This window comes from Acinetobacter sp. KAM396 (assembly GCF_021602765.1).
Taxonomy (GTDB): domain Bacteria; phylum Pseudomonadota; class Gammaproteobacteria; order Pseudomonadales; family Moraxellaceae; genus Acinetobacter; species Acinetobacter towneri_A.
Window position 1 is genome coordinate 230,687 of the sequence record NZ_BPPH01000001.1, and the last position, 45,909, is coordinate 276,595.

General features: G+C 40.7%; 39 protein-coding genes and 1 pseudogene (1 of these 40 running past the window's edge). 19 read left to right on the forward strand and 21 right to left on the reverse strand.

What is annotated here, in order from left to right; genetic code table 11:
• The 4 genes from L6C30_RS01225 to hemE form a co-directional block, all read right to left on the reverse strand.
• Positions 1–1,712, reverse strand: partial view of a DUF4105 domain-containing protein gene (locus L6C30_RS01225; RefSeq protein ID WP_019837433.1) — the 5' portion only. The gene continues 238 nt to the left of window position 1, outside the view; the window shows 1,712 of its 1,950 coding nt (coding positions 1–1,712); the start codon lies at positions 1,710–1,712; the stop codon falls past the left edge of the window.
• Positions 1,713–1,806: 94 nt separating this feature from the next.
• Positions 1,807–2,277, reverse strand: a complete 471-nt coding sequence (locus tag L6C30_RS01230) for a DUF3015 family protein (RefSeq protein WP_096900956.1) — start codon at positions 2,275–2,277, stop codon at positions 1,807–1,809.
• A 233-nt stretch (positions 2,278–2,510) separates the two neighbouring features.
• Positions 2,511–3,329: a DUF817 family protein gene (locus tag L6C30_RS01235; protein ID WP_236162173.1), complete on the reverse strand. Its 819-nt coding sequence runs from the start codon at positions 3,327–3,329 to the stop codon at positions 2,511–2,513.
• Between the two features lie 72 nt (positions 3,330–3,401).
• Positions 3,402–4,472 (reverse strand): uroporphyrinogen decarboxylase, encoded by a 1,071-nt coding sequence (hemE, locus tag L6C30_RS01240; protein WP_070154059.1) that lies wholly within the window; start codon positions 4,470–4,472, stop codon positions 3,402–3,404.
• A 246-nt stretch (positions 4,473–4,718) separates the two neighbouring features.
• Here hemE and L6C30_RS01245 point away from each other — a divergent pair, with 246 nt between their 5' ends.
• Positions 4,719–5,963 carry a L,D-transpeptidase family protein gene (locus tag L6C30_RS01245; protein WP_070154057.1) on the forward strand — a complete coding sequence of 415 codons (1,245 nt, stop codon included), beginning with the start codon at positions 4,719–4,721 and terminating at the stop codon, positions 5,961–5,963.
• Positions 5,964–6,156: 193 nt separating this feature from the next.
• On the forward strand, positions 6,157–6,849 hold the full coding sequence (locus L6C30_RS01250; protein ID WP_070154056.1) for a pirin family protein: 693 nt from the start codon (positions 6,157–6,159) through the stop codon (positions 6,847–6,849).
• A 138-nt stretch (positions 6,850–6,987) separates the two neighbouring features.
• Here L6C30_RS01250 and L6C30_RS01255 read toward each other — a convergent pair whose 3' ends face one another.
• A complete protein-coding gene (locus L6C30_RS01255; protein WP_374706582.1) occupies positions 6,988–8,043 on the reverse strand; it encodes an ArsO family NAD(P)H-dependent flavin-containing monooxygenase in 1,056 nt (351 codons plus the stop codon).
• Between the two features lie 327 nt (positions 8,044–8,370).
• Here L6C30_RS01255 and L6C30_RS14950 point away from each other — a divergent pair.
• Positions 8,371–9,455: pseudogene (locus tag L6C30_RS14950) on the forward strand (sigma-54 interaction domain-containing protein); the annotation flags it as partial.
• A 46-nt stretch (positions 9,456–9,501) separates the two neighbouring features.
• Here L6C30_RS14950 and L6C30_RS01270 read toward each other — a convergent pair.
• The 5 genes from L6C30_RS01270 to L6C30_RS01290 form a co-directional block, all read right to left on the reverse strand.
• Positions 9,502–9,921 (reverse strand): DsrE family protein, encoded by a 420-nt coding sequence (locus tag L6C30_RS01270; protein WP_236162170.1) that lies wholly within the window; start codon positions 9,919–9,921, stop codon positions 9,502–9,504.
• A gap of 262 nt (positions 9,922–10,183) precedes the next feature.
• Positions 10,184–10,681 (reverse strand): DUF2505 family protein, encoded by a 498-nt coding sequence (locus tag L6C30_RS01275; protein WP_236162169.1) that lies wholly within the window; start codon positions 10,679–10,681, stop codon positions 10,184–10,186.
• Positions 10,682–10,845: 164 nt separating this feature from the next.
• The gene (locus L6C30_RS01280; RefSeq protein ID WP_236162168.1) at positions 10,846–11,130 is read right to left on the reverse strand and encodes a hypothetical protein; all 285 of its coding nucleotides are present in this window, start codon (positions 11,128–11,130) and stop codon (positions 10,846–10,848) included.
• 12 nt (positions 11,131–11,142) lie between these two features.
• Positions 11,143–11,721: a nicotinamide riboside transporter PnuC gene (pnuC, locus tag L6C30_RS01285; RefSeq protein ID WP_236162167.1), complete on the reverse strand. Its 579-nt coding sequence runs from the start codon at positions 11,719–11,721 to the stop codon at positions 11,143–11,145.
• Between the two features lie 156 nt (positions 11,722–11,877).
• The gene (locus tag L6C30_RS01290; RefSeq protein ID WP_236162166.1) at positions 11,878–12,354 is read right to left on the reverse strand and encodes a hypothetical protein; all 477 of its coding nucleotides are present in this window, start codon (positions 12,352–12,354) and stop codon (positions 11,878–11,880) included.
• 278 nt (positions 12,355–12,632) lie between these two features.
• Here L6C30_RS01290 and L6C30_RS01295 point away from each other — a divergent pair, with 278 nt between their 5' ends.
• Positions 12,633–13,019 carry a GNAT family N-acetyltransferase gene (locus L6C30_RS01295; protein WP_236162165.1) on the forward strand — a complete coding sequence of 129 codons (387 nt, stop codon included), beginning with the start codon at positions 12,633–12,635 and terminating at the stop codon, positions 13,017–13,019.
• A gap of 182 nt (positions 13,020–13,201) precedes the next feature.
• Here L6C30_RS01295 and cysN read toward each other — a convergent pair whose 3' ends face one another.
• Together cysN and cysD are read right to left on the reverse strand one after the other, a co-directional pair.
• Complete coding sequence (gene cysN / locus L6C30_RS01300; RefSeq protein ID WP_236162164.1) at positions 13,202–14,818, reverse strand: sulfate adenylyltransferase subunit CysN; 1,617 nt, start codon at positions 14,816–14,818, stop codon at positions 13,202–13,204.
• Positions 14,819–14,960: 142 nt separating this feature from the next.
• Positions 14,961–15,869 carry a sulfate adenylyltransferase subunit CysD gene (gene cysD / locus L6C30_RS01305; protein WP_171257443.1) on the reverse strand — a complete coding sequence of 303 codons (909 nt, stop codon included), beginning with the start codon at positions 15,867–15,869 and terminating at the stop codon, positions 14,961–14,963.
• Between the two features lie 351 nt (positions 15,870–16,220).
• Between cysD and L6C30_RS01310 the strand changes: the two genes are divergently transcribed.
• A complete protein-coding gene (locus L6C30_RS01310) occupies positions 16,221–16,469 on the forward strand; it encodes a hypothetical protein (protein ID WP_236162163.1) in 249 nt (82 codons plus the stop codon).
• 367 nt (positions 16,470–16,836) lie between these two features.
• Here the strand turns inward: L6C30_RS01310 and lysS are convergent, their stop codons facing one another.
• Entirely contained in the window at positions 16,837–18,363 is a 1,527-nt protein-coding gene (gene lysS / locus L6C30_RS01315; protein WP_236162162.1) for a lysine--tRNA ligase, read from the reverse strand.
• A gap of 316 nt (positions 18,364–18,679) precedes the next feature.
• On the opposite strand from lysS, the gene L6C30_RS01320 reads away from it, so the two are divergent.
• Positions 18,680–19,186: a YqiA/YcfP family alpha/beta fold hydrolase gene (locus L6C30_RS01320; RefSeq protein WP_236162161.1), complete on the forward strand. Its 507-nt coding sequence runs from the start codon at positions 18,680–18,682 to the stop codon at positions 19,184–19,186.
• 125 nt (positions 19,187–19,311) lie between these two features.
• Here L6C30_RS01320 and L6C30_RS01325 read toward each other — a convergent pair whose 3' ends face one another.
• Positions 19,312–19,854 (reverse strand): adenine phosphoribosyltransferase, encoded by a 543-nt coding sequence (locus L6C30_RS01325; protein ID WP_236162160.1) that lies wholly within the window; start codon positions 19,852–19,854, stop codon positions 19,312–19,314.
• A 485-nt stretch (positions 19,855–20,339) separates the two neighbouring features.
• Here L6C30_RS01325 and rubA point away from each other — a divergent pair, with 485 nt between their 5' ends.
• From rubA to L6C30_RS01350, 5 genes are all read left to right on the forward strand, one after another.
• Positions 20,340–20,504, forward strand: coding sequence for a rubredoxin RubA (gene rubA, locus L6C30_RS01330; RefSeq protein ID WP_070155307.1), 165 nt, complete (start codon positions 20,340–20,342; stop codon positions 20,502–20,504).
• 74 nt (positions 20,505–20,578) lie between these two features.
• The gene (locus L6C30_RS01335; RefSeq protein ID WP_236162159.1) at positions 20,579–21,757 is read left to right on the forward strand and encodes an FAD-dependent oxidoreductase; all 1,179 of its coding nucleotides are present in this window, start codon (positions 20,579–20,581) and stop codon (positions 21,755–21,757) included.
• A gap of 56 nt (positions 21,758–21,813) precedes the next feature.
• Positions 21,814–22,752, forward strand: a complete 939-nt coding sequence (locus L6C30_RS01340; protein WP_236162158.1) for an alpha/beta fold hydrolase — start codon at positions 21,814–21,816, stop codon at positions 22,750–22,752.
• Between the two features lie 13 nt (positions 22,753–22,765).
• Positions 22,766–23,677, forward strand: a complete 912-nt coding sequence (gene oxyR, locus L6C30_RS01345; protein ID WP_019837456.1) for a LysR family transcriptional regulator OxyR — start codon at positions 22,766–22,768, stop codon at positions 23,675–23,677.
• A 354-nt stretch (positions 23,678–24,031) separates the two neighbouring features.
• Positions 24,032–24,667 (forward strand): LuxR C-terminal-related transcriptional regulator, encoded by a 636-nt coding sequence (locus L6C30_RS01350; RefSeq protein WP_019837457.1) that lies wholly within the window; start codon positions 24,032–24,034, stop codon positions 24,665–24,667.
• A gap of 112 nt (positions 24,668–24,779) precedes the next feature.
• Here L6C30_RS01350 and ppk1 read toward each other — a convergent pair whose 3' ends face one another.
• Together ppk1 and mtgA are read right to left on the reverse strand one after the other, a co-directional pair.
• Positions 24,780–26,861 (reverse strand): polyphosphate kinase 1, encoded by a 2,082-nt coding sequence (gene ppk1 / locus L6C30_RS01355; protein WP_236162157.1) that lies wholly within the window; start codon positions 26,859–26,861, stop codon positions 24,780–24,782.
• 131 nt (positions 26,862–26,992) lie between these two features.
• Positions 26,993–27,667, reverse strand: a complete 675-nt coding sequence (mtgA, locus tag L6C30_RS01360; RefSeq protein WP_236162156.1) for a monofunctional biosynthetic peptidoglycan transglycosylase — start codon at positions 27,665–27,667, stop codon at positions 26,993–26,995.
• A gap of 76 nt (positions 27,668–27,743) precedes the next feature.
• On the opposite strand from mtgA, the gene L6C30_RS01365 reads away from it, so the two are divergent.
• Positions 27,744–28,559, forward strand: coding sequence for a rhomboid family intramembrane serine protease (locus tag L6C30_RS01365; RefSeq protein WP_236162155.1), 816 nt, complete (start codon positions 27,744–27,746; stop codon positions 28,557–28,559).
• A 46-nt stretch (positions 28,560–28,605) separates the two neighbouring features.
• On the opposite strand, the gene L6C30_RS01370 is transcribed toward L6C30_RS01365, so the two are convergent.
• A complete protein-coding gene (locus tag L6C30_RS01370) occupies positions 28,606–31,095 on the reverse strand; it encodes an ABC transporter permease (RefSeq protein ID WP_236162154.1) in 2,490 nt (829 codons plus the stop codon).
• 1 nt (position 31,096) lies between these two features.
• On the reverse strand, positions 31,097–31,846 hold the full coding sequence (locus L6C30_RS01375; RefSeq protein ID WP_019837462.1) for an ABC transporter ATP-binding protein: 750 nt from the start codon (positions 31,844–31,846) through the stop codon (positions 31,097–31,099).
• A 12-nt stretch (positions 31,847–31,858) separates the two neighbouring features.
• Here L6C30_RS01375 and L6C30_RS01380 point away from each other — a divergent pair, with 12 nt between their 5' ends.
• Positions 31,859–32,488 carry an arylesterase gene (locus L6C30_RS01380; protein ID WP_070155326.1) on the forward strand — a complete coding sequence of 210 codons (630 nt, stop codon included), beginning with the start codon at positions 31,859–31,861 and terminating at the stop codon, positions 32,486–32,488.
• Between the two features lie 39 nt (positions 32,489–32,527).
• Here L6C30_RS01380 and L6C30_RS01385 read toward each other — a convergent pair whose 3' ends face one another.
• Positions 32,528–33,142: a carbonic anhydrase gene (locus L6C30_RS01385; protein WP_019837464.1), complete on the reverse strand. Its 615-nt coding sequence runs from the start codon at positions 33,140–33,142 to the stop codon at positions 32,528–32,530.
• A 298-nt stretch (positions 33,143–33,440) separates the two neighbouring features.
• On the opposite strand from L6C30_RS01385, the gene L6C30_RS01390 reads away from it, so the two are divergent.
• Entirely contained in the window at positions 33,441–34,499 is a 1,059-nt protein-coding gene (locus L6C30_RS01390) for an alpha/beta fold hydrolase (protein ID WP_236162153.1), read from the forward strand.
• A gap of 18 nt (positions 34,500–34,517) precedes the next feature.
• Positions 34,518–35,531, forward strand: a complete 1,014-nt coding sequence (locus L6C30_RS01395; protein ID WP_236162152.1) for a hypothetical protein — start codon at positions 34,518–34,520, stop codon at positions 35,529–35,531.
• A gap of 72 nt (positions 35,532–35,603) precedes the next feature.
• Here L6C30_RS01395 and nfuA read toward each other — a convergent pair whose 3' ends face one another.
• On the reverse strand, positions 35,604–36,242 hold the full coding sequence (nfuA, locus tag L6C30_RS01400; protein WP_019837467.1) for a Fe-S biogenesis protein NfuA: 639 nt from the start codon (positions 36,240–36,242) through the stop codon (positions 35,604–35,606).
• Positions 36,243–36,399: 157 nt separating this feature from the next.
• On the opposite strand from nfuA, the gene L6C30_RS01405 reads away from it, so the two are divergent.
• From L6C30_RS01405 to L6C30_RS01415, 3 genes are all read left to right on the forward strand, one after another.
• Positions 36,400–37,017: a rhomboid family intramembrane serine protease gene (locus L6C30_RS01405; RefSeq protein ID WP_070155291.1), complete on the forward strand. Its 618-nt coding sequence runs from the start codon at positions 36,400–36,402 to the stop codon at positions 37,015–37,017.
• 317 nt (positions 37,018–37,334) lie between these two features.
• A complete protein-coding gene (locus L6C30_RS01410) occupies positions 37,335–37,529 on the forward strand; it encodes a hypothetical protein (RefSeq protein WP_004972042.1) in 195 nt (64 codons plus the stop codon).
• Between the two features lie 252 nt (positions 37,530–37,781).
• Complete coding sequence (locus L6C30_RS01415; protein WP_236162151.1) at positions 37,782–39,329, forward strand: hypothetical protein; 1,548 nt, start codon at positions 37,782–37,784, stop codon at positions 39,327–39,329.
• 128 nt (positions 39,330–39,457) lie between these two features.
• On the opposite strand, the gene L6C30_RS01420 is transcribed toward L6C30_RS01415, so the two are convergent.
• The gene (locus tag L6C30_RS01420; protein WP_236162150.1) at positions 39,458–41,074 is read right to left on the reverse strand and encodes an inorganic phosphate transporter; all 1,617 of its coding nucleotides are present in this window, start codon (positions 41,072–41,074) and stop codon (positions 39,458–39,460) included.
• 509 nt (positions 41,075–41,583) lie between these two features.
• Here L6C30_RS01420 and metH point away from each other — a divergent pair.
• Positions 41,584–45,273, forward strand: coding sequence for a methionine synthase (gene metH, locus L6C30_RS01425; RefSeq protein WP_236162149.1), 3,690 nt, complete (start codon positions 41,584–41,586; stop codon positions 45,271–45,273).
• Positions 45,274–45,909: the final 636 nt, after the last annotated feature.

A 45,909-nucleotide genomic window follows, 5' to 3' on the forward strand; every position in this document is an offset into this window, starting at 1 on the left:
CAACCTTTGTCTAAAGCCTTACCCGCTTGCACATGATTTTGAATTTGCGCATAACACAACTGCTCACGCGCTTGATTAGCCACGCTATAACCAAACTGTGTTTTTAAACTCAAAACACCATGTTGTTCCGTTTCACTAAAAGCCCCATGCGAATTTAAGGCTTCTTGCTGCCAACCCAAATTAAAGCCCCAACTTAGTGTTGTTTTAAATGCGGTCACCGGGTTATAAGAATTCACTGAAAGTAAATCTAACTGATTCAGTTTTAAGCGATCTTCACGATATTGCACCGAAGCTTCTAAAAAGTTGAGCTGTGTGCCTGTACGAAAACCACCTTGTGGATCAAGTAAATCATGGTAAGCCTGTCGATGACTCAACTCAAAAAATGGCTTGCCTTGAACTTCTCCAGTACGTACAGCAAAGTTACGTGAATGATGCCCCTGCACAGGATCAACCTGAGGGCGTGCGACATCCTGACGTTGTTTTTCTAAATTGATCTGACTTCTTGAACTTAAAATTTGTCTAAGTCGCGGTTGTGCAGCTTTGGCTTCAATTTTGCGTCCAATCAGCTTCAGATACAAATCGTCATAGGCCATTTCCAGAATTTTAGCTTGATCGCTTTGGCTGTGATTTTGCAAAATTGCCGCCACATTTTCAGGTTCTGCTTCGGCCACTTGATGGGCAGTTTTTGCCAACGCTGTACCATGTTGTCTGGCTTGCGCCAATAACTGAGTTTCCAAAGCAGGACGATACACTACATCGGCCACTAAATTTTCCTGCTCTACGACTTTTAGTGTTTCAATTGGAATAGATGCGACTTTAAACTGCTGCTGTAAATTGAGTTCAGGGCGCACCAAATCCATTAAACCCAATAAGCGATAGGCACAGTTGTCACTAATAAAATAATACGGAAATTGCACATGCTTCATTTCCCAAATGTGCTGCACTAAAAATGTGGTTTCTTGTTCATTCAGTGCCAGTTCATATTCCCATAAATCACGGCTTTCTAAATCGCCATATTCTTTTACTTTGCGGTAATACGGCATCAGTGAGTATTCACCTGGGTACTGCCCTGTAAGCCCTTTCCACGCATAAGACCAACCTTCACTCCCAGTTACGGTGGCCGCATAATTGACCGCATAGGAAATTAAGTCCAATTGTTTTTGGTCTTTCGGGTCTAAGCGCAATAAAGTATGCCCAAACATAGAACTTGGATTGCCCATAAAGTCTGTGGCGTAAATTAGCACCGCTTTATAAGGTTTAATTTGTCCAATCCATTCATCCAGTTCAGGACATTTCACCTGTGCCAAATCTTGTTGAGGAATTTGTAATTGTTCAACCAACCAGCGACTACGTGCAGGAAATTTGCAATGCACCGATTGATTGGCAGGTGCTTTTTCAAATAATGCCTGAACATTGCGAAGTAACTCTTGGTCTAAATTGCTTCCACCTTGTTCCGACACAAAATAGCCTGCATATTGCACTTCACTTTTGCCTTGCTGTGCATACATTAAACGCTGCCAAGTCACCTGTTCTGCCAAGTGTAAGTCTTTGGCTTTTTGCACATAATGTGCTGCAGATATTGCAAATTTATTTGTATTTTGTGGTGCAGAAGTCACTGAAAGTGGCTGAATCTGTGTTGGAGATGTTTCGGGAGATAACGCAAAAATCGTAGGAGATAAAAAAACTAAACTACTTAAAATAATGGATTTCATGGACATTTTATAAATTTTATATACATATTCAGGCTTAAATGTATTCTTGTGCTATAAAAAAGCCCTGCGAATAATGCAGGGCTTTTATTCAAACTTAAACGTATGCTTTTAATACATCATCATTTGCCATCACGTTCTGTAAAGATGCCAATACTTCTAAAGAAGTCTGGTTTTCTGCAGAATAAATAGATGCAAAGTTTTGCTTAGAAACCGCAAAGAAATGTGCTTTATCTTCCGCTTTAATGCTTAACAATTCAGCCAATACATTTAAGCTTTCGCCTTCACCAACTGCCATGTCGCGTGCCAATGTTTCAGCATTTTCATTGGTAAATGTCACAACTTGTGCAGTTACTGTACCTGTACCGCTACAACCTAAAGTACCAAATGTGATACCAAACAATTGGTTCGCAAAAATACCATTGGTGGTGGCTGCTAAAATTTTTGCAACTTTGCCAGACTGACCTGCCCAAACTTGAGAACCGATACCACAACCTGCATCACGGTCTGCAAATGCTGCTGTAGAACCCACTGCCAAGACAGCAGCCAATGCTAATTTTTTAATCATCGCCTTACTCCAGAGATTTATTATTCGAAAAATTATGCTTCGAATCATTATTATTGCTTTGTGTAACATTTATTACACCGCTTTAAGATAGCGAGATGTAGCTGAGAACGCAAAACATTTAAACCAAAGTCATGCATTATTTTTGTGCATTTTTGTAGCGATCATTGATTTTATCTTCAAATTTGGATTTAAGTTTAAAGATAGATTCTCTATGTTCGAGGTCGTATTTAGATTTAGTACTGCTGATTTTCAGTTTTCAGTTTCCACTGACCTTGGGAATCGCGATAACCCAAAATTTTCATGACCAAAACCAGACTCAGTAACAGCAATAAATACCAAGAACCGAGTTTGCCCCAGCCGACCATGTGCCATGCATCGACCTGACTTGGATACAACCATATTTGATAAAAGGTGCTAATATTTTCTGCCACCCAAATAATAAAAGCCAAAAGCAGCAATACAGGCAACATCGGCAGTTGTAATTGAAACCGTTGTAATTGAAAACGAATTTTGGTTTTCCAGAAAATCACAACGCTCCACGCAAACAAGCCATAACGAATATCGGGGATAAAAAACTTGCTCATGAAGTTGATGTACGACAACACTGCCAAGGTCATCATATTGCCAAAAGTCGGCAAATTCCGTAAAGATACCTGATACAAACGCAAAGAACGTGCAAAGAAACTGCCAACTGCAGAATACATAAAGCCTGCAAATAGCGGTACAGTCATAATTTTAAAGACAGCAGGTTGAGGATATTGCCACGATGCAATTTGTGGATGGGTTAAAAAAATTTCCATAATCATCGCCAAAATGTGAAACAAGGCAATGACTTTTGCTTCTGCCCAAGATTCTAGTTTTAAATATAAAAGACAAACTTGAATGATTAAGGCATAGAATAATAAATAGTCGTAACGGAAAAATCCGAAATATTCCTGGCTACCCATTGATGCAGTGAGTGCAAATGCAATCAGCAATAAAATTCCAAATAAGGCAGCCGAAGCTGCCTTAGTCGAAAACTCAAGTCCTGACTTTAACCATGTTATCCACATGATCTGACAACCTGACCGAAGCTGAAATTACTCTGATACATCTAAAAATGATCCATCTATATCATTACGTGATTATAGATATTTGGCACTGTATTCATGAACCGTGTCGATAAATACTTTAGGACGTTCAGGATCTACCCATTGGGTAATGCCGTGACCTAAGTTGGCCACATAACCTGTTTTTTCACCATTGGCATAGGCATCATCTAGCATCGCACGTGTCGCTTTGGCAATTGCTTCAGGTGAACCATATAAAGTCGCTGGATCTAAATTACCTTGCAATGCGGCACGACCATTCACCGTTTGACGTGCGACATTTAACGGTGTGGTCCAGTCTAGACCAAAAGCATCTGCACCTGTTGCAATCATTGGCTCAAGCCATTGACCGCCACCTTTGGTAAATAAAATAACAGGGATTTTACGTCCATCTTTTTCACGTTGCAGACCCGAGACAATTTTCTGCATATAGTTTAGTGAAAATTCATGATATTCACGATGGGCCAGTGCACCGCCCCAACTGTCAAAAATTTGCACTGCCTGTGCACCTGCATCAATTTGTGCATTTAAGTATACGGTCACTGCATCGGCCAAACAGTCTAATAGTGCATGTAAAACTTCAGGCTGTGCGTACATCATGTTTTTGGTGAAACGGAAATCTTTGCTTGAACCACCTTCGACCATATACGTTGCCAAAGTCCACGGACTGCCTGAAAAACCAATCAAAGGCACTTGTCCACCCAAAGCAGAACGAATGGTCGACACCGCATTCATGACGTAGTCTAGGTCTGACTTGGCGTTAAATTTTGGTAAATTGGCAACGTCTTGCTCAGTACGCACCGTTTTATGAAACTTTGGCCCTTCGCCTGCTTCAAAATACAGACCTAAGCCTAGTGCATCGGGCACAGTTAAAATATCTGAAAATAAAATAGCGGCATCTAATTCGTAACGACGCAAAGGCTGTAAAGTCACTTCACAGGCAAATTCGGTATTTTTGCATAGAGAAAGAAAATCCCCTGCCTGCGCACGTGTTGCACGATATTCTGGTAAATAACGTCCTGCTTGACGCATCATCCATACGGGCGTGCAATCTACTGGTTCACGTAATAAGGCACGAAGAAAACGATCATTTTTTAAGGTCGTCATTTACTTTCCCAACTCATTTTCAATCTTGCAGCCATCATATCAAAAAGGTTGAGGTTTTAATAACTTCATTTCTGGCTTGCCTTTTCTGCTTATATTTATGTGAACACATCACAGAAACAAAAGTCGCGGTAAAAAAGGAATTATCTTGCATATTTACACAAAACAACTACTGCATCTCCTTAGTTTTTCTGTAATACTGCACTAGTTTTTATCTATGTAAATAAACAATTCTCAAGGTTGAATTACATGTTGGTTCGCACAATACTCGCAATGAGTTTAAGTTGCATTTTTGCAGGAACTACTTTTGCTGCATCTACTGCTGAACAACCGTTAAATCCACAAGTGATTAACAATAACGCTATTGAAGATCCGATTGATCCTTTAGCGACTGAAGCATCAGCTGCACAAAATAATCTAAACGCAACAAACACTGCCATTACGCAACAAGAACAAAATGATTTAAATAAGGCTTCAAAAACCTTAGATGATCTGCACAAAACTGAAGATACCACTGCCGATGTAGGCACTGCACCAACAACAAGTTCAGCAAGCCAGGCTGCTACATCCAACACAGCAGCACCAAAAGCTTCATGGACTTTGGATGGCTTAAATAATGCCACTTGGTATGAAAATATTGGTAAAGGTCAGTTCCCAGTGTATGCACGTGCACACGTGATGCTGAACAATTCACACGCTTCTCCAGGTGCAATTGATGGTACCAGTGGCAAAAACACCCTAAAAGCGATTGCATCTTTCCAGCAAATGAATGGCATTAGTCCAACGGGTATTTTAACTAAAGAAACTTGGGATGCGCTGGTTGCACGTCAAGGTTCCCGCCCTGCATTTATAGAATACACGGTTACTGAAGCGGACTTAAAAGGTCCTTATGCGAAATCTATTCCGCATGACTACGCAGAACAAGCCAAAATGAAAGGCTTGTACTATACCCGTGTGAGTGAAATGTTGGGTGAAAAATTTCACATGGATGAAAATTTCTTAAAGAAATTAAATCCGAATGCGACATTTAACAAAGTGGGTGAAAAGTTATTGGTGACCAATGTTCGCAATGACTTGCCTGAAGACATTCACCTGATTGTGGCGCACAAAGGTGCAAAACAACTGTATTTGTTCAACAAACAAAACCAAATGGTCGGCTCATTCCCAGCAACCATTGGCAGTGCAGATACTCCATCGCCAACAGGTACTTATAAAGTGACAGGTGTTGCACCAAACCCATGGTACAGCTATTCACCAAGTAACTTTATTCAGGGCAAAAACTTAAAACCGCTGTCTTTACCACCAGGCCCTAACGGCCCTGTGGGGAATATCTGGATTGGTTTAAGTAAAAAATCATTCGGTATTCACGGCACACCAAACCCATCGACCATTTCAAAAACGGCGTCGCATGGTTGTATCCGTTTAACCAACTGGGATGCAAACGATTTAGGTCGTAAAGTACGTTCTGGCGTGACTGTAAAATTCCTTGAATAATCAGTGATCGCTTTAAACCGCAAAAGACCCACGTTTTTTTATGTGGGTTTTTTTATGCCTCGATAAAACCCAAGGATGTCTAGGGTCTGCAAATGTTGCAATTTTAGAATGGCACGTTGCAGTTCGCCTCTAGGTCGACTGCGGTGAAAAGATTAAGATGAGTTCAAGTTAAAAAAATGATAGGAGCATGATCATGAATGCTTATTTACACCGTAGTGAAGATCGTGGTCATGTAAAAATGGGTTGGTTAGACACCAAACACAGTTTCTCTTTTGGTAGTTGGTACAACCCGAAATACATGGGTGTTAGTGTCTTACGTGTCATTAACGATGACAGTATTGCTGCACATAATGGTTTTGGCACACACCCACACGACAACATGGAAATTTTGACCTGTGTTTTAAATGGTACGATTTCCCACCGTGACAGCATGGGCAATGAGCGTCATATCAGTGCAGGTGAATGGCAATTGATGAGCGCAGGTACAGGCGTTCAGCATAGCGAAATTAACAATGGTGATGAAGAAGTGCACATGTTGCAAATTTGGATTCAACCTAATGTACGCAATGCAGAACCGACTTACCAACAAATTCAGCGTGACCCAAATGCCGAACCGAACCAATGGCACCTGATTGTAGGCCCGAATGACAATGCACCAATGCATATACGCCAACAAGCAGAAGTGAAAACTGCAGTATTGCAAGCAGGAAAACAGCTAGATGTTGCAGCAACACAAGCTGTTAACTATGTGCATGTGATTCGTGGTGAAATCAGCATTGGTGAGCATACCGTAAAAGCAGGCGATGCCTTGTTATTTGCTGAAGATGCTGTGATTGAAGCCAAAGAAGACAGCCAGTTCATTTGGTTTGATTTACCAAAACAGTAAGTCCTGACTGTCACATCCTCATAATTAAGGTGTGTAAATTTTTTGAGCTACCCTCTTGCCCTCTTTTACAGAGGGCTTTTTTATGGCTGAAATTGCATGATTCATTTTTTAAACACAGTTTTTGTCACGATGATGACTTTACGCTGTTGTCTGTAAATACACAGCAATTTGCTCCGCCACATTCCGTGCGGTTCGGGAAACACCAATTAAAGTTGCCGAAGCTGCGCCTGTCCAATCGCCATAACCGACCAACCATAAATTTTGCTGATGCAGCGCTCGATTCTCCGATACATCGACTGTGCCGTGTGCATTGACCACATTCAAACTTTGTAAATGCGACACTGCTGCCTTAAAACCTGTACACCAAATAATGGCATCAATGTCCTGTTCACTTCCATCTGCCCAAACTGCAGTATGTTCAGTTAAATAGTCAAATGGCGGCAGGCCATGCAATACATTGCGTTGCCGTGCATCTTTGACACTTGGAATCATCACAATATCACCCAAACTGCCAATCGGTTGTTCAATGCTGCGACCTTCTTGCTGGGCTTTTAAGCGTTCCGTGGCACGTAAAAATAAAACCCGTCCATCTACATCATCGGCTAAAAAACTTGGGGGTTGCTGTGTAACCCAAAAGGTTTCAGCCACTTTAGACACTTCTGCCAAAATTTGTGCGCCAGAGTTACCACCACCGACAATCATCACTTTTTTTCCCTGAAAAGCTTCAGCATTGCGGTAATGGGCCGAATGAATTTGTGTACCTAAAAATCGTTCACGCCCTGCATAGGCTGGAATAAAAGGCTGACTCCATGTGCCTGTTGCACTCACGACCGCTTTGGCGCGCCAGCTTCGCTGTGCCGAACAAACGATTAAATCATTGCCTTCAGCTATGATGTTTTCGACCTGCACAGGACGCAACACAGAAAATTGATAGCGTTTTTCGTACGCTGTTAAATAGTCAATCACTTCTAATCGTTTCGGATATTCCTGTTCAGTTTTTGGCATTAACCAACCTGACAAAGAACTCCATGTATTGGGAGAGAATAGCTGCAAAGAATCCCACGCATGTTGCCACGCACCGCCCGACTGCTCTTGATTATCCAAGATCAGAAAATTAATTTTTTGCCGTTTTAAAAAGTAAGCCGTGGCTAATCCTGCTTGTCCGCAACCAATAATAATTACATCGGCATCCATGGTTTGATTCAAAATGGCTCTCCTGCTCGCAATACGCACCCTGTTGCTATGTTTGATTCTAACCTTGTATGAATAAAGTCTGTGGACAATTCATCTATGAACTTTAATCGAATGGTTTAATCTATTTTTGATCTTAGCGCACAAATACAGCGCATGAGGAATTAAAAATTTAATCCATCGAACTCAACTTATGCAAGCACGTAATTAGAAGCAAGCAATCTTGGAAAATGATGCTGCAAAAAAGCCAAGTCCTTCAACTTGGCTTTGTTTTGTAAGATAGATTGATGTGCAAAACTGCAGAATCAGGTTCAGGTGTTAAAACGCCCTGCCGATGAGCTAATTCAGTTCATGTCGCTCGAACCGATGGAACAGGAAATCATTTCACTGCAAGCCGAATTGTATGAACTAAAAAAGTCGATTTATACCATCAGTAAAATGACTACAGTATGTTCAGCTCAGTCGGACAATCAGCAGCTTATCAACGGGTTTGTAACTTACTCAAAAAAACGGCAGGTGCCAAAGTTTCCATTTTGCTGCAAGGTGAAACACGTGTCGGGTAAGAAGCCTTTGCTCGTGGTGTGCATGAACTCAGTCAACGTAAAGAACATACTTTTGTCGCGGTCAACTGTGCAGCTATTTCACCTGAACTGATTGAATCTGAGCTATTTGGTGTCGATAAAGGAGCGTTTACAGGTGCACATCAATCACGCTTAGGTAAATTTGAACGCACCCATGGCGGTACTATTTTTAGATGAAGTGATTAAACTTTCACCACGCGCCCAAGCGGCTTTGCTGCGTGTGCTATAAGAAGGTGAAGTGGAACGTGTCGGAAATTCACAAACCCGTCATATTGATGTTCGCGTGATTGCTGCAACCAATGAAGATTTAGAACAAGCGGTTAAAGCTGGGCGTTTCCGTGCCGATTTATATTACCGTTTAAATATTTTTCCTGTGCAAATTCCACCACTGCATGAACGCCGTGAAGATTTACCGTTTTGGTTGCACATTTCTTAATACGCTTTGAAAAAATGTATGACAAACAGATTCATGGCATCAGTGAAAAAGCCACTGATTTTATGCAAAGCTATGCTTGGCCTGGCAATATTCGTGAACTGGAAAACCTGCTCGAACGTGCAGTACTGCCGACGGAAGATCAACAACTGATTAAACTGAATGCCCTGTTTCCACAAATGCACAGCTACGATGCCGTAGATGAGCCAGACAGCGTAGATTTAGATACGCTTTTAACCGAAGGTTTTGATTTAGAACAGCATGAACAACTGTTAATTGTGACCGCCATGCATAAAGCCAAACAGAATGTGTCTGAAGCGGTACGCTTATTGGGAATTTCCCGCGCAGCATTGGATTATCGTTTAAAAAAAATATGCCATGCGCTAGAAATTCCACAATAAAAAAGCCCTGTTTTTTAACAAGGCTTTCGTATTTCAAGCAACTGAATTACCAACTCAATGTTTGTGTACCTAGACGGAAAATTGCGTCACCCATGGCATCTAGATTGGCAAATTTGAGACCTTTCATTAAGTCACCTTCAACAACACCGTACTGATCCATACACATTTTGCAGATATAGACATCACCACCTTTGGCGATAATACTTTTCAGCATGTTTTGATGCTCTGCATATTTATGTTCAAAACGGTTAGATGCCAACATTACGCCTTGATCGACCAAATAAATCGTCAATGGATGACCTTTGCCAAATTGGTTATTGCTCATGCCAATAGCCATTTTGGTGCGGTGTGCATCACTGCTAGTAAGCAAGACAAAAAGTGGATCTTTTTTGCTCTCTGCCATTGCTGGAGATAGACAGGCAAAGGTCAGCAAGACCGATAAACATAACAACTGAATCAATTTCATGGCAGAACTCATACTCAATTTAAATTTGGTCAAAATATTAGAATAATAAATATACTGTATTTGAATAATTAATTAAGATAATAGTCTGTATGCAATAAAGCCAAGCAACAAAACTTTTGCAAAAATCAAAAATTGATCACTGTAAAATGACTTCAGCCCTAACAATCACAATTCTATACGTCCCAAAAAACAAAGCACCACCGGAAACGGCAGCACCAAGCATGTATATTTAAGAGCAATCTTTTCTATTAGAAATGCAGGATTAAGCCACTAAATTTTTCTTAAGCTCATCTTCCACAATACCAATTTCCAACTCGCTGAAACGACGGATTTCCCCTTCTGCATGTTTTTCCAACATACTGCCAATCAATGGCACTTTAACCTTAATTGTCCAGTTTAATTGAATATCAATTTTTTCATGATTGCCCGTCACGCTACGCTCACCTTTGGCTTCTAAAGGCAAGTTTGCACCAAGTTCCACAGTTGAAGTTAGGTCAGTTAAATGGGTCACATCATTTCGTTTTAAACGAAATGCATCTTTTAATAATTTTTTAGCCAAATCTGGAATATTCACATCCAAATTATAGGCACGGCGTAAAGTGTAAATATCACCGTTTTTTTTAGATTCTAAAATTTCCAAATTTTCACCAGGAATGCGTTTGCAAACTGCTTCATGCAAAGCAACATCTGCCACTAAACGCTTAAATTCGTCAATTGAAACGCCATGAATCGTCGCGTTCACAGTAAATTGATGTGCCATTTGAGTTCCTTTTATGTTGTTTTTGATGGAGTAGGTCTAGCATCATCGTGCACTATAATTTAGCTGATGCCCAACAGGTATAAGTTGTCTTATATCCTACATACAACTTTATTTTCAGGTTATTAAAGCGTTTGTTCCTTCTACTGTCATTGACTCTATTTTGTCTATTCTGTGTGAATGATGCCAAATTCAGCAGCATAGGTTTCATGACTATAAATAATTAAATAATGCCCACAAAATTCAATTTTGGCATAAAAATGTTCTGCGCCATCATCTAGTCCTGTGGCACACCATGTCGTCCCTTTGGGAAAATCATCTAACCATTGGGCTTGGTAAAAATCTGCAATCGAATCAAATTGTAAATAACGCTCATGATACGCCAAAATATCCATTGCCAATACATCAAATTTTTTAAGCTGCGCCTGTTTAAAATCAATCAGATTGCTCATCGCTACACACCATCACAGCGCAGAATGTACTGTATGTTGTTGGCGGATTTTATACCATTCGCGCCAGCCCAAATAAGCCAGCACCACAAAGCCTGCATATAAAACAGCCGTTAGCAGCAACTCTTTGTAAATAAACATGCCGATATACACCAGATCGACCACAATCCATAACACCCATGTTGCCAAGTATTTACGACTGGTCCAATAGGTTGCCAATAGACTCATGGCGGCCAGTTGTGCATCCAATAAAGGCAGTGAAGCTTGTGTCCACCACTTTAAACTCAGCCCAAACAATAAACCAAGTAAGCTACACAGTGCAATTTGCAGCCACATTTTAGAGAGTGGCAAGCTCTGAATGACGATATGTTGTTTTTGCTGCTGTGCAGTTTTCCACTGGAAAAAACCATAAACAGCCATGCCCATAAATAGGGTTTGTAATACCGTTTCACCATACAATTGATATTCAAAGAACAAATAGGCATACAGCAAACAGGCAATAAAATTCACCGCCCAGCAAGCAATATGTCGCTTAATCGTTAATGTCACGCCTAAAACACTAATCAACACAGCAATGATTTCTAAAACCGACATTGATGCTGCCTATGTAAAAGAAAAAGGCATGATACCTCTTTTCGGGAAAATAGCGCAAAACTCAACATTTAACCAAAGGCTTAACTGATTAGAAGATACTGCAATTCATTTAAAAAAACTTCTCTAAAACCATAAATAGAAAATCAGGTATGAAAATTAATCCGCTTTAAATTGCTCTGAATTATTGTATTTATGCTCTCGTCCAAAACGGTCTACATGGGTAATAAAAACTCCGTATTTGCCGACATAATATTCAAGGGATTGCTCGCAAAAGCTCCAGTAAATCGACCATTCACCCAAGTCTAATTGACGAATTTGCGTATGCGCTTTGGCAGGCATTTTATTCAGCACTTCTTGTTGAATGGTTTCGGCATCTTCAGGGTCATGACTAGATACTTTTAAGCTTAAAAATATTTCTGCGATATCATCAAATAATTGCTGTTCGTATTCGGCAACTTCTTCCACCACCTCTTCTACAGGGCGCGGTGCTTTGTGGGTAGTTGGGTCTTGGACAATATTGGCAATATCTTGACAGCTTTTCTGAAAAGTACGATTTATTTTTATTTTGAACCAGACTTTCCAGACTGCATAAACAGCAATCAACAACAAAATGCATAACAATAGTTTTGCCATCTTGGTCTTCGCTCTTATTTCAGGCGTTTCAATAAAGTATAACCATCTCAGAACTTAGCGTCTATTCACTGCTACACAATTCAACGCTTAAGCTTTAACAGATCAATCATCCTGCATCGCCAAAAAGCGCAGTATTTAATTACATAATGATACTGAATGCCTCAAAATTAGCACTTGTGCTGTTATATAACGCAGCAAAACACAACAATTTTCTGCTATTTCTTTAAACGCTTTTCACTTCCAATAGAGCCTTGTTTTATCTATCACACTAAGCCTAGATGATTAGAGCTGCACAAATTCAAGATGTCACCAATTTGGTTGCGGTATTACATGCCAGTATTCGCTCTTGTATTCAAGATCATCAACGTAATGAAGCCAAAATTCAGGCATGGCTAGAAAATAAAAGCTACGAAAATATTTTAATGCTGCTGCATTACAACAATTGTTGGGTCTATGTCTTACAGCATGTGGTAGTCGGCTTTATTATGATGAGTGATCACGGGCAAATTTTACAACATGCCATTGCACCCGAAATGCAACAACGCGGTATTGGTCAAGCCTTATTATTTGAAGCAATAAGCGATTTACAGCGCAAAAATGTATCGCACATGAGTGTATTTAGCACGCAGACCGCTTTAAGTTTTTATAAAAAAAAATGGTTTTGAAGTACAACCACAAAAAATTAGTTATGGGCATTTCACACCCATGCTCAAACATCTCAATAGCGAACCCGTAGAGTACACTTAAAAACCAACTTTCCAATATAATAAGCGCGCATAAAAAACCGCTTTTAGATGAAAGCGGTTTTTTATTGTATGCGGATTCGATTTTATAAACGTATCTAATTTTACAAACGAACTAGGGCAATTATTTTTTCTGCAAGTTCTTCAGCACTGATCGCAGTCAACTCTGCATCTGCGCCACTGTTTACATCACTAATCACCACAATGCCTGTTTCGCGTAGTAGTGCAACCTGCGCAGCATCTAAACCTGCTTTGGCAATGGCAACAATACCCTGCTGAATCAGCAAACTTTCAAGCGCTTGCGCCTGTTCAAGTGCTTGGCTTGGTACACATACCGCTGCAGGTTTTTGACCTAAACGTGCAGCACGGTCTTCTGCTGTGACTGCTGCATTGTGCGCAGACCATTCTACACAAGCTTCAACCATACCTGCGCCAATGGTCACGTTATTTAAACGGTCAATGAAAATAAACGAACCTGTATAACGACTATCTTGATAACGGTCAAATACTACAGGCGCATCAAATTCGATGGTGACATTGGCAATTGCATTCAGTTCAAGCTGTTCAACTTGTACCTGTTCCAAAGTATTTACGTTGGTGCGGTAATGAATGGCAGTGACTTTCGCAGGAACGGTTTGTGTACCCATTTTTAAGTTATATAACTTGCCAATAGATAGTGGCTGATCAGCCATCCACACCACAGTGGCATTTACAGCTCGTGAAATTTCAGGGCGTGCCTGATCTTCACGCACCAACACATTACCACGTGAAATATCAATTTCATCGTTCAGTGTTAGGGTAACGGCTTGACCTGCAATTGCATGTTCAAGATTGCCATCAAAAGTCACAATCTCTTTAACTGTCGAGCTTTTTCCTGAGGGCAATGCCACAATGCGGTCACCCACATGAATATCACCCAAAGCAATCGTACCGCAGAAACCACGGAAGTCGAGGTTTGGACGGTTGACATACTGCACTGGGAAACGGAAATCATTTTGAGCCGATTTACGGTTAATTTCTACCGACTCCAATGTTCCCATTAACGTATCGCCAGTGTACCAAGGCGTATGCTCAGACTTGTTCACTACGTTATCGCCGTTTAAGGCTGAAATTGGTGTGAAAATAATATTCGCTGGTTTACGATCACCCAATTGATTCACAAAGTTCGAATATTCTGCCTGAATTTCGTTGAATCGCGCTTCGGAATAATCCACCAAATCCATTTTATTGATGGCCACCACAATATTGTTTATGCCCAATAAACTAGAAATATAGGTATGACGACGGGTTTGCGTTTGTACACCATAACGCGCATCAATCAAAATAATCGCCAGGTCACAGGTCGATGCGCCTGTGGCCATGTTACGTGTATATTGCTCATGCCCTGGCGTATCGGCAATGATGAACTTACGCTTTTCGGTAGAGAAATAACGATAAGCCACATCAATGGTAATGCCCTGCTCACGCTCGGCTTGCAAACCATCGACCAATAAAGCCAAGTCAGGTGCATCGCCCGTAGTGCCGACTTTTTTCGAGTCACGGGTCACGGCTTGTAATTGATCTTCATATATCAATTTTGAATCATACAATAAACGACCAATTAATGTCGATTTACCATCATCTACGTTTCCGCAAGTTAAAAAGCGCAGTAGATCTTTGTTTTCGTGCTGTTTTAAATACGCCAAAATATCTTGGCTAATTAAATTCGATTGATGAGACATTGCTCAAAGCTCCGCATATTCTTTAGAAATCGGTTTTTAATCTTTAATCTCTCTAAATCTCCCTAGATAAAAGGGAGGCTTGGCTCCGCTTTTTATAAAACCCTCTTTATAAAAAGGGTTTTCGGAAATTCTTGAGGAGAGATTAGAAGTAACCTTCTTGCTTTTTCTTTTCCATTGAGCCAGCTTCATCGTGGTCAATCATACGACCCTGACGTTCTGAACTGGTTGCCAATAGCATTTCCTGAATAATTTCAGGCAAGGTATTCGCTTCTGACTCGACTGCACCCGTAAGCGGATAACAACCTAAAGTACGGAAACGTACAGATTTCATTTGAGGAACTTCACCTTCTAGCAGTGGCATACGTTCGTCATCGACCATAATTAAAGTGCCGCTACGTTCAACGACAGGACGTTTTGCAGCCAAATACAACGGTACTAATGGAATACTTTCGAGGTAAATGTATTGCCAAATATCCAATTCAGTCCAGTTAGACAATGGAAACACGCGGATGCTTTCGCCTTTATTGACCTTGCCGTTATACAAATTCCACAATTCAGGACGCTGATTTTTCGGGTCCCAACGGTGTTTTGCATCACGGAAAGAATAAACACGCTCTTTGGCACGTGATTTTTCTTCATCACGACGTGCACCACCAAATGCCGCATCAAAACCGTATTTGTCTAAAGCTTGTTTTAAGGCTTGGGTTTTCATGATGTCGGTATATTTAGAACTACCGTGGTCGAACGGGTTAATACCTGCTTCAACCCCTTCTTTATTCTGATGAACAATCAAGTCAAAACCGTGTTGTTTTGCCATGTTGTCACGGAAAGTGATCATATCTTTGAACTTCCAGCCCGTATCCACATGTAGCAGTGGAAATGGCAGTTTCGCTGGATAGAATGCTTTTAAAGCCAAATGCAACATTACCGCTGAATCTTTACCAATCGAATACAACATGACTGGATTTTCAAATTCGGCTGCAACTTCACGGATAATATGAATACTCTCAGCTTCAAGCTGCTTAAGATGAGTAAGTCTTTCCTGATTTATTGACATTGATCACACCGGATATACTTAAACTTGTGTACGAATAACACAGATAGAATTTGATTTTCATTATAGTGACTTAGTTATGCAAACTATTGCTTGTTTTATTATATTTATATGCAAAAAGCTCATATAAAAGAAAACCAATAAGTAATATAAGCTTTATTTAATCAATAGTTTATTCTGTTACCCATTAAAGTTTAAGGTCATTTTCGCTGCGTTTAATACACATCAATCACGCTTAAAAGTTGCTCTTTTTTGAATAACTTACTAGATTATTCATCTAATTTAACGTGTCAAGCATAAACAAGAAATGCTTAAAGTAAAAACATATTTTTATTTTAAGATGCTCCCATGTCACAGATTGAACAGATCAAATCCAAACTTGATCAGGCGCAACTGGCTGGTTTTTTGTATCAGCACAGTCCTGAACTACTCGTCTTGCAAGCACCTTTAAACGATGATACTTCAATGCTGAATATTTTTGTGCAGCATCAACTCATTACAGATCAAATTCGGCTGCCATTTGGATTAGGTTGTCGTGATCATCAACTCTCGGTTTTTTATTTGCGTAACACATACCAATCAAGACCACAGCTATGAAATTGGCGCGGGTCATCTAAAAGCCGAAGAAAAAACCTTTATTGAATGTATATAAATATCCTAAAGGTTTTTATTTGGTAGATGTCCCCTTTAAATACAATCACGACAGAATTGTATCCGTCGATTGAAACACAATTATTCGCGCAAGAAAAATTATATTTCTTAAACACGACTATTTACACTAACCCAAGAGATGTACAAGTGGCTTGGCTGAATTTACAAATGTAGCATGATTGATGGCTTGTGAGCCAACGCATCGACCTATGATCAAAAAATTGGTGGCAAGTGTTTAATTCTTAAGTTGCAACAAAAAAACAACCTGCATTTCTGCAGGTTATTTTTTATGTAATCAACAATGCGCTAAAACTTAGTTTTTATGACGCATGTGTGGGAATAAAATCACATCGCGAATACTCGCAGCGTTGGCAAACAACATGACCAAACGGTCAATCCCGATGCCTTCACCAGCAGTTGGAGGTAAGCCGTATTCCAAAGCTTCAACGAAGTCTGCATCGTAATGCATCGCTTCATCATCGCCTGCGTCTTTTTCTGCAACCTGTGCTTGGAAACGCTCAGCTTGGTCAATCGGGTCATTTAATTCCGAGAAACCATTCGCCAATTCACGACCACCAATAAAGAACTCAAAACGGTCAGTAATGTGTGGATTATCGTCATTACGACGTGCTAAAGGTGACGTTTCTGCAGGATATTCTGTAATGAAAGTCGGCTGACGCAATTGAGTTTCTACAGTTTCTTCAAACACTATCGTTTGTAGTTTGCCCAAACCAAAACCTGGTTTCACCTGTTCTTTCAATTCTTCCTGCACAAATTTAGCCAAGAAATCACGGTCATTGACATTTTCTGGCGTGAATTGTGGATTATGCTCAAGAATGGCATCAAACATCGAAATTTTCTTGAATGGACCTTTGAAGCTATACACTTCATCGCCATACGGTACATCGGTAGTGCCCAAAATATCCAAAGCCAATTTTTCTAGCATTTGCTCTGTCAATGCCATTAAATCTTTATAGTCGGCATAAGCTTGGTAGAATTCGATCATGGTAAATTCAGGGTTATGACGTGTAGACACCCCTTCATTACGGAAGTTACGGTTAATTTCAAACACACGTTCAAAACCACCCACCACTAAACGCTTTAAATATAATTCAGGTGCAATACGCAAGAATAACGGCATATCTAAAGCATTATGATGCGTTTCAAATGGACGCGCAGATGCACCACCAGGAATCACATGCATCATTGGCGTTTCAACTTCCATAAAACGCTGTTCGGTTAAAAATGCACGAATACCCGATATGACTTTAGCACGAATTTCAAAGGTTTTACGGGTGTCTTCATTTACGATCAAGTCCAAATAACGCTTGCGGTATTTCGCTTCGGTATCGTTTAAACCATGATATTTGTCTGGTAATGGACGTAGAGATTTGGTCAACAATTCAAAATGTTCAATATGAACGTATAAATCGCCTTTGCCTGAACGACCAATATAGCCTTTCACTGCAATAATATCGCCCAAGTCGAGGCTCTTGATCGTCTCTAAAGTTTCAGCACTAAGTTCTTTACGCGCCACATACAACTGAATGCGACCTGTCATGTCTTGAATGACGATGAATGAACCACGATTCAACATCACACGACCGGCCACAGACACATAAACTTTTTCGCCTGATTCAATTTCTTCTTTAGGAACTTCTGCGAATTGTGCATGCAAATCTCCTGCGTAGTTTTCACGCTTGAAAGTATTTGGCCAAGGGCTGCTTCCCTTCGCCTTCGCTTGTTCTTGAATTTGCTTTAACTTGGCATGACGCTGCGCAATTAAATCGTTTTCGGAAATAGTGGGTTCAGAAGTCGATTGAGCGTTATGTTGCGTCATCTCTGCCTCGAATAATTACTAAAAAAAGAAGTTCAATAGAATAGCAGATTTAGATGCGATTTCGTATGCCTTCTCTGACTCGGGCAATTTATTTTTTCAATTCCCCCTTGCTTTTGTGATTTTTTGTAGACTTAGACCAAAAGCTAACTTCTTTCTCAAATCAAGCGCACTACAATATTGTTCAGAAATAGATGAAAAAGACCGTATTTTGCTGTTTTTTTAAACATCCCGATGTATCAGTCTAAATATCTTATTTTCTATCCTCTTTATCTTAGGCTCAGTTTGAATCAAGATGCTTAACTTCGTGAATCTGGCAATGAATACATGTGATTTAAAAGTCTTGTTTTTACATGGATTAGATTCCTCACGTGAGTCGACTAAATTCCATGTCATAGATGCAAAACAAAAATTTTGTATCGATGTCGATTATCGCAACTTAAATTATCAAACCGTTACCGATTTTTATCACAATATCATCCAAAAAATTAAGCCTGAAATTTTGGTGGGACATAGTCTAGGTGGGTATTGGGCGCTCAAAATGTCAATGTCGCACCATATTCCGTGCGTGGTGGCAAATCCAAGTTTAGCTCCCACATTTCGCAATGATTATCCTGCAATTTCAGATGTTGACTTGCAGCACGATATTCCACAATTGGCTTATTTGGAGTTGGGCGATGAAATTTTGGATATGCATGCCGCACAAGCATTTTTAGAAAACTATATGCAGACCTCTACTTTTGAGTCCGGACATCATCGCTTATTACATCCAGAAAATATTAATTCTTGTATTCAACAAATCGAACAAGTTTATCTTGCCAAATAAAGCCAAAGCGATCCATTAAAAATAATCCATTAAAAAATTATCATATAAACATCACCTATTAAAAAAGCCTGATCACAACCATGATGATCAGGCTTTTTTATCACAGTGACAACAACTTAAAAGGATTAAGCCACTGCTTGTTCTGGTTTAGACTTATTGTCCAACACCGACCAAATATCTAAACCTAAGTTTTTGTGTAAATCTGGCAAGTCTAGAAAAATGCTGGCACCCAAAACTTGATGATTACATTTTTCAGCCAATTGTTTGACTGCTTTTAAAGTACCGCCTGTCGCCAATACATCATCAACAATAATGACTTTTTGCGCTTGCACATCGGCAGTCATTTCTAAACGGTCTAAACCGTATTCTAAGCTATACCCCACACCCACAACTGGTGGTGGCAATTTACCTGCTTTACGTACAAGTACCAAACCTTTGCCTGTACGCTGTGCTAAAAGGCTCGCCAATACAAAACCACGCGCTTCTACTGCAATAAAGCTTTCAACTTCAGCTAATTTTTCTGCAGGAATGTTGGCAATTAAAGCATCTGTTAATGAATCCAAATTATTCATAAACAAAGGCGTTAAATCATAAAAATCTACGCCTGGTTTTGGGAAATGAGGAACTGTACGAATATTCGACCACAAAAAAGTAGACAAATTGCTCATGGAAGATCAGAAATGTGACTAAAGAATGGTTGAATTTTACCGTTTATTTTCACACAAGGCTAGTGATCGAATCGGCAAGACAGCCTTCCATCACGCGCCCTAATATTATAAGATTTTGATTTTTATAAATTTAAATACAGTTAAAAAAATTAATACGTATTTATCCGATCTTAAAATAGCAAAAATATAAGATTCTTACTGTACGACCAAGGTCTTAAAGATTGCTTATACGCATAAAAACGTGATTTTTTCCTGCAGTCTTTCTCTCATTACAGCAAGGTATCTCTCTCAAAACAGGTTTTTTTTGTATAGTTTTGTCCCATGCAGCTATTCATTCTATAAAAGCACAGATTAAAATCGCTTATTGACTTTACTTTAGCCTTATAACTGCGTAAAAACTTAGTCAAATAGAGATATCATACAACTAGTTGTAGATAAGTTTTTTGCTGATCTGGAAATTTATAGATCGGTTTATGGAGAATGGAATGAAAAAGTATCAATGCATCGTTTGTGGATGGATTTATGACGAAGCAGAAGGCTGGCCTCAAGATGGTATTGTAGCAGGTACATTATGGGAAGATATTCCTGATGATTGGACTTGCCCAGACTGCGGCGTTTCAAAAGCTGATTTTGAAATGATTGAAATCTAAGACCACGAAAAGACCATGTCCGATGGTCTTTTTTTTAACGCCAATTTCTATGCCCTTATTTGGAGTACACCTTAATGCATCCCATCGTTATTATTGGTTCAGGCATGGCAGGTTATACAGTTGCACGCGAGTTTCGTAAGCTAAATGCAGAACAAGCCTTAGTCATGATTTGTGCAGATGATGCTGCCAATTATGCCAAACCAACTTTGTCTAACGCCTTGGCGGGCAATAAAGCACCTGCTCAAATTGCATTGGGCGATGCCGCAAAAATGGCAAGCCAACTCAATATGCGTATTGAAACCCACACTTGGGTGAAAGCAATTGATGCAGAGGCGCATGTACTTGAATTAGAAAAAGAGGGAGTGAGCAGTCAACAACCTTATTCTAAATTGGTTTTGGCAGTGGGTGCGAGTCCTATGCGTTTAGCCATTGCGGGCGATGGCAGTGATGATATTCATGTGGTAAATAATTTAAGTGATTACACTGCATTTCGCCAACAGCTTGAACAACGTCAAGATAAACGTGTAGTGATTTTAGGTGCGGGTTTGATTGGTTGTGAATTTGCTAATGACTTGCAACAAACAGGACACCAAGTCACGGTGATTGATCTTGCACAACAACCGCTAGCTCGTTTATTGCCAGATTATGTAGCAAATGCTTTTAAGCAAAACCTAGAAGAAACGGGCATCCATTTTGTATTGGGTACAACCGTTGAAAAAGTTTCAAAAATTAAAAATGACATCTATTTAGTGACGATTACCAGTGGCCAGTCGTTAATTGCCGATGTCGTGCTGTCTGCAATTGGTTTACAACCAAATATTGCTTTGGCTAAAACAGCAGGCATTGAAACCAGTCGTGGCGTACTCACCAATGCACAACTTGAAACCAGCCAAGCAGATATTTATGCAGTGGGTGATTGTGCGGAAGTGAATGGTATTTTATTGCCCTATGTCATGCCAATCATGCAGCAAGCACGTGCCTTAGCCAAAACCTTAAATGGCGAAACCACTCAGGTACACTACCCTGCCATGCCTGTTGCAGTGAAAACACCAGCTGCACCACTGACCGTTTTACCTGCGCCACTTGGGGTAGATGTTAATTGGCATACCGAAGAGTTTGACGATGGCATGATTGCAAGAGCCTATGACCAAACCGATACCTTACGTGGCTTTGTCCTATTAGGTGCAACTGCGGCTAAACAACGCTTGAGTTTGACTAAATTAGTGCCAGACTTATTGCCTGTATCGGAATAAAATAAAAACAATAAAGGGCGATTGATTTCGCCCTTGCCTGACATGAGGATCACAACATGAATAGTGCACTTCAGTTCCACACTTCGCCCTATACGGCATTTATGCATGAAACTAAAGTCGATCTAGGCAACGGTATTCAGTTGCATGTCGAAGTGGGTGGAAAAACTGAAGATCCACCTATTTTACTGATTATGGGTTTGGGCGCACAAATGTTGTACTGGCCCGATTTCTTTTGTAAATCACTGATTGATCAAGGTTATCGGGTGATTCGCTATGACAACCGTGATATTGGTTTATCATCCAAAGTTCGGCACAAAGGTCCTCGTCTGAACACCTATAAAATGATGGGGCGTTTCAGCTTAGGTTTGCAAAACCACGGTGCACCTTATAACTTGTTTGATATGGCAGATGATGCTGCATTACTATTAGAGCGCTTAGGCATTGAAAAGACCGAGGTGATTGGTGCATCTATGGGCGGCATGATTGCACAAATTTTGGCAGCCAAATATGCAGATCGCGTGAATAATTTAGGTTTATTATTTACCAGTAATAACCAGCCTTTTTTACCACCACCATTTCCAAAACAACTGTTCAGCTTACTAGAAAGACCAAAATCGCAAGATGAAAATAGCATTGTTGATCATAGTTTAAAACTCTTTAAGGTGATTGGCTCACCAGGTCATGTAAATCAACTCGAAGCGATGCAAACTGCACGCAAATTATATCAGCGAAGTTATTATCCTGCGGGTGTACTTCAACAGTTTTTAGCAATATTATGTACAGGCTCGTTGCTACATCTGGACAAACAAATTCAGCAACCTACCCTAGTGGTACATGGTTCGCAAGATCGTTTGCTCCCACCAGGGCATGGTAAGGCTGTTGCGAAAGCGATTCCGGGCGCTAAGTTTGAATTAATTAAAGGAATGGGGCATGATATCCCTCCACACTTTATTCCTCATCTTAGTGAACTGTTTGCTCACCACTTTAAATCATAATCATTAGGACACTATGGCTGCATTACCATCTTTAAGACAGCTGTCATACCTCGTTACACTGTCTGAAACGTTACATTTTACAGAAGCGGCTCGCCGTTCTTTTGTAACTCAGTCGACTTTGTCTGGCGGGATCATGGAACTAGAGCGCCTGCTTGGCGGTGTACTGGTAGAACGTGATCGACAGAATGTACGTTTAACCCCATTGGGTGAACAAGTCGTAGCACGCGCGCGGGTTCTGTTAGCAGATGCACAGGATTTAATGCGTTTAAGCCGTGAAATGAGTGAGCCTCTCACAGGGGATTTACACCTAGGCGTGATTCCAACCATTGCCCCATTTATTTTGGCGCAACTGTTAGATGAAGTGCATCAGCAGCTACCTAAAATTCACTTGCATTTACACGAAGCTCAAAGTGAAAAAATTGTCGAAAAATTGGAACACGGCAGTTTAGATATGGTTGTGTTAGCACTGCCATTCGATACACGTGGCTTGAAAGTCGCAGAGATTTCTAAAGAAGATTTGTTCCTGGTTTCTCACAAAGGCGATCATCAATCGGTGCAGGCTCACTCTTTAGATGATTTGGATTTATCGCGTTTAATGCTACTTGAAGAAGGTCATTGCTTACGCGACCACACTTTAAGTGCCTGCCCAATTGGTGAACGTAAAAACGATCAACGTTTAAAAGCCAGCTCTTTGCCAACCTTGGTTGAAATGGTCTCTGCAAATTTGGGCTTTACTCTATTGCCTGAAATTGCAATTCATAATGCCATGATCAAATCGAATCCAGATATACAGATCAAAAGTATTGAGGCTGCACCAAGCCGTACTTTGGCTTTGGTGACCCGTAAAAGTACACCGCTACAAAGTGAATTTGACGTTTTGCTACAGATTTTACAAAAAATCACTCAAAACACACACTCAATTTAGACACACCAACCTACTTTTCATTAAGGAGCCAACATGGCTCCTTTTTATTTTCGTTCAAAAAATCCTTATATTTTTGCAGTTCAATATGTTGAAGTGATTTATGAATATAAATAAGTTTCAATATGTGCTCTTAAACACAAATTTAACATTTCATTGTTCATATTAACTAAAATAAAAAGCAGTCTCTAGTAAGCTTACTCACATTTTCAAAACGATAAAAAATACCTAACAACAAATACTTAGATTTACTCTTTTCATATAATAATCACTATATCTAAGGGTATTCAGTTACAGCAATATCACGCAAAATCTATTTATCAAAATTATTTATAGAACAGCACAGGAGTATTTGACATGATTCACAGAGATCTCATTTTACCTGTACCCGTTCTGCTGATTGATGATCAGGTGGAAGCATCAGAAAATTTAAGCCATATTTTACAAAATTTTGGCTACCCAAATGAGGTGTTACTTTGCAGCCCATCGCTCACAAATGCAGTGTTGATGGTGCAGCAACATTTACCTAATTTGGTATTTATCAATTTACAGTCTTGGTCAAAAGCACAAATTGATTTTATTCAAAATCTCAAACATTTCCGTAAAGACACCTTAATTGTGGCGGTGCTGCCTTCAAGTATGCCCAAACAATTGCTACAAGCTATTCATTTAGGCATTTCAGCCTATGTCTTTAGCGACCAATCTGCGACAGGCATGCAAAACCAGATTCGCACCATTTTACGTGGCGGATCACCGCTAGATGGTAACTTAGCCAATGAAATTTTAGCCTGCGAACAATCCATTGTCGCACATGACCATTCTTTGACACTCTCTAAAACTGAACATGAAATATTGGCGCTTTCAGGACAAGGTTTACCCTCACAGCAGGTTGCTGCCAACCTGAATGCTTCCGAACAACTGGTGCATGGTTATGTAAAAAGTATTTATCGGAAAATTATGAATGCGGATGATGCGATGGGCTGTTTTTCTTAAATTATTGATCAATATAAAAGATAAATCAAAGATATAAGTATTTAATAAATATTTGAGACGAAAAAAGAGCGATGTATGGCATCGCTCTTTTTCCTGCTATAAATGTTTTAAACTAAACAATACTATCAGTAAGGATTCGCTGCGCATTGTGTGGTTCTTCACCATCAGCCGCTTTTACACGCACCCAAGTTCCATCACCCTGCAACAGCCATGCCTGTTGATTGTCTTGCATATAGGTCAATAAGCCCTGCTCATAAATACGTTTTTTCAAGGCTGGATCTTCAATTGGGAAACACGCTTCAACGCGGTTAAACAAATTACGATCCATCCAGTCTGCACTTGAACAATAAATACGTGGATTACCATTATTAGAGAAATAATAGACACGGGTATGCTCAAGGAAACGCCCGACTATCGAACGCACACGGATATTTTCCGATAAACCTGGCAAGCCTGGACGCAAACAGCAAATTGAACGAATAATAAGATCAATTTGCACACCTGCCTGAGAAGCCTCATACAATTTATTGATCAATTGCATTTCAGTCAGTGCATTCACTTTCACAATAATTTGCGCTGGCTTGCCTGCTTTGGCATTGGCAATTTCTTCATCAATATAATTCACCAACTGCGCGTGCAGGGTAAATGGCGCATGCAATAACTTTTTCAGTTTTGCCATTTTTCCCATGCCTGTCAGCTCTTGGAAAATACGATGCACATCTTCACACAGCTCTTTATCTGTGGTCAGTAAACCATAATCGGTGTAAATACGCGCATTGCCAGCGTGATAGTTACCTGTGCCTAAATGCACATAACGCACCAATTTATTATTTTCACGGCGCACCACCAAAATCATTTTGGCGTGGGTTTTGTAACCCACAATACCGTACACAACTACAGCGCCCGCTTCTTGCAACACGTTAGCCACTGCAATGTTGGATTCTTCATCAAAACGTGCGCGCAATTCAATCACCGCAGTTACTTCTTTACCGTTTCGTGCAGCTTCTGCAAGCACTTGCACAATTTCAGAATCTGCGCCACTGCGATACAAAGTTTGTTTAATCGCCAAGACTTGTGGATCACGTGCAGCTTCACGCAGCAAATTAATCACAGGTGCAAAAGATTCAAACGGATGATGCAGTAAAATGTCTTGTTTTTGCATTGCTGAAAAAATATTTTCAGACTTTTTTAAAACCTTTGGAATGGCGGGTGTATGTGAATCATAACGTAAATGCGGACGTTTAAAATTAGACAATAAACGTGCCAAATTCACCGGGCCATCTACTTTATAAAGTTGTTCTTCTTCAAGATCAAACTCATCTAACAAATAATGATAAATGGCTTTTGGGCAGTTCTGCGTGACTTCCAAACGAACTGCACGACCAAAACGGCGTGAGTTTAATTCGCCTTTTAGGGCTTTAGCCAAATCTTCTACATCTTCATTTAACGCCAAATCTGCATTACGGGTCACACGGAATTGATAACAACCTGTTGCGGTCATCCCTGGGAACAAGTCTGACACATGCTCGTGAATAATCGCAGAAAGCATGACGTGGTGTTCTTTACCGCCTGTAAGTTCATCGGGTAAACGGACTACTCGTGGTAAAGAACGTGGTGCTGGAACAACCGCCAAATCAATTTGACGACCAAAAGCATCTTTACCTTCCAAAGTCACAATAAAGTTCAGACTTTTATTGACCAAGCGTGGGAATGGATGTGCAGGGTCTAGGCTAATTGGGGTTAATACAGGGGCAACTTGCTCTTGGAAATATTTTTTCACCCATGCCGATTGTGCAGGAGTTAATTCACCGCGACGTAAGAAACAAATGTCTTCTTCACGTAATTTTGGCAAAATTTCCTGATTCAAAATACGGTACTGGCGTTCAATGGCAGCATGTGCTGTTTTAGAAATTTGATCTAACACCTGTTTAGGCGTTAAACCATCTGGACTTCGGCTTTCATTGCCCAAGTCCAATTGTTCCATCATGCCCGCAACACGAATTTCAAAAAACTCATCCAAATTACGTGAAAAAATCAGCAGGAAGTTCATGCGTTCCAACAAAGGATGCAACGGATCTACAGCTTGCTCAAGCACGCGCAAATGGAAATCTAAAATAGACAGTTCGCGGTTAATGTAGCGATCATTATATGTATATTCTGGTTGCGCAGGAGTCGCGCCTATTGCCGTATTCATACCCACCTATGCTTTTTAAAATGTTTGGCACTGCTACAAGTATGCTTCAATTTTGTGACATTTTCATAAAAAAAGCCTAAAAAATTAGGCTTTGCGAATGTTTTGACATTTATAGTTTGTTTTCCCTCAATTTAAGGAATTTCCGCATAACGCATATAACGCTGCACCATCTGTTTACGGGCTTTTAATGCCCCCGCATTACGGTGTTCTTGAAAATATTTGGGATTAGTTAATATCGCAGCCAAAAAAATAGCTTGGTCACGGCTTAAACTTTTTGCACTTTTGCCAAAATAATGCTGTGCCGCAGCTTCGGCGCCATAAATATTATCGCCAAATTCTACCGAGTTAAGATAGACCTCTAAAATGCGCTGCTTTGACCACATGCGTTCCATCATCCATGTTGCCACAACTTCTTGCCCTTTACGCAAAAAAGAGCGCTTATTGTATAAAAACAAATTCTTGACAAGCTGCTGAGAAATTGTGGAACCACCTGCAACAACCTTGCCTTCATCTTTGTTACGTTCTAATGCGGTTTGGATACCCTCCCAGTCAAAGCCATGATGCTGCATAAATTTGCCATCTTCAGCAGTCACTACAGCGCGTTTTAAGTTGTCACTGAGTTGGTCATAGTCACGCCATTGATGTTGAATAGGCTTGCTCGGTTCAGCCCAATAATCCAAACGCATCATCATAGTCGATTGCACAGGCTGCGTACGCCACCACACCAAGCTGCTAAAAATCCACAATTGAACCAAAAGCACCACACTGACAAGAATTAACAAAGTTCGTATAAAAAAAGCTTTCATCTTGGTGCATGGCTCCTGAAGCGTTATTTTTTCGTGTTAAGCTTAGATTGATCACTACGACACAATATTCAAATATATGTCCCAACATCCCCCAAACCTGCGCAACAATAAAGTTGAAATTCACCTGTGGTGGATTACCGCAGCCCTGATTGCAATAAACGTGGCTTTGTTTGCATGGCAAGTGCTCAACGGCATGAACATTAACAATCCTAGCCCGCAAGATGCAATACGCTGGGGTGCTGATTATGCACCTTTAACCTTTTTGGCGGAACCCATTCGCCTGTTCAGCAGCATGTTTTTTCATTTCGGTTTAGTACATTTAATGTTAAATATGTGGGCCTTGTATATTTTTGGCAGCGTCAGTGAACAGTTGTTTGGGCGTGCTTATTTTATAGTGTTATATGTTTGCGCAGGTTTAATGGGTAACCTGCTTAGTGGCTATGTCAGCATTCAAGACAGCTATACCCTGCTCGAACAAGGTGTCGCTAATCCAAAGCTGTTACCTAGCGTGGGTGCAGGTGCATCAGGTGCAGTGATGGGACTGGGAGCTGCACTGACGGTATTGGCGTTATTGCCCCAATTACCTCGCCAAAAATTTCTGTTGGATGGCAAAACCTTAGTGATAGTGATGGCACTGAATTTAGGCATGGGCTTTATGATCAGTGGCATTAATAATGCTGCACATATTGGCGGCATGCTCATGGGCGCAGCCATGACACTCATATGGTACCTTGGACAACGCAGCAAACACAGTAACTTAGTGAACGGTTTTGCGATGCTTCTTGCACCACTGAGCTGTGCTACCTTTTACTGGTATTGCCATCAACTGCTTGCCCCAATTCAACCCCTTTGGCAAGAACTACTAAGCATGATGCAACGCAGTCTGGGTTGAACCATCAACTTTTACAACTAGCAAAACACTATAAAAGAGAGATGAATCAGGACTGATTCATCTCTCTTAAACTTTGTAGTGGTGGAATATCGCACAAATAACTTAAACGATAACGACCAATCAAGGCGCACAACACGGTCATAAATACAGGCAAAATCAGCCAGATTTCCCAATGCGGTTGCAGCATTAAATCCATGCGGTAACTGACAACAGCACTAATCACTTCGGCAAATAAACACGCCACAACTCCTGCAATAAACCCCATAAAACCAATTTCTAGACTCAACATACGTTTGAGTTTTTGTTTAGAACTGCCAAAAGAACGCAGCAATGCCACTTCGCGTTTGCGCTCATCCATCAACAAGTTTAAACACGCGACCAAAACCAGTAACCCAGAGACACTTACCAAAATGGCTAAGATGGTAATGATCTGCACCAACACATTCACAATACGTTTAATTTCATCCAAAATTAGGCTGACATCTATAAACACTGTATTGGCAAATTGCTGAATCAATTGAATCAGTTTCGGTTTATCTGCATCAGGTACATAGAAACTACCCAAATAACTGCCTGCATTTTCATCCATAGTTTGCGGTGAAAAAATAAAGAAAAAATTTGGACTAAAGCTTTCCCACTCAACCGTACGCAGATTAATCACTTCGGCTTCAAGTATGCCTTCAGGAAGACTAAAACTGAGCCGATCTCCAATTTGAATACCCAACTCGGCAGCCGTATCTGCTTCTACTGAGACTTGCCCCACTGCACTAAAATTGGCTTGCCCATTCACAATCACATTATCGGCAGGATAACGATCCGACTGTGTCAGGTTGAGTTCGCGACTTAACGTATTGCTTTGCTGAATTAAGGCTTCGGCAAAAGGTTGATCATTTTTGGCAACCAAACGCCCACGTATATTTGGATAAAGTGGCGTACTATTCCACTGCTGCTGCGCGAGTTGTTGTTGAAATTCAGGCATATCAAACGGTGGTAAGCCGTAAACAAACTGATTGGGTGTTCCTTCGGGCAATTGTTGTTGCCAACGATCTAACAAGTCAGTACGCAACACTGCAAGTACCGTAATCAAACTTAATCCTAAAGCCAATGCGGTAATTTGAAAGGCCGTGACAGCAGGCGCACGAATATACGCTGCGACTCTACCTTTAGAATGACGTATTAATTTTAATACACCCCACACCACCCCATACAGCAACACACACAACGCAATAATCGCGCCAATCACCCATGCACTGAGCACTACACTTTCGGTCAAGACCACACAAAATACGATCAGACTTAGCGTTCCTGTCAGCAGCATCCACCACCAAGCGCGCATGTTTTTGTCTTGTTGGCGAATCACCCGGATCGGTGCGGTATTCAGTAATTGCAATAAATTAGGCAGTACAAAACCCAACAACACTACAGCACTGGTGAGCATGGCAATTGGCAATGGCCCAAGCAACATTTCTATGGCTGAAAATTGAATGTCCAAATGCGGAATCAGTTGCAGCATGATTTGCAACAAAGCATAGCCCAAGATCACGCCCAAAATACTGCCAATGCCCATAGCGATAATTAAGACCAAAGCCAGCAACGCCAAATAAGCGGCTAAAATTTGACGTTTACTCGCACCAATACAACGTAATAAGGCGATATGATCCTGATTTTGTTGCACATAACGCTGACTGGTCAAACCAATCGCAATCCCGCACAATAAAATGGTCAGGATGTTAGCCAACTGTAAAAAGGTATCTAAATTGGCAATTGGGCGCATTAAGCGCGTATTGCCTTCACTGGCATTGCGTAGTCTTAAACTGCTTTGTTCTTCAAAGTTTTGTTCAGGGTTGGCTGTTTGCTGTGCCTGTGTAGGCTGCTGTGTATGCGTTTTAAAATACTGCTCAAAATTTTGCGTATCTTTGGCGCTGCCTGCCAACAACAAACGGTAATCTATACGGCTACCCACTTGAATGGCGTGGGTACGTGCTACATCAGCCTGTGAAATTATCACTGTCGGCGAAAAACCTGAAAAACCGAGTTCCTGATTAGAATCGTGTTCGATTTTGGCAGTCACGGTAAATGCTGCATCGGCAATATTCACCGTTTCACCCAGTTTAACGTGAAGTAAATCCATAGCACGTTGGCTCAGCCAAATTTTGCCAGACTGAATCTTGTCCGCTGCAGGACTGACCCGCAACGCACCGCGTAGCGGAAAATTTTGCTCAATCGCTTTGACATTCACCATCACAAATTGCGCTTGAGTATGTGCCATCGAACTAAATACAGTCACATTCGACTGTTGTAATTGATGTGCAGTCGCCTGATCCTGCCAGTCTTGTTCAATCGGTTCATTGTCACTCAGTACTAAATCACCCGCCAGCATTTCTGCCGCTTGCAACGCCACTGCATTTTGAATTTGCTCATTAGTAAACTTTAAGGCTGTAGTCGCGCTAATCGCCAAAGTCAGCGCAATAATCAATAAGTAGACACCACTGCTTTTAAAACTCTGCTTTAACAGTGGATGAAATAATGCGTTCATTTCATCCTCCTGTTATGGCAGCAGTTGGCTTAGCTGCAAATTGCTCAACCAATTGTCCATCAATTAAGGCGTAATGGCGCTGACATTGTGCTGCTAGTTTCGGGTCATGCGTGACCAACACCAAGGTTGTGCCCAACTCGCGGTTCAACTCAAATAGCAACTGCTCAATTTCAGTTGCAGTTTCACCATCCAAATTTCCTGTCGGTTCATCGGCAAAAATAATTTTAGGTTCACGAATTAAAGCGCGTGCAATGGCGACACGTTGTTGCTCGCCTCCCGAAAGCACTTTCGGCGTTTGCTGTGCCTGACGCTCTAAACCCACACGTTTCAGCAAATTCAGCGCTTTTTGTTCTGCTGCTGCATATTTAAATTTTTCCTGCAAACGTAGGGGCAACATCACATTTTCTAGCGCAGTTAAATGCGGCAACAACTGAAAAGACTGAAACACAAAACCAATATGCTTTAAACGAACTTCTGCACGTTGTTCTTCATTTAATTCTGCAATTGACTCACCACAAACCAGTAATTTTCCACTGCTGGCTTGATCTAAAGTTGCCAAAATACCCAATAAGGTCGATTTTCCCGAACCCGAACGACCTGTAATGGCGACTTGTTCACCTGCTTGAATATCGAGGTTTAAATTCTCAAAAATGGTCAATTGTTTTTGTGCAAGTTGTATCTTTTGTGTCAAATTTTGGGCAGAAATAATCGTTTGTGGCATGATATTAGATTCTTTAGTGTTTTGAGTCATATGTTTCCCATTATGCAAAATCGCAATCTAACTAATCGTGTCTTCCCGCGTGTGTTGCTGCTTGGACTATGTTTCAGCCCATTCGTGGTATCTGCAAAAACCATTATGATTGTAGGTGACAGCTTGAGTGCAGGTTACGGCATACAACCACAACAAGGTTGGGTTCTCTTATTGCAAAAACGTTTAGAACAACAGTATCCGAAAGAGCATAAAGTGGTCAATGCAAGTGTCAGTGGCGAAACCACCAGTGGTGCTTTGGCTCGTCTGCCTAAATTGCTACAGACCCATCGTCCAGACGTTGTAGTCATTGAGTTAGGCGGGAATGATGGCTTGCGTGGACAACCACCACAAATGATTCAAAAAAATTTAGCGAACCTGATTCAGCACAGCCAAAAAGCCAAAGCGAAAGTGGTGATTTTTGGGATGAAAATGCCACCCAATTACGGCTCGGCGTATAGCAAAGCATTTGAAAATAACTATAAAGTGGTGAGTCAGCAATATAAAGTCAAATTGTTGCCGTTTTTTTTGGAGGGTGTGGCAGGCAATAAGCAATTGATGCAAAAAGATTTAATTCACCCAAATGCCAAAGCTCAGCCTATTTTATTGAATAATGCTTATCCATATATCAAAGGCGCTTTATAAAGCGCCTTTGAGGAAAGTCTAATTGCTGTGCGGTTCGGATTAAAAATCAAAAAAAACCACTTCACCTGTTTCCAGTGAATATTCTGCACCGACTACTTTCAACTGACCTTGTTCAATCAGGTTTTCTAAAACTGCTGAACCATGACGCAATTGATTTACCGATGCAAATACATTGGAACGTACTGCATGCTTAGACAATTTCGCCAAATCATTTTTCAGTTCAGTCTGCATTAAGGTTTCAACTGAAGGGCGAACACGGTTCACAATCGACATTAAATTTGCCGATGGTGGACAGTCTGGGCACATTAAAGTATCAATTGTCGCTTGAATTGCACCACAGTGACTGTGTCCTAAGACAACAACCACAGCACAGTCATAACGCTCTGCCGCAAATTCAACACTACCTACCTGTGATGGCGCAACCACGTTGCCCGCAACACGAATTACAAAAAGATCACCCAATCCTTGGTCAAATACCATTTCTGCAGGGACACGTGAATCTGAACATCCTAAAATAATGGCAAAAGGATTTTGGTCTTCTGCCATTTCTGCACGTTGTTGGTGCGACAATTGCTTCGGATGTTTGGTATCACCAGAAACAAAACGTTGGTTTCCTTGTTTAAGACGTTCTAAAGCTTCTTGAGCTGTTAGCATTCTTGATTTACCACCGATCTTTGAAGTTGGAATATTCTAAAGCCAGTCTTTATGAATGTCACTTGCAAAAAAATATACAACCGCGCTTTTCTTTATTCATTTTTGTTATAAATTTTTTCACTTTTTATAGAGATATGTCACATTTTCTACCAATTTCAAAGCTTTGGTCAAAAAGCAATGGATGACTTTCATTTTTAATCGCCTACAATAGACAGATTACAGATGTGCAATTAGATCTAAGAGCTAATGCCGACCATTATTGGAGCCTGTTTTTGGTTCGTCAGGGGAAGACGTTTTGATGAAATGTATTCGATCACGTTATCTACATACGATTTTTTTGGCTTTGGGACTAAGTACATCTTGCCTTGTGCATAGTGCTGCGCCTAATCAATATACTTTCACAAAAAACAATAATATTAATAGCAACAACGCGACTGAACTTAAATTATTACAACATCACTTGCAGCAACAGCGCAAACAGGCAGGACTCACCTCTAAAAGAATTCGTGTTGGAGATGTCGTTTGGAGCTATAATGAAGGTGGCTCGCAAAGCAAACCCACAATTTTGTTGATTCATGGTTTAGCAGGCACACGTGATAATTGGAACCGTGTCGCAGAATTTTTAACACCGCATTATCATGTGATTATTCCAGATTTACCCAATAGCGGTGACACCAAAACACCAAGCAATTTTGATAATTCAGTACCGAACGTAACTTCACAACTGCGTCAATTTATTGAAGCAATTGACTGTGAAGAAAACTTACATGTGGCAGGACATTCTTTAGGCGGCCCAATTGCAACATTGTATGCCTCGCAATACCCCTTTGATACGCAAAGTTTATTTTTACTCAATAGTGCAGGAATATATAAACTTGCCAATACGCCTTACACCAAAAACCCATTATCTTTAAATGACTTAATTGTGAGCAAACATGGTGATTTAGCCAACATTGCTAAACAAATCATGCAAAACCCGCCTGCTATCACCTCACAAATTCAACATGCGCAAGAAGAAGCCCTAATTTCACGCTCGGAACAAACCCGTAAAGCCATTGAGCAAATTGTCAAACTCAACCGCATTTATACTCCTGACTCATTTGCACGTTTAGCAGGATCAATTGAAGCACCAACCCTGATTTTGTGGGGTAAACAAGATCGCATTATAAATGTTGAAGTGGCGAATGAGTTACAGTCTTTACTCAAACGCGCCGAAAAACCCTTGATTCTCAATAATGTTGGACACATGCCTTTATTGGAAGCCGAAAAACAAGTCGCACAATATTATTTGCCGTTTCTGTCTAAAACACAGAACCTAAAAAATCCCCTTGCTGATAAACTGATTCCTCTAAATTAATTATTATATAAAACCTTTATGCAGAAACATCCCATCATTGAGCAACTGATTGACGCTCAGCTTGATTTTTTAGATCAAGAATTTAACCAAAGTGAAACGATACAAACTGAGTTTGTGCAGTTTTACCAATGGTTTCGCAAACAAACTTTACAAGATCTATGGACGTCGGAAGCCATTCATCAACTGATTCAACAACAAATTTTAAATACGCCTGCCAGTTCTTTTTTTGTGGAACAAATTGCTGAGCATATTCGTTTTGCACTGGTACACCCTGTTAATGACAGCAGTAAAATTGCCGACGTGATACCTGTGCTAACCATCGACAAAATTGCACAATATGTTGCAAGTAAAAGTGGACATCGTCAGCGTTTGATTAAAACCGTGGTGAATAATCCTGCCTTTGCCGCCATGATTACCCAACTCATTCAACATTCCATTCAAGATTATATGGATAATTCGGTGATCGCCAAAAGCGTGCCTGGTGTATCACGCTTTATGAAAATGGGTAAATCGGTTTTGGAAAGTGTCACTGATACCAATTTAGACCAAGCCATTCAGCATTATTTGCAAAAAAATGTGCAGAAGCTGACTCAAATGAGCGAATCGGTGCTTAATCAACATTTTGATGATGAAAAGCTGTATCACTTCCAAGCTAATTTATGGCACAGAATTAAAGACTTACCGCTTTCTGTTTTAAAAAATTATATTGAAGTGCAAGACCTATCTCAAACTGTCAATTTAGGACATGAAATTTGGGATCACTTGCGTCAAAGTGAGTATTTGAAACAGCAAGTGCATGATGGGGTGCATGCGTGGTATGTACGCAATCAAGCGCGCCCTTTTGATTTGCTATTACACGACTTAAATATTGATGAAGCTCTAGTCCAGCAACAATTACAACAATTATTAAATCCCGTCATTCAGAAAATGATTGCTGAAGGCTATTTAAAACAACGTGCACGTTATTATTTAGAGAAATTTTATTATTCTGAAGCAGCACAACAAATTTTAAATTTACAAACAAATAATTAGAGTCTACTGGCGATTTCAGATAAAAAATAACCTCCTAAAAATTTAGGAGGTTATTTTTAGCCAGATTAAAACTTATTTAAAATAAGCACCTTCAGATTGGCTGTGGTCAGTCTGATCCACCACACGCATTAATTCAGGTACGTGTTGTTTCAAGGTCGTTTCTACACCTTGCTTTAAAGTCACATCAATCGCTGAACAGCCCTGACAACCGCCACCAAATTTCAATACTGCAGTTAAGCCATGTTCTTCATCTTCCACCACTTCAACCAAAGCACAGTTACCGCCATGCCCTGCTAAACCTGGGTTAATTTCAGACTGTAAAACATAAGTAATGCGTTCTTCTAACGAAGCATCTGGACCTACACGTGGCACTTTTGAGTTAGGTGCACGGAAAGTCAATTGACCACCAAAACGGTCTTTGTTGTAGTCAATTACGGCATCCAATAAATACGGAATTGACGGCGTATCAATAAACGCAGGAAAGTCTGGATATTCCTGTTTGTAGTCTGTAGGTACAACTTCATCGGGCGCACTATAAGCCATGCAACATTCAGCACGCGGTGTACCAGGATTTTCCACAAAAACACGCACACCAATACCTGGTGTATTTTGCTTTGCCAATAAATCCTTCAAATACTCTTGAGCAGTTGGCGTAATCAATAAGTTTGGAATTTCATCTACAACTGCTGTGCTGCTGTTCTCAGTCGACATAACAATAATTTCCTCAAGCTGAAGTGGCTATTTTAACTTAAGATGCGGGGCAATAAAAAAAAATCAACCAAAATTGTCGGATTTATTCCTAAAGTTCGACTCTAACTCAGTTTTGATGCATTATTAACGCAGAATTCAAGTAAAAGAATAGGCGTTTATGCTCGATTTACCTTTTAATCATACCGTGACCATTATCATTATTACGGTCATTGTGTCTATGTTGGCGTTTTCCAAACAAGAATTAATGAATCGTCTGATTTTTTGGCCGCCTGCTATGCAACGTGGTCAATATGACCGCTTCATTACCCATGGTTTTGTGCATGCCGATGGTGCGCATTTGCTGTTCAATATGATTACCCTGTTTTTCTTTGGCAGCATTATTGAAAGTTTTTATCGCCAATACGTCTATGATTTAGGCTTTGTTTTATTCTATTTGGGTGGTTTAATCGCCGCGATTATTCCAAGTTATTTAAAGCATAAAAATGACCATCGTTGGGCCAGCTTAGGCGCATCTGGTGCTGTATCTGCGGTGTTGTTTGCCTATATTTTGTTTGAGCCGTGGAAGTTGATTTTCGTGTTCTTTATTCCAGTGCCTGCCATTTTTTTTGCAATACTGTATGTAGCGTATAGCATTTGGTCGGGTAAACGCGGCAATTCCAATATTAATCACAGTGCGCATTTATGGGGTGCGGCCTATGGTGTGATTGTGACTATTTTAATTGAACCACGCATCTTGCCTCACTTCCTGAATAAACTGGCGCAACTGCCGTTTTAACTTTTGAAACTATAACGACTCGGTACATCTACCACTGAGTCGTTGCTACTTTAAAGAATTTTCAAATCCGTCAATAGACTGCTTTCATAAATCCGCTTAACACCATCATTTATTGCCTCTCATCTTCAGCCTCTATCATTGGGAAAAACGACTTTCAATCGTCATTTTATGAACTGCTGATAAGTATTTTTGATTGATGAAAGCATCTGAATGATCCAATACAGCATAAAGCACACAACAAATAACATGCAGTTACTCGACAAGCACTTATACTAAGAATATAAAGACTAAAACTATCAAGCAATCAGGAGTCAGCCATGAAAAAGTTTGCACTTCTAAGCGCCCTGTTACTCAGTCTAGGATTAAGCGCCTGTGCCGTACATACCCCTGAAGGCAGTGTGGTGATTGATCCTGACCGCACGATCTACCCGAAAGGCTATTATCCACACCAACATCCGCATGGTGATGGTGATTTTTGTCCTCCAGGTCAGGCGAAAAAAGGACGTTGTTAAGCTGTTGGTCTGAGTGAATTAAACATTGTTGATACAGCATCAGACTCATTTATGATTCGAACCTAGGCATTTAAACACTAACCTTTAAATCTCAACAACATTTCATTCACATTAAAAACCTTTACACTTCGTGAAGGTTTTTTTATTCAAATTTCACTCAATTTTGGTAGTTTTTGCTACCCCATATCGCAACTTGGCATAGATAATGTATACATCTGTATATTAATTTCAATTTAGTTTGCGAGTTTTTGCATGTCCACTTCTTACGATGGCTTACAGTTCCCAATTCATCCAAAAAAACATAAACCCAGCACCTCAAACACGGGCAAACAGATTATTGCCGAAGCCTTAGCCACAGTCGATCATCAAAGCTCCGTTGATGCTTTGGCAGAAAAAAACTGGCGTAAGCACTATCCAAAACATTTTAAAGCCCTTGTGATCAACGGTATTCGTAAACAAGCTAACGCCATTCAAATTGCAGAAGATGGGTTAAGAAAAGCGCATCAAAGTTTTGAGTTTTATCGTCATGAGCAAAAATATGTGCTGAAAGATGTCATGCTCTTGCCTACTGAAACTTTACATACCTTTAAATTACAAGGCAGCAGCCAATCAGCACCCGAATGGTATGTACCGTATCGTGGGAAAAAGTTACAAGGTCAAGCTCTGCTAGATCAAATTGCAATTTGGCTCGCAGCTGGCATTATTGAACCCAGTCATGCCGAAGCGTTAAATGCAGCAGTAGCGCATCCCGAATGGTTTGATTTGTCTGACCGTAATATGGTGCTATTTGGTGCAGCATCAGAAGCAGGTCCACTCACATGGCTAGCCAAATGGAAAGCCAATATTATTGCAGTCGATTTACCAAACAGCCGTGTGTGGAATAAAATTCTAAACACTGTGCAACAAGGCAATGCTACCTTATACGCACCAAGTACAACACAACTCGCGGCAGATACTCCATTTGACGTTTTAACAGAACAATTGGGTGCAAATCTGCTCACGCAAACCCCAGAAATTGCACAATGGTTAGCCCAAAAATCTGAAACGCTAGATTTAGCAGCCATTGCTTATTTGGATGGTGAAAAACACGTGCGTGTTGCGATGGCGATGGATGCCATTATGCAATATGTTAGCGAACATAAAGCTGACAGCAGCCTTATGTTTATGTGTACCCCAACCGATGTTTATGCTGTTCCTGAAGAAGTGATTAGTGCATCAGCAGAGAAATTTCAGCAGCGTTCGCAAGGGCAAAAGCTACTCACCAAAAGTATTGAAACCCTTTCACGCAGCCATTTTTTTCAAAAAAATCTGCACCATTTGATTGCTTCAGACAATGGTCAACATTATGGTATTGCCGACTGTTTGGTAGTGGAACAAGGACCAAACTATGCTTTGGCAAAACGCATCCAGCAATGGCGTGCAATTTTAGCCCGTCATCAAGGACAGCATGTCAGCATCAATATTGCACCTTCGACCACCACACACTCTGTGACCAAAAATCCATTACTCAAAGCAGCATTTAGTGGCGCAAGTTTGTTTGATGTTGAAGCATTTAGCCCTGAAACCACCAATGCGATTATGGCGGCATTGTGGATTCATGACTTACGCAATCCAAACTCGGCAGCCAATCCTGAAGTGAAACTTGAGCATCCGCTCGAATTGATGATGGAAGGTGCGAACCATGGTGGATTGTGGCGCGTGGCGTATTTGGCACGAACGGCCCTACCTTTCGCTGCGCTCTATGGCTTTGCTGCAGATAAATTACCGCTGGACAAAGTCATCCAAAAATTTAAAAAGTAATGTAAACCGCTAATCTATCTATTCAAAAACTTGCCTGCAAATATTTCTCTAGACTGATCTGCAGGTATAAAAAAAGCGCTGTATCATCACAGCGCTTTTTTCAAACACTCAAAAAAGTTGAGAATGGATTAGAACACTTTTAAGAACAACCAGAACAAGCTACCCGATAAACAAATTGTTGCAGGTAGTGTGAAAATCCATGCAGAAAGAATCGTGCGAACCATCTGGAAATTCAGACCTGATTTATTTGCCACCATCGTACCTGCCACCGCACTGTTCAGTACATGTGTAGTCGAAACTGGCATCCCCAAACCATCTGCAGCAGCAATAGTTGACATGGCCACAAGCTCGGCAGACATACCCTGACCATAAGTCATGTGCTGCTTACCAATACGTTCGCCAACGGTCACCACAATACGTTTCCAGCCAACCATCGTACCCAAGCCTAGTGCTAAGGCAACGGCAACTTTGACCCAAGTTGGAATGTATTGTAGGAACGAATCTAAATGGCTACGGTAGCTTTTAACCACTTTTTTCTGTTCTTCCGACATTTCAGGCAAGGCATTGGCTTTGTCTAAGCGCTTAAACGAAGTGGTGCTTAAATACATATCGTTACGCATTTCTGCCACTTCAGCTTCAGGCACGTCTTTTAAATTGCCATATTGACCCACTCGCTCACCCAAATGATCGGTTAAGCTTGCCAAAGCAGGCACGACTTCAGGAGTAATTTCTTTGGTCTGAATATAACTAGTAATAATCTGACGCGCTTTCTCATCTGGCATATCGACATGTTGTGCATAAATCACATCAGCCGTTTGCGTAGAAAGCTGCTGGAACGATTGGATGTGGTTTTGGCCTAACTCTTTGTTTAACGAATACGCCAAAGGCACAATCCCGATCAAAATCAACATGATTAAACCCATGCCTTTTTGACCATCATTTGAACCATGCGCAAAACTTACCCCAGTACAGGTAAAAATGAGAATGGCACGAATCAGGGGTGGTGGTGGTTTATTACCTTCAGGTGGCTGGAATAACTCCATTTGTTTCTTGAAGATTTTTTTCACCAAGAGGAACAAAATCGCAGCAAAGGCAAAACCAATTAATGGCGAGAACAATAAAGCCTTACCAACTTTCATGACTTGTTCCATGTCTACGCCACTAGCGCCTGCACCTGAGTTAAGCAAGTAGTTCATAATCCCCACACCTAAAATCGAACCGATTAAAGTGTGTGAACTTGAAGCAGGAATACCGAAGAACCACGTTCCCAAGTTCCAGACAATTGCGGCTATCAACATGGCAAACACCATGGCAAAACCTGCACCTGAACCAACATTCATAATCAGTTCGACTGGAAGCAAAGCAATAATACCGTAGGCAACTGCACCACTGGCGACCATCACCCCAAGGAAGTTACAGAAACCCGCCCACATTACTGCCACAGGTGCAGACAAAGCATTGGTATAAATGACCGTTGCCACAGCGTTGGCTGTGTCGTGGAAACCATTCACAAATTCAAAGCCTAAGGCAATGAATAAAGCGGTCGCCAATAAAATCACCGAGTACATGCTTAACGCAGGTACGTGGGATAAGTCCGCAGACAATTGGAAACCAATATAAATAAGGGTAGAAACGATGATCGTTAAAAACACCGGCATAAAAAATTTCGGTGTAGGCACATGAACATTGGTCGATTTAGTAATCGACTTGTGCGCTGAATCTACAGGAGTTGGTTTAGAATTCATGCAAGCAGAAAAGAGGATTTAAAATCCCCTTATTGTTCAATTAAATTGTGACAATTATATGACAAAGAGCTGCTATATAAAGCAACTTTCATACTTTATTTTCACACTTTAAGCTGTGTTTTAGGTGCATAAAAATAAAATAAATATTTAAATTTAAACACTTAGAATAAATAAACCTACTTTCCTTATGCCATTCTCTCAAATTTAGATTTATTACACGGTTGTCATATTTGTCTAAAAGTTCAGACAAATTTCAAGTTGAGCCAATTTTGCCTGAGCAATATGACAAAGCGATGACGCATCAAAGAAAATTAAAATTAGAATACGTATCATCACTGCTTTTATTTGGGATCAAAACCTACAGTACACTCCCCCTCCAAATTCTAAAAATACCGCTTTATGCACTATTTTTACGACTTACACTCGCTCTGGTCGCTTCAAGTGCACGAAAGCCTTGCGAACTCTGCTAAAATACCGCTCATTTCGGATTCAGTCATAAAGGGTTTTTTATGTCCACGCTTACCACCCTGAAAGCGCTTCTTGCCCAAAGAATTTTAATTATCGATGGTGCTATGGGTACTATGATTCAACGCCATCAATTGGAAGAAGCCGATTATCGTGGTGAACGTTTTGCAGATTGGGCACATGACCTCAAAGGCAACAACGATTTATTGGTACTGACTCAACCGCAAATTATTCAGGGCATTCACGAAGCCTATTTAGATGCGGGCGCAGACATTATCGAAACCAATAGCTTTAACGGCACGCGCGTTTCCATGTCTGACTATCACATGGAAGATTTGGTTCCAGAAATTAACCGTGAAGCAGCCCGTTTAGCCAAAGCAGCCTGTGAAAAATATTCAACACCAGACAAACCACGTTTTGTGGCAGGTGTACTTGGGCCTACATCACGTACTTGTTCAATTTCACCCAATGTAAACGACCCTGCATTTCGTAACATTACATTTGATGCACTCAAAGAAAACTATATTGAAGCTGCGCATGCCTTAATTGAAGGGGGTGCAGATATCCTGCTCATTGAAACTGTATTTGACACCTTAAACTGTAAAGCCGCGATTTTTGCAGTAAAAGAAGTGTTTAAACAGCTCGGGCGTGAATTGCCGTTAATGATTTCAGGTACCATTACCGATGCTTCGGGACGTACATTAACGGGACAAACTGCAGAAGCGTTCTGGAACTCGGTACGTCATGGCGATTTACTTTCTATTGGTTTTAACTGTGCCTTGGGTGCAGATGCCATGCGTCCACACGTCAAAACCGTTTCAGACGTTGCCGATGTATTTGTTTCTGCGCACCCGAACGCAGGCTTACCCAACGCATTTGGTGGCTATGACGAAACGCCTGAAGAAACTGCAGCTTTCCTCAAAGAATTTGCTGAAAGTGGCTTGATCAATATTACAGGCGGTTGCTGTGGTACAACACCTGATCATATTCGCGCGATTTACAATGCAGTAAAAGACATTCCACCACGTAAAATTCCAAACATTAAACCTGCTTGCCGTTTAAGTGGTTTAGAACCATTTAACATTTATGATGATTCTTTATTTGTAAACGTGGGCGAACGTACCAACGTTACAGGTTCTAAAAAATTTCTGCGTTTAATTCGTGAAGAAAACTTTGCCGAAGCCTTAGATGTTGCGCGTCAACAGGTAGAAAGCGGTGCTCAAATCATCGACATCAACATGGATGAAGGCATGCTCGATTCAGAAGGTGCAATGGTGCACTTTTTGAACTTGGTAGCCTCTGAGCCAGATATTTCTCGCGTACCCATCATGATTGACTCCTCTAAATGGGAAATCATTGAAGCAGGCTTGAAATGTGTACAAGGTAAAGCCATTGTCAACTCTATTTCCTTAAAAGAAGGCTATGACGAGTTTGTCGAAAAAGCCCGCCTCTGCCGCCAATACGGCGCAGCAGTTATTGTTATGGCCTTTGACGAAGTCGGACAAGCCGACACTGCAGCACGTAAACGCGAAATTTGTAAACGCTCTTATGATGTCTTGGTCAATGATGTTGGCTTCCCTGCCGAAGACATTATTTTTGACCCGAACGTGTTTGCAGTTGCGACAGGTATTGAAGAACATAACAATTACGCCGTCGATTTTATTGAAGCTACGGGCTGGATTAAACAAAACCTGCCACATGCCATGATTTCTGGCGGTATTTCTAACGTGTCGTTCTCCTTCCGTGGTAATGAGCCTGTGCGTGAAGCGATTCATGCCGTGTTCCTGTACTATGCGATTAAACAAGGCTTGACCATGGGGATTGTGAACGCCGGTCAGCTAGCCATTTATGATGATATCCCGAAAGAACTAAAAGATGCGGTTGAAGCGGTTATTCTGAACCAGAACCAAGGTGAAAGCGGTCAGGATGCCACAGAAAAACTACTCGAAGTAGCAGAAAAATACCGTGGTCAGTCAGGTGCACAAAAAGCCGAAGAAAACTTGGAATGGCGAAACGAATCTGTTGAAAAGCGCCTTGAATACGCTTTAGTGAAAGGCATCACCACCTTTATTAATGAAGACACAGAAGAAGCACGCTTAAAAGCCAAACGTCCATTAGATGTGATTGAAGGCCCGTTAATGGATGGCATGAACGTGGTCGGTGATTTGTTTGGTGCAGGTAAAATGTTCCTGCCACAAGTGGTGAAATCTGCGCGTGTAATGAAACAAGCCGTTGCATGGCTCAACCCGTATATCGAAGCTGAAAAAACCGAAGGTCAGTCTAAAGGTAAAGTCTTGATGGCAACGGTGAAAGGCGATGTACACGACATTGGTAAAAACATTGTTGGCGTGGTCTTGGGCTGTAATGGTTATGATATTGTCGATTTAGGCGTAATGGTACCTGCTGAGAAAATCTTGCAAACGGCTATTGATGAAAAAGTCGATATTATTGGCTTGTCTGGCTTAATTACACCATCTTTAGACGAAATGGTTTTTGTTGCTAAAGAAATGCAGCGTAAAGGCTTTAACATTCCATTGTTGATTGGTGGCGCAACCACATCTAAAGCACATACTGCGGTTAAAATTGATCCACAGTTCTCAAACGATGCCGTCATTTACGTTGCCGACGCTTCGCGTGCCGTTGGTGTTGCGACAACCTTACTCTCTCCTGAAATGAAACCTGCTTTTGTTGCAGAGCACCGTGCGGAATACGCTAAAATTCGTGAACGTATTGCCAATAAACAGCCTAAAGCCGCGAAATTGTCGTATGCGGAAGCCATCGATAATGGTTTGAAAATTGATTGGGACAACTATACGCCTGCAGTACCAAACTTAATTGGAACTCAAGTGCTGACTAATTATCCACTTGAAACCTTGTTGCCATACTTCGATTGGACACCATTCTTTATTTCTTGGAGTTTGGCGGGCAAATTCCCAAAAATTTTGGAAGATGAAGTGGTGGGCGAAGCTGCAACCGACTTATATAAACAAGCGCAAGCCATGCTCAAAGATATTATTGCAAATAATCGCTTTGATGCACGTGCAGTATTTGGGATTTACCCTGCCAACCGTTCTGCGGCAGATTCAGTACAAGTATATGATGCAGCACGTAATCAAGTAACGCATACCTTCCATCATATTCGCCAACAGTCAGACAAAGTAACAGGTAAACCAAACTTGTCTTTGGCAGACTTTGTCGCAACCTCAGAGCAAGGGCAAGATTACTTGGGTGGCTTTACCGTGTCGATTTTTGGTGCGGAGGAAATGGCCAATGAGTTTAAAGCCAAAGGGGATGATTATTCTGCCATTTTGGTGCAGTCTTTGGGTGACCGTTTTGCAGAAGCTTTTGCAGAGCATTTGCATGAGCGTATTCGTAAAGAATTCTGGGGCTATCAGCCGAATGAGCAACTGAGCAATGAAGAGCTAATTAAAGAGAAATATGTGGGGATTCGTCCTGCACCAGGCTACCCTGCTTGCCCTGAACACTCTGAAAAAGCGACACTGTTTAACTGGTTAGGTTCAACTGAAAAGATTGGCACACAGCTGACCAGCAGCTTTGCGATGTGGCCGCCTTCATCTGTGAGCGGCTTCTACTATGCCAACCCTGCTTCTGAGTACTTTAACGCGGGTAAAATCTCGTTAGATCAGCTTGAAGATTACGCACAGCGTAAAGGCTGGAGTTTAGATGAAGCGAAACGTTGGTTAGCTCCAAACTTGGATGATTCGATTAATTAATTGCTTTATGCCGCATGGGTAGTTCATCGGCCCATGCGCTATATATAATGTCATTGCAAAAGCCAGTGAATTGTAAAATTCACTGGTTTTTTGTTAAAACGAAGATTTAGAATTGCATTAATATCATGTACAAAAATCTGCTTCAAAGGAATGGGAAGCGATTGCTGTACCGCATCAACAACAATTAATTGACGATACTAGGAATTAAAATGGAAATCCATATATATTTTAACATAAGCATTAAAATTCAAATATTTATTGATTATTTTTAAATTTTTGTAAATTTAAATATATTTTAATCAATCTTGATTACAGTTTCTTAGTTCCTTCTAACTTTTATCTTTACAAAAATAACTTAAATGAAAATATCTAAAATTATCTAACTTTATCTTTTTTATATCCAGAAATGATTTCTTTATAACTTCTATGATACTTATCACTAGATAACCACTTTGATAGGAGAAATAGAATGTCTAGAACACCTAACGATGATCGCTCTGATAGTATGAATCCTAATAATGATGCGGTAATCCTCCCATAAATAACCGAAGTTAAAAGTAGAGGTTAAGCAGCCATTAGAGGTGGCTTTCCTTTGTTAGCTAGATGTGGTCTTTCATGGTTGTAATGCCACAACCA

What these genes read in the sequence shown, in the direction of transcription:
- L6C30_RS01340 (WP_236162158.1), top strand. Translation starts at nt 21,814, where the DNA reads ATGAATAGTGCACTTCAGTTCCACACTTCGCCCTATACGGCATTTATG.
- oxyR (WP_019837456.1), top strand. Translation starts at nt 22,766, where the DNA reads ATGGCTGCATTACCATCTTTAAGACAGCTGTCATACCTCGTTACACTG.
- L6C30_RS01245 (WP_070154057.1), top strand. Translation starts at nt 4,719, where the DNA reads ATGTTGGTTCGCACAATACTCGCAATGAGTTTAAGTTGCATTTTTGCA.
- L6C30_RS01270 (WP_236162170.1), bottom strand. Translation starts at nt 9,921, where the DNA reads ATGAAATTGATTCAGTTGTTATGTTTATCGGTCTTGCTGACCTTTGCC.
- L6C30_RS01280 (WP_236162168.1), bottom strand. Translation starts at nt 11,130, where the DNA reads ATGAGCAATCTGATTGATTTTAAACAGGCGCAGCTTAAAAAATTTGAT.
- L6C30_RS01365 (WP_236162155.1), top strand. Translation starts at nt 27,744, where the DNA reads ATGTCCCAACATCCCCCAAACCTGCGCAACAATAAAGTTGAAATTCAC.
- lysS (WP_236162162.1), bottom strand. Translation starts at nt 18,363, where the DNA reads ATGACGCAACATAACGCTCAATCGACTTCTGAACCCACTATTTCCGAA.
- L6C30_RS01410 (WP_004972042.1), top strand. Translation starts at nt 37,335, where the DNA reads ATGAAAAAGTTTGCACTTCTAAGCGCCCTGTTACTCAGTCTAGGATTA.
- L6C30_RS01250 (WP_070154056.1), top strand. Translation starts at nt 6,157, where the DNA reads ATGAATGCTTATTTACACCGTAGTGAAGATCGTGGTCATGTAAAAATG.
- mtgA (WP_236162156.1), bottom strand. Translation starts at nt 27,667, where the DNA reads ATGAAAGCTTTTTTTATACGAACTTTGTTAATTCTTGTCAGTGTGGTG.
- pnuC (WP_236162167.1), bottom strand. Translation starts at nt 11,721, where the DNA reads ATGTCGGTTTTAGAAATCATTGCTGTGTTGATTAGTGTTTTAGGCGTG.
- L6C30_RS01420 (WP_236162150.1), bottom strand. Translation starts at nt 41,074, where the DNA reads ATGAATTCTAAACCAACTCCTGTAGATTCAGCGCACAAGTCGATTACT.
- metH (WP_236162149.1), top strand. Translation starts at nt 41,584, where the DNA reads ATGTCCACGCTTACCACCCTGAAAGCGCTTCTTGCCCAAAGAATTTTA.
- cysN (WP_236162164.1), bottom strand. Translation starts at nt 14,818, where the DNA reads ATGTCTCATCAATCGAATTTAATTAGCCAAGATATTTTGGCGTATTTA.
- ppk1 (WP_236162157.1), bottom strand. Translation starts at nt 26,861, where the DNA reads ATGAATACGGCAATAGGCGCGACTCCTGCGCAACCAGAATATACATAT.
- L6C30_RS01320 (WP_236162161.1), top strand. Translation starts at nt 18,680, where the DNA reads ATGAATACATGTGATTTAAAAGTCTTGTTTTTACATGGATTAGATTCC.
- L6C30_RS01290 (WP_236162166.1), bottom strand. Translation starts at nt 12,354, where the DNA reads ATGGCAAAACTATTGTTATGCATTTTGTTGTTGATTGCTGTTTATGCA.
- L6C30_RS01310 (WP_236162163.1), top strand. Translation starts at nt 16,221, where the DNA reads ATGTCACAGATTGAACAGATCAAATCCAAACTTGATCAGGCGCAACTG.
- L6C30_RS01235 (WP_236162173.1), bottom strand. Translation starts at nt 3,329, where the DNA reads ATGTGGATAACATGGTTAAAGTCAGGACTTGAGTTTTCGACTAAGGCA.
- L6C30_RS01385 (WP_019837464.1), bottom strand. Translation starts at nt 33,142, where the DNA reads ATGCTAACAGCTCAAGAAGCTTTAGAACGTCTTAAACAAGGAAACCAA.
- L6C30_RS01375 (WP_019837462.1), bottom strand. Translation starts at nt 31,846, where the DNA reads ATGACTCAAAACACTAAAGAATCTAATATCATGCCACAAACGATTATT.
- hemE (WP_070154059.1), bottom strand. Translation starts at nt 4,472, where the DNA reads ATGACGACCTTAAAAAATGATCGTTTTCTTCGTGCCTTATTACGTGAA.
- L6C30_RS01390 (WP_236162153.1), top strand. Translation starts at nt 33,441, where the DNA reads ATGAAATGTATTCGATCACGTTATCTACATACGATTTTTTTGGCTTTG.
- L6C30_RS01380 (WP_070155326.1), top strand. Translation starts at nt 31,859, where the DNA reads ATGCAAAATCGCAATCTAACTAATCGTGTCTTCCCGCGTGTGTTGCTG.
- L6C30_RS01335 (WP_236162159.1), top strand. Translation starts at nt 20,579, where the DNA reads ATGCATCCCATCGTTATTATTGGTTCAGGCATGGCAGGTTATACAGTT.
- rubA (WP_070155307.1), top strand. Translation starts at nt 20,340, where the DNA reads ATGAAAAAGTATCAATGCATCGTTTGTGGATGGATTTATGACGAAGCA.
- L6C30_RS01405 (WP_070155291.1), top strand. Translation starts at nt 36,400, where the DNA reads ATGCTCGATTTACCTTTTAATCATACCGTGACCATTATCATTATTACG.
- L6C30_RS01370 (WP_236162154.1), bottom strand. Translation starts at nt 31,095, where the DNA reads ATGAACGCATTATTTCATCCACTGTTAAAGCAGAGTTTTAAAAGCAGT.
- L6C30_RS01295 (WP_236162165.1), top strand. Translation starts at nt 12,633, where the DNA reads ATGATTAGAGCTGCACAAATTCAAGATGTCACCAATTTGGTTGCGGTA.
- L6C30_RS01350 (WP_019837457.1), top strand. Translation starts at nt 24,032, where the DNA reads ATGATTCACAGAGATCTCATTTTACCTGTACCCGTTCTGCTGATTGAT.
- nfuA (WP_019837467.1), bottom strand. Translation starts at nt 36,242, where the DNA reads ATGTCGACTGAGAACAGCAGCACAGCAGTTGTAGATGAAATTCCAAAC.
- L6C30_RS01230 (WP_096900956.1), bottom strand. Translation starts at nt 2,277, where the DNA reads ATGATTAAAAAATTAGCATTGGCTGCTGTCTTGGCAGTGGGTTCTACA.
- L6C30_RS01255 (WP_374706582.1), bottom strand. Translation starts at nt 8,043, where the DNA reads ATGGATGCCGATGTAATTATTATTGGTTGCGGACAAGCAGGATTAGCC.
- L6C30_RS01325 (WP_236162160.1), bottom strand. Translation starts at nt 19,854, where the DNA reads ATGAGCAATTTGTCTACTTTTTTGTGGTCGAATATTCGTACAGTTCCT.
- L6C30_RS01275 (WP_236162169.1), bottom strand. Translation starts at nt 10,681, where the DNA reads ATGGCACATCAATTTACTGTGAACGCGACGATTCATGGCGTTTCAATT.
- L6C30_RS01395 (WP_236162152.1), top strand. Translation starts at nt 34,518, where the DNA reads ATGCAGAAACATCCCATCATTGAGCAACTGATTGACGCTCAGCTTGAT.
- L6C30_RS01415 (WP_236162151.1), top strand. Translation starts at nt 37,782, where the DNA reads ATGTCCACTTCTTACGATGGCTTACAGTTCCCAATTCATCCAAAAAAA.